At 59.4% G+C, this 44393-nt stretch carries 51 protein-coding genes and 4 pseudogenes; 24 read left to right on the forward strand and 31 right to left on the reverse strand.

Annotated features, from left to right (window positions below):
• Positions 1 to 475: 475 nt before the first annotated feature.
• Positions 476 to 1543: a hypothetical protein gene (locus ACSSVY_RS19995; RefSeq protein WP_454271599.1), complete on the forward strand. Its 1068-nt coding sequence runs from the start codon at positions 476 to 478 to the stop codon at positions 1541 to 1543.
• Between the two features lie 80 nt (positions 1544 to 1623).
• Here ACSSVY_RS19995 and ACSSVY_RS20000 read toward each other — a convergent pair.
• Positions 1624 to 1824: pseudogene (locus ACSSVY_RS20000) on the reverse strand (IS6 family transposase); the annotation flags it as partial.
• Positions 1825 to 1925: 101 nt separating this feature from the next.
• Between ACSSVY_RS20000 and ACSSVY_RS20005 the strand changes: the two are divergent.
• Complete coding sequence (locus ACSSVY_RS20005) at positions 1926 to 2291, forward strand: transposase (RefSeq protein WP_454271601.1); 366 nt, start codon at positions 1926 to 1928, stop codon at positions 2289 to 2291.
• A complete protein-coding gene (tnpB, locus tag ACSSVY_RS20010) occupies positions 2288 to 2455 on the forward strand; it encodes an IS66 family insertion sequence element accessory protein TnpB (RefSeq protein ID WP_454271602.1) in 168 nt (55 codons plus the stop codon). The genes ACSSVY_RS20005 and tnpB overlap by 4 nt, the downstream gene beginning before the upstream one ends.
• 13 nt (positions 2456 to 2468) lie before the next feature.
• Here the strand turns inward: tnpB and ACSSVY_RS20015 are convergent, their stop codons facing one another.
• Entirely contained in the window at positions 2469 to 3047 is a 579-nt protein-coding gene (locus tag ACSSVY_RS20015) for a helix-turn-helix domain-containing protein (RefSeq protein ID WP_454271604.1), read from the reverse strand.
• Positions 3048 to 3193: 146 nt separating this feature from the next.
• On the opposite strand from ACSSVY_RS20015, the gene ACSSVY_RS20020 reads away from it, so the two are divergent.
• Positions 3194 to 3928: a pseudouridine synthase gene (locus tag ACSSVY_RS20020; protein WP_454271605.1), complete on the forward strand. Its 735-nt coding sequence runs from the start codon at positions 3194 to 3196 to the stop codon at positions 3926 to 3928.
• Between the two features lie 14 nt (positions 3929 to 3942).
• On the opposite strand, the gene gdhA is transcribed toward ACSSVY_RS20020, so the two are convergent.
• The 11 genes from gdhA to ACSSVY_RS20075 all read right to left on the reverse strand — a co-directional run bounded on the left by gdhA (position 3943) and on the right by ACSSVY_RS20075 (position 12159).
• Positions 3943 to 5298: an NADP-specific glutamate dehydrogenase gene (gene gdhA, locus ACSSVY_RS20025; RefSeq protein ID WP_150282293.1), complete on the reverse strand. Its 1356-nt coding sequence runs from the start codon at positions 5296 to 5298 to the stop codon at positions 3943 to 3945.
• A 285-nt stretch (positions 5299 to 5583) separates the two neighbouring features.
• Positions 5584 to 6465, reverse strand: coding sequence for a DUF2189 domain-containing protein (locus ACSSVY_RS20030; RefSeq protein WP_324782847.1), 882 nt, complete (start codon positions 6463 to 6465; stop codon positions 5584 to 5586).
• A complete protein-coding gene (locus ACSSVY_RS20035; protein WP_204353393.1) occupies positions 6459 to 6632 on the reverse strand; it encodes a hypothetical protein in 174 nt (57 codons plus the stop codon). Before ACSSVY_RS20035 ends, ACSSVY_RS20030 begins: the two co-directional genes overlap by 7 nt.
• A complete protein-coding gene (gene ccoP / locus ACSSVY_RS20040; RefSeq protein WP_324782848.1) occupies positions 6629 to 7507 on the reverse strand; it encodes a cytochrome-c oxidase, cbb3-type subunit III in 879 nt (292 codons plus the stop codon). The genes ACSSVY_RS20035 and ccoP overlap by 4 nt, the downstream gene beginning before the upstream one ends.
• Positions 7498 to 7668, reverse strand: coding sequence for a cbb3-type cytochrome c oxidase subunit 3 (locus ACSSVY_RS20045; RefSeq protein ID WP_069086739.1), 171 nt, complete (start codon positions 7666 to 7668; stop codon positions 7498 to 7500). The genes ccoP and ACSSVY_RS20045 overlap by 10 nt, the downstream gene beginning before the upstream one ends.
• A gap of 4 nt (positions 7669 to 7672) precedes the next feature.
• Complete coding sequence (ccoO, locus tag ACSSVY_RS20050; protein WP_324782849.1) at positions 7673 to 8449, reverse strand: cytochrome-c oxidase, cbb3-type subunit II; 777 nt, start codon at positions 8447 to 8449, stop codon at positions 7673 to 7675.
• A gap of 4 nt (positions 8450 to 8453) precedes the next feature.
• Positions 8454 to 10106, reverse strand: coding sequence for a cytochrome-c oxidase, cbb3-type subunit I (ccoN, locus tag ACSSVY_RS20055; RefSeq protein WP_454271609.1), 1653 nt, complete (start codon positions 10104 to 10106; stop codon positions 8454 to 8456).
• Positions 10103 to 10288 carry a cbb3-type cytochrome oxidase assembly protein CcoS gene (ccoS, locus tag ACSSVY_RS20060; RefSeq protein ID WP_065330539.1) on the reverse strand — a complete coding sequence of 62 codons (186 nt, stop codon included), beginning with the start codon at positions 10286 to 10288 and terminating at the stop codon, positions 10103 to 10105. The genes ccoN and ccoS overlap by 4 nt, the downstream gene beginning before the upstream one ends.
• Entirely contained in the window at positions 10285 to 11325 is a 1041-nt protein-coding gene (locus tag ACSSVY_RS20065; RefSeq protein WP_454271611.1) for an NAD(P)H-dependent flavin oxidoreductase, read from the reverse strand. Before ACSSVY_RS20065 ends, ccoS begins: the two co-directional genes overlap by 4 nt.
• Positions 11322 to 11699 carry a DUF488 domain-containing protein gene (locus tag ACSSVY_RS20070; protein ID WP_324782853.1) on the reverse strand — a complete coding sequence of 126 codons (378 nt, stop codon included), beginning with the start codon at positions 11697 to 11699 and terminating at the stop codon, positions 11322 to 11324. Before ACSSVY_RS20070 ends, ACSSVY_RS20065 begins: the two co-directional genes overlap by 4 nt.
• A 7-nt stretch (positions 11700 to 11706) precedes the next feature.
• Entirely contained in the window at positions 11707 to 12159 is a 453-nt protein-coding gene (locus ACSSVY_RS20075; protein ID WP_324782854.1) for a group III truncated hemoglobin, read from the reverse strand.
• Positions 12160 to 12310: 151 nt separating this feature from the next.
• Between ACSSVY_RS20075 and ACSSVY_RS20080 the strand changes: the two genes are divergently transcribed.
• The 5 genes from ACSSVY_RS20080 (at position 12311) to ACSSVY_RS20100 (ending at position 15214) form a co-directional block, all read left to right on the forward strand.
• Positions 12311 to 12589, forward strand: coding sequence for a DUF6522 family protein (locus tag ACSSVY_RS20080; RefSeq protein ID WP_206896067.1), 279 nt, complete (start codon positions 12311 to 12313; stop codon positions 12587 to 12589).
• Positions 12590 to 12765: 176 nt separating this feature from the next.
• Positions 12766 to 13218: a hypothetical protein gene (locus ACSSVY_RS20085; RefSeq protein ID WP_454271614.1), complete on the forward strand. Its 453-nt coding sequence runs from the start codon at positions 12766 to 12768 to the stop codon at positions 13216 to 13218.
• A 382-nt stretch (positions 13219 to 13600) separates the two neighbouring features.
• A complete protein-coding gene (locus ACSSVY_RS20090; RefSeq protein WP_454271615.1) occupies positions 13601 to 14098 on the forward strand; it encodes a hypothetical protein in 498 nt (165 codons plus the stop codon).
• Positions 14099 to 14227: 129 nt separating this feature from the next.
• The gene (locus ACSSVY_RS20095) at positions 14228 to 14629 is read left to right on the forward strand and encodes a hypothetical protein (RefSeq protein WP_454271617.1); all 402 of its coding nucleotides are present in this window, start codon (positions 14228 to 14230) and stop codon (positions 14627 to 14629) included.
• 45 nt (positions 14630 to 14674) lie between these two features.
• Positions 14675 to 15214 (forward strand): hypothetical protein, encoded by a 540-nt coding sequence (locus ACSSVY_RS20100; protein ID WP_207013828.1) that lies wholly within the window; start codon positions 14675 to 14677, stop codon positions 15212 to 15214.
• A 200-nt stretch (positions 15215 to 15414) separates the two neighbouring features.
• On the opposite strand, the gene ACSSVY_RS20105 is transcribed toward ACSSVY_RS20100, so the two are convergent.
• The gene (locus ACSSVY_RS20105) at positions 15415 to 16134 is read right to left on the reverse strand and encodes a putative quinol monooxygenase (protein WP_454271619.1); all 720 of its coding nucleotides are present in this window, start codon (positions 16132 to 16134) and stop codon (positions 15415 to 15417) included.
• 132 nt (positions 16135 to 16266) lie between these two features.
• Between ACSSVY_RS20105 and ACSSVY_RS20110 the strand changes: the two genes are divergently transcribed.
• On the forward strand, positions 16267 to 17151 hold the full coding sequence (locus ACSSVY_RS20110) for a LysR family transcriptional regulator (RefSeq protein WP_454271620.1): 885 nt from the start codon (positions 16267 to 16269) through the stop codon (positions 17149 to 17151).
• A 641-nt stretch (positions 17152 to 17792) separates the two neighbouring features.
• Here the strand turns inward: ACSSVY_RS20110 and ACSSVY_RS20115 are convergent.
• Positions 17793 to 17990: pseudogene (locus tag ACSSVY_RS20115) on the reverse strand (hypothetical protein); the annotation flags it as partial.
• A gap of 79 nt (positions 17991 to 18069) precedes the next feature.
• Here ACSSVY_RS20115 and ACSSVY_RS20120 point away from each other — a divergent pair.
• Positions 18070 to 18756 (forward strand): IS6 family transposase, encoded by a 687-nt coding sequence (locus ACSSVY_RS20120; RefSeq protein WP_454271621.1) that lies wholly within the window; start codon positions 18070 to 18072, stop codon positions 18754 to 18756.
• 108 nt (positions 18757 to 18864) lie between these two features.
• On the opposite strand, the gene ACSSVY_RS20125 is transcribed toward ACSSVY_RS20120, so the two are convergent.
• The 5 genes from ACSSVY_RS20125 to ACSSVY_RS20145 all read right to left on the reverse strand — a co-directional run bounded on the left by ACSSVY_RS20125 (position 18865) and on the right by ACSSVY_RS20145 (position 23254).
• Positions 18865 to 19107, reverse strand: a complete 243-nt coding sequence (locus ACSSVY_RS20125; RefSeq protein ID WP_047998190.1) for a winged helix-turn-helix transcriptional regulator — start codon at positions 19105 to 19107, stop codon at positions 18865 to 18867.
• Complete coding sequence (locus tag ACSSVY_RS20130; protein WP_454271622.1) at positions 19107 to 20828, reverse strand: SulP family inorganic anion transporter; 1722 nt, start codon at positions 20826 to 20828, stop codon at positions 19107 to 19109. The genes ACSSVY_RS20125 and ACSSVY_RS20130 overlap by 1 nt, the downstream gene beginning before the upstream one ends.
• Before the next feature lie 75 nt (positions 20829 to 20903).
• Positions 20904 to 21164 (reverse strand): helix-turn-helix domain-containing protein, encoded by a 261-nt coding sequence (locus ACSSVY_RS20135; protein ID WP_047998188.1) that lies wholly within the window; start codon positions 21162 to 21164, stop codon positions 20904 to 20906.
• A 133-nt stretch (positions 21165 to 21297) separates the two neighbouring features.
• A complete protein-coding gene (locus ACSSVY_RS20140; RefSeq protein ID WP_454271624.1) occupies positions 21298 to 21831 on the reverse strand; it encodes a tyrosine-type recombinase/integrase in 534 nt (177 codons plus the stop codon).
• Positions 21832 to 21940: 109 nt separating this feature from the next.
• Entirely contained in the window at positions 21941 to 23254 is a 1314-nt protein-coding gene (locus ACSSVY_RS20145; protein ID WP_073038198.1) for a dicarboxylate/amino acid:cation symporter, read from the reverse strand.
• Positions 23255 to 23424: 170 nt separating this feature from the next.
• Here ACSSVY_RS20145 and ACSSVY_RS20150 point away from each other — a divergent pair, with 170 nt between their 5' ends.
• Positions 23425 to 23727 (forward strand): hypothetical protein, encoded by a 303-nt coding sequence (locus ACSSVY_RS20150; RefSeq protein ID WP_229709631.1) that lies wholly within the window; start codon positions 23425 to 23427, stop codon positions 23725 to 23727.
• Positions 23728 to 23790: 63 nt separating this feature from the next.
• Here ACSSVY_RS20150 and ACSSVY_RS20155 read toward each other — a convergent pair whose 3' ends face one another.
• From ACSSVY_RS20155 to ACSSVY_RS20165, 3 genes are all read right to left on the reverse strand, one after another.
• Positions 23791 to 24267 (reverse strand): hypothetical protein, encoded by a 477-nt coding sequence (locus ACSSVY_RS20155; protein WP_229709630.1) that lies wholly within the window; start codon positions 24265 to 24267, stop codon positions 23791 to 23793.
• Positions 24264 to 24857, reverse strand: a complete 594-nt coding sequence (locus tag ACSSVY_RS20160; protein WP_454271627.1) for a recombinase family protein — start codon at positions 24855 to 24857, stop codon at positions 24264 to 24266. The genes ACSSVY_RS20155 and ACSSVY_RS20160 overlap by 4 nt, the downstream gene beginning before the upstream one ends.
• Before the next feature lie 120 nt (positions 24858 to 24977).
• On the reverse strand, positions 24978 to 25595 hold the full coding sequence (locus ACSSVY_RS20165) for a plasmid pRiA4b ORF-3 family protein (RefSeq protein WP_237273951.1): 618 nt from the start codon (positions 25593 to 25595) through the stop codon (positions 24978 to 24980).
• Positions 25596 to 25730: 135 nt separating this feature from the next.
• On the opposite strand from ACSSVY_RS20165, the gene ACSSVY_RS20170 reads away from it, so the two are divergent.
• The 3 genes from ACSSVY_RS20170 to adhP all read left to right on the forward strand — a co-directional run bounded on the left by ACSSVY_RS20170 (position 25731) and on the right by adhP (position 29389).
• Positions 25731 to 26687 carry a GAF domain-containing protein gene (locus tag ACSSVY_RS20170; RefSeq protein ID WP_027263655.1) on the forward strand — a complete coding sequence of 319 codons (957 nt, stop codon included), beginning with the start codon at positions 25731 to 25733 and terminating at the stop codon, positions 26685 to 26687.
• A gap of 133 nt (positions 26688 to 26820) precedes the next feature.
• Positions 26821 to 28341, forward strand: coding sequence for an acetaldehyde dehydrogenase ExaC (gene exaC, locus ACSSVY_RS20175; RefSeq protein WP_027263656.1), 1521 nt, complete (start codon positions 26821 to 26823; stop codon positions 28339 to 28341).
• Positions 28342 to 28354: 13 nt separating this feature from the next.
• Entirely contained in the window at positions 28355 to 29389 is a 1035-nt protein-coding gene (gene adhP / locus ACSSVY_RS20180) for an alcohol dehydrogenase AdhP (RefSeq protein ID WP_027263657.1), read from the forward strand.
• A gap of 461 nt (positions 29390 to 29850) precedes the next feature.
• Here the strand turns inward: adhP and ACSSVY_RS20185 are convergent, their stop codons facing one another.
• Together ACSSVY_RS20185 and ACSSVY_RS20190 are read right to left on the reverse strand one after the other, a co-directional pair.
• Positions 29851 to 30144: a CcdB family protein gene (locus tag ACSSVY_RS20185; protein ID WP_454271629.1), complete on the reverse strand. Its 294-nt coding sequence runs from the start codon at positions 30142 to 30144 to the stop codon at positions 29851 to 29853.
• A gap of 6 nt (positions 30145 to 30150) precedes the next feature.
• Positions 30151 to 30372 carry a type II toxin-antitoxin system CcdA family antitoxin gene (locus ACSSVY_RS20190; RefSeq protein WP_073038216.1) on the reverse strand — a complete coding sequence of 74 codons (222 nt, stop codon included), beginning with the start codon at positions 30370 to 30372 and terminating at the stop codon, positions 30151 to 30153.
• A 143-nt stretch (positions 30373 to 30515) separates the two neighbouring features.
• On the opposite strand from ACSSVY_RS20190, the gene ACSSVY_RS20195 reads away from it, so the two are divergent.
• From ACSSVY_RS20195 to ACSSVY_RS20225, 7 genes are all read left to right on the forward strand, one after another.
• Positions 30516 to 31217: an IS6 family transposase gene (locus ACSSVY_RS20195; RefSeq protein ID WP_047998185.1), complete on the forward strand. Its 702-nt coding sequence runs from the start codon at positions 30516 to 30518 to the stop codon at positions 31215 to 31217.
• Positions 31218 to 31385: 168 nt separating this feature from the next.
• The gene (locus ACSSVY_RS20200; RefSeq protein ID WP_454271631.1) at positions 31386 to 32852 is read left to right on the forward strand and encodes an efflux RND transporter permease subunit; all 1467 of its coding nucleotides are present in this window, start codon (positions 31386 to 31388) and stop codon (positions 32850 to 32852) included.
• Between the two features lie 373 nt (positions 32853 to 33225).
• A complete protein-coding gene (locus tag ACSSVY_RS20205; RefSeq protein WP_454271633.1) occupies positions 33226 to 34287 on the forward strand; it encodes a methionine ABC transporter ATP-binding protein in 1062 nt (353 codons plus the stop codon).
• Positions 34277 to 34951, forward strand: coding sequence for a methionine ABC transporter permease (locus ACSSVY_RS20210; RefSeq protein WP_454271635.1), 675 nt, complete (start codon positions 34277 to 34279; stop codon positions 34949 to 34951). Before ACSSVY_RS20205 ends, ACSSVY_RS20210 begins: the two co-directional genes overlap by 11 nt.
• 39 nt (positions 34952 to 34990) lie before the next feature.
• Positions 34991 to 35767 (forward strand): MetQ/NlpA family ABC transporter substrate-binding protein, encoded by a 777-nt coding sequence (locus ACSSVY_RS20215; RefSeq protein ID WP_454271636.1) that lies wholly within the window; start codon positions 34991 to 34993, stop codon positions 35765 to 35767.
• An 849-nt stretch (positions 35768 to 36616) separates the two neighbouring features.
• Complete coding sequence (locus ACSSVY_RS20220) at positions 36617 to 36772, forward strand: hypothetical protein (protein WP_454271638.1); 156 nt, start codon at positions 36617 to 36619, stop codon at positions 36770 to 36772.
• Between the two features lie 25 nt (positions 36773 to 36797).
• Complete coding sequence (locus ACSSVY_RS20225) at positions 36798 to 37997, forward strand: MFS transporter (RefSeq protein ID WP_454271640.1); 1200 nt, start codon at positions 36798 to 36800, stop codon at positions 37995 to 37997.
• Positions 37998 to 38385: 388 nt separating this feature from the next.
• On the opposite strand, the gene ACSSVY_RS20230 is transcribed toward ACSSVY_RS20225, so the two are convergent.
• Complete coding sequence (locus ACSSVY_RS20230) at positions 38386 to 38664, reverse strand: transposase (RefSeq protein WP_454271642.1); 279 nt, start codon at positions 38662 to 38664, stop codon at positions 38386 to 38388.
• Positions 38665 to 39028: 364 nt separating this feature from the next.
• Between ACSSVY_RS20230 and ACSSVY_RS20235 the strand changes: the two are divergent.
• A pseudogene (locus tag ACSSVY_RS20235) lies at positions 39029 to 39154 on the forward strand (Tn3 family transposase); the annotation flags it as partial.
• 179 nt (positions 39155 to 39333) lie between these two features.
• Here ACSSVY_RS20235 and ACSSVY_RS20240 read toward each other — a convergent pair.
• Complete coding sequence (locus tag ACSSVY_RS20240) at positions 39334 to 40221, reverse strand: DMT family transporter (RefSeq protein WP_297777415.1); 888 nt, start codon at positions 40219 to 40221, stop codon at positions 39334 to 39336.
• 341 nt (positions 40222 to 40562) lie between these two features.
• Between ACSSVY_RS20240 and ACSSVY_RS20245 the strand changes: the two genes are divergently transcribed.
• The gene (locus ACSSVY_RS20245; protein WP_073038202.1) at positions 40563 to 42179 is read left to right on the forward strand and encodes an ISL3 family transposase; all 1617 of its coding nucleotides are present in this window, start codon (positions 40563 to 40565) and stop codon (positions 42177 to 42179) included.
• Positions 42180 to 42190: 11 nt separating this feature from the next.
• On the opposite strand, the gene ACSSVY_RS20250 is transcribed toward ACSSVY_RS20245, so the two are convergent.
• The 4 genes and pseudogenes from ACSSVY_RS20250 to ACSSVY_RS20265 all read right to left on the reverse strand — a co-directional run.
• Positions 42191 to 42316, reverse strand: a complete 126-nt coding sequence (locus ACSSVY_RS20250; RefSeq protein WP_454271644.1) for an ion channel — start codon at positions 42314 to 42316, stop codon at positions 42191 to 42193.
• A gap of 546 nt (positions 42317 to 42862) precedes the next feature.
• Positions 42863 to 43591 (reverse strand): DUF736 family protein, encoded by a 729-nt coding sequence (locus ACSSVY_RS20255; RefSeq protein ID WP_454271646.1) that lies wholly within the window; start codon positions 43589 to 43591, stop codon positions 42863 to 42865.
• Between the two features lie 123 nt (positions 43592 to 43714).
• Positions 43715 to 44017 (reverse strand): hypothetical protein, encoded by a 303-nt coding sequence (locus ACSSVY_RS20260; protein ID WP_454271648.1) that lies wholly within the window; start codon positions 44015 to 44017, stop codon positions 43715 to 43717.
• A gap of 14 nt (positions 44018 to 44031) precedes the next feature.
• Positions 44032 to 44313: pseudogene (locus ACSSVY_RS20265) on the reverse strand (strawberry notch C-terminal domain-containing protein); the annotation flags it as partial.
• Between the last annotated feature and the right edge of the window lie 80 nt (positions 44314 to 44393).

A 44393-nucleotide genomic window follows, 5' to 3' on the forward strand; every position in this document is an offset into this window, starting at 1 on the left:
CCAAAACCCACCTGACAGCGCACGTGTTGTAACATTTTCGGCCATTCGGCCTGAATGAAATCAGTTGCTTATCGGTTTTGCTGTTGAACTTGGGCCATTAGCTTAGTTGTAATGTGAACCAATCCGCAGGTCGAGCCCGACGCCCTGATAATCTCCGACATGACCGTCCTCCTTTGTGGATCATCGTAGACCCACCTTGGCACATTGATGCCGTCGGGGGGCGGTCACATCATCAGAGCCGGATACCCCCTCCATTCTCGTGCTTCGAACATTAGCATATTGCGATGCCAGTGCGGGGTGAGGTAGCCACACCATCAACAAAGCCTTCGGGGCGAGCAACGCTTGATTCGCGCGCAGCTTTGGGCCAACCTGACCACAAACGGCAGGCCAATTGGGGAGTGTCGGCTTCGATTTATTTGTTAACTGACAGGCAATCGAATGACGACTCGCAAGTGACAAATGAGAGGAGTGCCGCGTGAACAAGAAATGTTATCTTCACATCGGGATTGGAAAAACCGGTAGCACCACAATACAATCGGTTCTAGCGAAAAACAGAAAATACCTGAAAGATAGCGGGTACCTTTTTCCTAAAACGCCTGATCGCGGACATGCCAAGTTTGCGCAAATAGGTTGGTCTGATGAAGAAATGATTCTTCGCCCCTACTACAGAAAACAGTCTGAATATAAGACGCCTGGTCAATTGCGCGAAGGATTCATGTCTGATTTTAGAGAAGAGGTGCGCTCAGACAATTCCCCCAATGTCATTATTTCTAACGAAACACTACACCTGCTGCCAGAAGATAATTTTGATTGGCTTCTAAATTTTCTAAGGGAATTATTTTCGGAAGTTGTGGTAATAATTTTTGTTCGCAGACAGGACGAATTCCTAGTGAGCTATTACAAGCAGGGGTTGATCAGTGGGTTAAGAAAGACGGTCGATGATTATATCAATGATATAATAGAAGGGCAAAACCAATCCATCTTCACGCCGAAACTAGACTATGCCGAACTACTAGAGACTTTGTCAGGCAAGAGCGGCATAACCTCACTGCATCCGATTCTTTATCATAAAAAGAATTTTATTGAGAAGGGGTTATTACAACAATTCTTGGAGGCTTGTGATCTTCAGGACGCAGGTGACTTGGGGGTTAATCATACTACCGCTAACAAATCTCTAGACGCTGTTTGCGCGGAATTTTTGCGACGACACAATAGCAGACGACCCGGTGAAATACCTCCGAGCGCGCTGGTTGAATATCTGAAGACGCAATCCGCTGGCCCCGATATTCAATTATCTTCATCCCTAAAACAGCGCATCTCGGATAAGTATGAGGCTAGTAATCGGCGTCTCGCAAAAAAATATCTCGGTAGCAGCGGCCAACTTCTCATGAATACCGTCGCCAGCCCGACACCAAAGATGCAGTTGGATGATATGGAAAACAGTCTCGAGCGGCTCGGATATCGTGTAGAAGAATGGCTAAAATTAAATAAAGTGTCGGTAATCCCTCCTGACCTACAAGATCAGGAACTGGGCGGCCTATAACAAATAGCTCAGGCGCCGCGGCTCTCTGAGGGGCTTTGTCAGGTTGTTCTGCCGCGACGTGACCAAGACCTGGGTTTCGTTCAGGCAACCATTTCTGCCGCATAATCATTCCACAGGCTGAACGCGTCGGCCCGAGATTGGCGGTAGGGTGCTGCAGAAAGGCGATGGCGCTTTGGACGGACGAAGGTTGTGGTCTGATCGTGGACGGATAGAAAGCATTGCGCTTGGCGAGAGGATTTGAAACGCCCCATGATCTTTTCTCTTCGTCGAGTGTGTCGATGCGTAACCGCCCGATTTCGACCGCCTGCCATGGCTCGTGATCATATCTTATACGACGTCATTACTGACGTGGATAACGACGTCGTATCTGAGGGGTTCGAGCATGCGGCACGAGGTGATCATTGGTGTCGAACGGCGGCGGTTTTGGCCTGACGAGCAAAAGCTGTCGATCTTGTCGGAGGTTGGTGTTGGCGGCGCGACCGTGGCCGATGTTGCGCGGCGGCACGACATCACGCGGCAGCATATCTACCAATGTCGGCGGCAGCTTCGGGGCCGGGGGCTTTGGCCTGACTCCGCAGGCACGACGTTTCTGGCATTCGACGGGCCGGAAGCTATGCCAAGCGAGGCGCCGCTGGCACCGTCCGGCACGGTTGAGATCGTTCTGGCGAACGGGCGGGTGCTTCGCAGCACGGGCGGGATTTGCGACGAGGACCTGGCGCGCCTGATCCGAGTGGTCGAGGCTACATGATCGGGCCGGGAACGGGCGTCCGGGTCTATGTAGCCTGCGGTGTGACGGACATGCGCAAAGGGATTGCGGGTTTGTCGGCGATTGCGCAGGACGTTCTGCGGCAACGGCCGTCGAACGGCGCCGTCTTCGCGTTCCGCGGGCGCCGTGGCGATCTCGTTTCATAATGCACCTCCTTCTTCAGAATCCCGGTAGGGTCATGGATTTATCTTTAACCTTATCAAGAGCTTGCCTTGGTCGGCGTGCGGCGATTTCCTGCAAGCCTATCCGCACTGCCTCGCTCTCCAGCGCATCGACTGGTATTTTCCATGGTGCAGAATACATGATCTGGGTCGCAGGCAGAGTTCCGGAACGGATCAGCTTGTGAACCGACGTTACGCAGACGCCAAGGCGTTTCGCGGCGGCATCAACACTGATGGTCTTCGGGATCTCGGCATTCGGATCGTAGGGCGGGATTGCGAGCCTGTCGCGGAGCGCCGCGACCCGAACAGTCGTCCACGTTTCGCCGTCTTCGGTGCGGCAACGCATCCGATTGAGAGTGACAGCCAACTCTCGGTCAGGCCAGTGTCCGCCAAGTTTGCGTAAAACATCGGCGGGGGCGAGCTGCTGGCCGGGTGGGAAGCGGCCGGTCTTTCGCCGGGCCAACCTGACCTCGGTGTGGCGGCCACCGATCCAGTGTAGCAGCAAGACAAATTCATTCTTCTTCGCGTCGATGTCGATCACAACACCAAGCGACCCCTTGGCGCTCTGGGCTATCACCCTCCGGCTCCTGAAACTATCGTTCCGATGGAGCGAAAGCCGGTCATTCTCCAGCATACAAACTGGACTTTCCGGATAGGACCGACCATGGCGATAGAGCCGCAAGAACCCGTCGTGGTGCATTTCGCTTACGAGGATCACCGGATTTGTCCAGCAGTTCATTCACACGTGTAGACAAGCTCTTGTCCTCGATGGGATATGGTGCCCGCAAAGACATCGCGCGGCTGGCGCGGGCTGGTGGCATTGTCTTCGATCAGGCTGAGATCCTGGACGCCTCCGTTCGAATCCCTGTCAGCGCGGACCTGCCCCGCCGCATGACGGTCGCGGGCAAGCCGCTTGATCCGCCTGCTGGCCTGGTCGTCATGATGAACAAACCCCTGGGCGTGACCTGCTCGCACAAGGAGGCAGGCGAACTTGTCTATGACAGGCTGCCTGCTCGCTGGCGACGCCGCAAGCCCGCCATTTCAACCATTGGGCGTTTGGACAAACAGACCACCGGCCTTTTGCTTCTGACCGACGACGGTGACCTTCTGCATCGTATCTGCAGCCCCAGAAGCCGGCTCAGAAAAACCTACCGCGCCACGCTTGCCCGTCCACTCGACGGCACGGAAACCGCACTGTTTGCGTCTGGCGGACTCACGCTCAGAGGCGATGACAAACCTCTGGCACCGGCGGTGTTGGAGATCATCTCGGAAACCGAAGCCCTGATCACCGTGACGGAAGGCCGATACCACCAGGTTCGCCGCATGTTCGCCGCCACCGGCAATTTCGTCGAAGCTCTGCGACGTGAACGCTTGGGCGATCTCTGCCTGCACGACACGCTGGCTCCCGGTCGATGGAAGCTCCTGAGCAAGGAAGAGGTCGCCCTCGTTTTTCGATGACCGAGGGGATCGGCTCAGATCACTCCCAGCATCCGCATGGCTTTTGCAACCCGCACGAAACCGGCGATGTTCGCGCCCAGAACGTAGTCACCGGGAGCGCCATATTCATCGGCAGTTTCGGCGCATCTGTCGTGGATGCTCTTCATGATCTGAGCCAACCGCTGTTCGGTCTGCTCAAAGCTCCAGCGGTCACGGCTGGCGTTCTGCTGCATTTCGAGCGCCGACGTCGCAACGCCCCCCGCGTTCGCCGCCTTGCCGGGCCCAAACAGGATGCCGGCCTCGCGCAAGATGCGGATCGCTTCGGGGGTGCAGGGCATGTTCGCGCCTTCGCCAACAGCCAGAACGCCGTTCTTGACCAGTGATTGCGCGTCCTTGCCTGTCAGTTCGTTCTGGGTGGCTGAGGGCATTGCCACGTCACAGGGTAGATCCCAGACAGAACCCTTTCCGACAGGAATAAAACGGGCTCCGTTCCCACGTAACCGGGCATACTCCGAAATGCGCTCTCGGCGCACGGATTTGACCTCCTGAAGCAGGGCAAGATCTATCCCGCCTTCGTCTATGATGTAACCGCTTGAATCCGAACAGGCGATGACCCTGCCACCAAAGGACTGCACCTTTTCGATGGTATGGATGGCAACATTGCCAGCGCCCGACACCACGACCCGCTTGCCGTCGAAGTCGGTCTGGCGCGTTTCAAGCATTGCCTTGGTAAAATACGTGTTGCCGAAGCCAGTTGCCTCGGTCCTGGCTCGCGATCCACCGTAGGCGATGTCCTTGCCGGTAAACACGCCGGATTCATAACGGTTTGTCAGGCGCTTGTATTGCCCGAACATGTATCCGATTTCACGTCCTCCAACGCCGATATCGCCGGCCGGCACATCCGTCTGCTCGCCCAGATGGCGGTGCAGTTCGGTCATGAGAGATTGGCAGAAGCGCATGATCTCGCCATCGGATTTGTTCTTGGGGTCGAAATCCGTTCCGCCTTTTCCGCCACCGATCGGCAGGCCGGTCAGGGCGTTCTTGAAGGTCTGCTCGAAGCCGAGAAACTTGATGATCCCCAGATTGACGGACGGGTGGAAGCGCATCCCTCCCTTGTAGGGACCGAGGGACGAGTTGAACTGGACGCGAAATCCTCGATTGATCTGGACATTCCCTTGGTCATCAACCCAAGGGATGCGAAAGATAATCTGGCGCTCGGGTTCGCAGATCCGCTCGATGAGCGCTTTTTCGAGATAATCAGGGTGCTTTGCCACGACGCGCCCGAGGCTTTCCATCACTTCGTGCACCGCCTGGTGAAATTCCGGCTCGCCCGCGTTTCGCCGCGCCACTTCGGCAAGGATCGGTTGTAGCTTTTCGTCGATATTCTTCATGTGTCTCGTCGCATTAAGGGGAGTGTTGGTTGGATGCTAAAAATGTGTGCATCAGCATCACGAGCGCCCATTTTCCAATCAGCTATTTGATCCTCGACTGGTGTGCAAACCGTTATCCCGAAGGAGAAGTCGAAGGGGATGCTGTGAGGGTAAGCTGCGCTGCGTTTGTTCCAAGGCCGACGCCAATCGGTTTCGGGTGCAGCACTGGCGATGCCCCAGACATTTGCCTTGCGGCGACCGGTCTCGCATCAGGTCGCAGGCTTTTGCAGCCCCGCCGTTTCCTGGTCAGGCCGGACGAATGAACATGCGGTCATCCTCATGCGCGGCAGCGTCGTCTGAGCGGATGGCGCGGTAGCAATGCCACGTCGCATGTCCCAGCAACGGGAACACCAGGATCAGCCCCAGTCCGGCCGTGAGTAGGCATAGGACAAACAGCACCACCACGATGGCACCCCAGGCGATCATCACCCCGAGGTTGTTCCAGACCATCGCCATGCTGATCCCGAGCGCGGAGAGCGCGTCGGTCCGTTCCGTCAGCAGCATCGGAAAGGCGAAGACGCTGATGGCGAAGGAGAAGGCGGCGAAGAGCGCACCGACGGCAGAGCCGACCAGCAATAGGGCCCAGCCAGTAGGAGTCAGGAGAAGCATCGGAACGATCTCCTCGGTGCCGGGAAAGGCCACCATGCCGAAGAAGAGCGCATAGATGAGGACCGCCGCGCGCATCCACAGCAGGAAGAGCCCCAGAAGCATGACCCCCATGAAGACACCGGCACGGCCGGACCGAAGCCGGACGAAGAGCATCGGCGCGAGGCCGACCGGTTCGCCCGCTTCCAGTCGCCGGCTTTTCTCGTAAAGCCCGCCGGCGATCAGCGGCCCGACCACCATGAAACCCGCGAGCGCCGGGAACAGGGCATAGTCGAATTCCAGGTGGAACAGGAACCACACCACGACGACCGAGACGAGGAAAACGCCGAGGCCGTAGACCAGACTCGAAAGCGGGTGGGTCCAGAGATCGCGCCACCCGGCCCGCAGCCATGTGAAGGCGGTTCGCCACGGCAGGTCGCGGGCATGCGGGCTGGGGCGGGGAAGGGGTGGAACCACCTTCGGGATCATGCCCCCTGCCTGCGGATTGTCGGGCGGCGGAGGGGCGTTGTTCTGGCTCAGCATGATGGTCTCGCCGGGCGATAGGTACCGGCGCCTCCCTTGGCGGTTTCAACGCAGCTCGGTTGCGACGACAGCGAGACCGAGACGAGATGGATGTTGGCGCCCACGAAGATGGCCACGACCAGAAACGCGGCGGAGATCGCCAGAACTCGGGGCCGCTCAATGGTCATTCCGGGCCTCCATCGGCCAGCGAGGTGATGTAAATGGCAAGCATCTTGCGCTGCACCTCAGTCAGGCGGTTTTCCCATGCGGGCATCCAGCCCTGTCGGCCGCCATAGATCGTCTCGAACAGCGCCTGATCGGTGCCACCATAGATCCAGTGAGTGTCCGTGAGATTCGGGGCACCAAGGTCCTGCATGCCCGTGCCATCCGCGCCGTGGCAGCTGGAACAATTGTCGGCGAAGAGCGCGGCGCCTACCTCCAGCCGCTCGGGCGAGGCGCCGCTGTCGAGGCCCGCCAGCGACTGCACGTAGTCCGCTACGATGCGGATCTGGTCCCGGTCGAGCATGCCATCACGGCCGAACGCCAGCATCTCGGCATAGCGCGTGTCGGGATGAGGTGCATTGATGCCGACACGCAGGGTTTCGAGGATCGTCGCGTCATCGCCGCCCCACAGCCAGGCGTCATCGACCAGAGAGGGATAACCGGGGCCACCTTCGGCGCGGCTTCCGTGGCAGGCCGCGCAATTGTCACCGAAGAGTGCGGGTGCTGTCCGGTCGACATGGGTCATTAGCAGGGTGTCGTCACGGATCTTGTCCAACGGGAGCGCAGCGATTTGATCCGCCCAGATGCCACGGGTGGCATCCGCGGCGGCCACGCGCTCTTCCACCTGTGCCTGCTGATCAAGACCCAGAAGCCCGCGGGTATAGGTATTCACCAGAGGCCAGGCCGGCATGAGCACCCAGTAGACCAGCGCCCAGATATGCGTGACGATGATGAAGAACCACACCGCCGGCGGCACGCGTGTGTTCAGCTCGGTGATGCCGTTCCATTCGTGGCCCGTCGTCTGGTGGCCGGTCAGTGGGTCGCGTTCCTTTACCGACATGGCCCGTCCTCGTCATCCAGGATGCTGTTGGCGGCCTTGTCGAAGCGTTTGCCCAGCGACGGCCAGTAGGCGTAGACGGTGATCCCCACGGACAGGGCGATTAGGTAGAACAGCCCGAAGGACTTGGCGATCACCGAGGTCAGGTCATGGGTAAGATCCATCCTGTCACTCCTCCCCGAGTGGCTGATTTGCGAAGGCGGCGTCGGTGAGCCCACCGAGGATCTGGAGGTAGGCCACCAGCGCATCCATTTCCGTGACGCGGTCCCGCTGTCCATCGAAGTGGCGGATGTTGGTCGCTTCGCCATAGCGCGCAGTCGCGCCGTCGGCCGCGTCGGTGTCGGGCCGCGCCTGGCCGCGCGCGTCGGCATCAGCATTGGCGATCTGTTCATCGCTGTAGGGCACGCCCACCGCCCGCAGGGCCGCAAGGCGATCCGGCAGGCTGGCGGTTTCGAGCGTCTCGTCCAGCAGGAAAGCATATTGCGGCATGACCGATTCCGGCACCACGGCGCGCGGATCGACCAGGTGGCGCACGTGCCAGTCATCGGAATACTTGTTGCCCAAGCGGGCAAGGTCCGGCCCGGTCCGCTTGGACCCCCAGAGCATCGGGTGATCATATTGCGATTCCACCGCCAGCGAATAGGGACCGTAGCGATCCACCTCGTCCTGCAGGGTCCGGATCATCTGGGAGTGGCAGGCATAGCAGCCCTCGCGAATATAGATGTCGCGCCCGGCTTGTTCCAGCGGCGTGTAGAGCCGCATGTCCGGTGCAGCCTCGACGGTTTCGTCGATGGTGAAGAGCGGCGCGATCTCGACGAACCCACCCACACCGGCAGCGACGATGATGCCGAGGGTCAGCGCCATCGAATGCCGCTCGGTGCGGTAGTGGGTCCGGGCGTGGAACTCGAACAGGCGGGCGAAGGGGGAGAGGATCTTGCGAAACATCGTGTCACTCCGCTGCCGGAACGGCAGGTTCTGCCGCTTCGGACGAGGTCGGGTAGTCGCGTTCCGGCTGTTTTTCGGGGGCGTGCCGGATCGTCATGTAGACGTTGTAGGCCGCCAGGATCGCCCCGGTCAGGAACAGGGCCCCGCCGCAGGCCCGTGCGACGTAATAGGGATGCATGGCCACCAGCGTGTCCGTGAAGGAATAGGCCAGTGTGCCACTGTCGGTGTAGGTGCGCCACATCAGCCCTTGGATGATGCCGCTGTTCCACATCGCGAAGACGTAGATCACCGTGCCCGCCAACGCGAGCCAGAAGTGCCATTCCACCAGCTTCCACGAGTACATCGTCTCGCGCTTCCACAGCAGCGGAACGACAGAGTAGATCGAGCCGAAGGTGATCAGCGCCACCCAGCCCATCGCGCCCGCATGGACGTGGCCCACGGTCCAGTCGGTATAATGCGACAGCGAATTGACCGCGCGCACCGCCATGAACGAGCCCTCGAAGGTCGACAGCCCATAGAACACCGCAGCCACCATCATGAAGCGCAGCGTGGCATCGTCGCGGACCTTGTGCCAGGCGCCGTTCAGCGTCATCAGCGCGTTGCCGGCGCTGGCCCAGGAGGGCACCAGCAGCATGACCGAAAAGGTCATGCCCAGCGTCTGCACCCATTGCGGCAGGGCGGTGTAATGCAAATGATGCGAGCCGGCCCAGATGTAGAAGAAGACGATGCCCCAGAACGACAGGATCGACAGGCGGTAGGAATAGATCGGCCGCTCCGCCCGCTTGGGCAGGAAGTAATAGAGCATGCCGAGGAACCCGGCGGTCAGGAAGAAGGCGACCGCGTTATGGCCATACCACCATTGCGTCATCGCGTCCTGGACTCCCGCGAATGCCGAGTAGCTCTTTGCTCCTGTCAGGCTGGCGGGCACGGCGAGGTTGTTGACGATATGAAGGATCGCCACGACCAGGATGAAGGCGAGGTAATACCAATTGGCGACGTAGATATGCGGCTCGTTCCGGCGGGCAAGCGTACGGATGTAGAGCACGAAGTAGACCACCCAGACGATCACCAACCAGATGTCGGCATACCACTCCGGCTCGGCGTATTCTTTGGACTGGGTGACACCCATCAGGTAGCCTGACGCGGCGATAATACAGAAGAGGTTGAAGCCCAGCAGCACGAACCACGGTGAGACATGCCCGGCCAGCCGTGCCCGGCTGGTGCGTTGCATGACGTGGTAGGAGGTGGCGATGAGAGCATTGCCACCAAAACCGAAGATCACTCCTGATGTGTGAACGGGGCGGATACGACCGAAGCTCGACCACGCCGCGTCGAAGCGCAGGTCGGGCCAAGCAAGCTGCGCCGCGACCCAGACCCCCATGCCCATACCGACCACGGCCCAAAACAGTGCGATCACGAGCCCGGCCTTGGTCGGATCATCATAGTAGTTGTTCGTGCGATCCTCGGCCGGCTCGGGCTCGCCAATCGCACGCAGGACGCAGCAGGTCATGATAGCGGCTGCAATCAGCACGATTGCGCCGTGGCTACCCATCGGATCGCCCCGACCCGCTGCGGCCATCACCAGCCCGACAATCGCCATGAAGACACAAATCATCAATGCGATCTGGCGTTCGGCACCTGTCAACCGCTCCATCATTTGGCAACCTCCCGGTCGGTTCTATGTCTTGGTGGCAGCGGACGGTCCTCCGTCTGGAGGATCCGGCGGGCGTCGCCTGCCGGATCGTCAAATTGGTCGTGTCTCATCGCCCAGAAGAACGCGCCGAGTCCGACAGCGCCCATCGCCAGCGTCACGGGGATGAGAAGCAGTAGGATGGTCATGCTGCACCCTCGCCCGGGGCTTGTGCTCGCCCGGCGATGCCGCGAAGCGCCGCCGCCTCGGTACAAAGGTCGAGCAGCCGGCGCGCGGCTGGCACGATCTCGACGATTTCCCCCAAACCGGTACCGGCGTAATGCGGCATCTGCTCCAGCGCGCCCGTCGTCGTGCGCAGCGGTGAATCCGTGCTCTGGCGTAGGCGTGGAATGTCGTCGTCATGGGCGATGACCTCGCGGGGGATCGCGTCGGGATCGTGGCCCATCAGATCCGTGCCGAAGCCGTCGGTAACGCTGTTGCGCAGGACGCGCACGGCCGACCCCTTGGGCCAGTTCAACACGAAACCATCGGTCAAGACCGTGTCCTGCGGCCCTGCATCAACGATGCGCCGCTTGTGACAGTCATGGGCGAAGGATTCCTGCGTGGCGAGGAAGGCAGTGCCGCATTGCACGCCCTGCGCCCCCATCGCCAACGCCTCGGCCAGCGCCAGCCCGGTGCAGATGCCGCCCGAGGCGACAACCGGCAGGGCCGTGGTTTCCAGCACGGCCGGGAGCAGTTCGAATGTCGGGGTGCGCCCGTGCACGTGACCTCCCGCATCCTGCCCTTGTGCGATCAACACATCCACACCGGCGGCTTCGGCCTCCCGTGCCGCGCGCAGCGTGCCCACCTGGTGCAGCAGAAGACCGCCTGCGGTCTTCACCCGGGAAACGGCCTCGGGCACGACGTCCCAAAAGAACGAAAAGACCGCCACCTCCATCGCAAGGCAAGTTTCGATCTGCTGCTGCAGCAAGTCGGGCTCCGTGGCTGCCGGGATGAGGTTGACGGCGAAGGGGTGGTCCGACAGCCGGCGGTAGGCTTCGATTTCCGAGATGATGAGTGATGGCGCCTCGCGCACCATCCCCAGTGTCGGGAAACCGCCGGCATTGGCGACCGCGGCGGCCAGTTCGGAACGCGCGACGCCTCCCATACCGGCTAGGACGACGGGATAATCACATCCCAGAAGATCGCACAGGGGGGTGCGAAGGGACCCCAGATCGGCATTCATGTGGTATCCCCCGTGAGACGCTGTTCCAGATAGTCCCGCAGCACCACCGCATGATTGTGCTCCCGGTCCTTTGCGGCGAAGAGAAGAGTGACGGGACCGGCGCGGCACCATGCGAGGCAGCGGTCAACGGTGTCCGTGTTGCCAGCCAGTTCGTGCAGGTAGCGGTTGCGGAATTCGCCCCATTTGTCCGGGTCATGGTTGAACCATTTCCTGAGTTCGGTGGTCGGCGCGATGTCCTTGAGCCAGTCATCGTGTCCGAGATCGGCCTTCGAGATTCCTCGCGGCCAGATCCGATCCACCAGCAGCCTCGCACGGTCCGTGTCCGACGCCTTGTCGAAAGCTCGGGCGATGTCGATGTCGGATTGCTTGGCCATGCGAGGATCAAACAAGCTTTGGGATGCCGGTGCCTTTGGCATCCTCGATGGCGAAGTTCAGCGACCGGGCGATGCGTTCGGCCCGCTCGATGACATGGGCTGCGCCAGCGGGTGTGCAGATCTCCATCGCGGTCTCACGAAAGAGTGTGAGCCACCGCTCGAAATGGCTCCAGTCAATCGGCAAGCCGACGTGCTTGGGCACCGGGGCGCCATGATAACGGCCTGTCATCAGGGCAACGGAGGACCAGAAGGATGTCATCCGATCCAGATGAGGTGGCCAGTCATCGATGCGCGCCGCGAAGATCGGGCCAAGAACAGGATCCTTGCGGATCTTGCCATAGAAGGCATGGACCAGCTCGCGCAGCACCTCATCATCGAGCCCGGTCCTTGCCTCGAGAGCGGCTGTGATCGACGGTCGCGCGGAGAGGCTGCGCGATGAGGAGGTCTGGATAGATGACATCGGTGCGGCACCTTGTTCGCAGTTGTATTGACGGGGCATGCCCCTCAAGTGATATTATAGATACCCATTGAAGTCGAGCGCAATCGGGTGAAGCCGCGCAGAGGCGGACTGGCGGAGATCGGCGCGGGATCAGGGAACGGGAGATGGTGCGATGAGCGAAGTATCCAAGACCGACAGTGGGTTCGTTGTAGAAGCAGCAGCCATCGCGCGAGCTTTCAAGATCACGCAAGATCAGGTCCGGGAGGAGATGAGGAACGGTCTCATCAGCAGCCGCTCCGAGAGCGGGTCGGGCGAAGACGAAGGACGTTGGCGCATAACCTTCTATCGCGCCGAACGCGCGTTCCGCCTGGTTGTCGACGAAGAGGGAGAGGTGCTGTCGCGGGGAAGCTTTCCCGTCACTCCGCGAGCGCGGTCAGTGCGCCGGGATTGACACCCCTCGGGCGGCAAGCAACGATCAATCTATGGTCAGGTATCAGATCAAGTTTCGGTTTCTTCTGCTGAACCGCCCTTAGCCCCGGGCGGTTCGTGGGCGTCTATGCGCAGCGATCTCCCGGGGACATCTCGAGAAAAGTACTGAGATTGTCGGAGGTAACTCCAGGGGGAAAAATGGTCATACCTGACGTTACAGGATCAACGATACCGCGACACGGAAAGCCCGAAGCGGGTGGCGGGGATGACAAGTGCCGCCTGACGAAGGCCGATCGTCTGAGAATCGAGAGATTTCTGAGCTTCGCCGGAAACAGCAGCGTCGCCTACTCCCAGCTCATGCTGGATATTCTACACCAGAAACTGCGGGTGGCCGTTGCCATAGAGGGCGCGGCGCCGTCCGATATTGCCACATTTGGCTCCTATATTTCCTGCGTGGTGGACGAAAAAGATATCGAATGCGGGGTTCTCAGTTTCGGCCTTGTGACGCGTGCCGGAGAAATCCCGATTCACTCTCTTTTGGGGGCCACGCTCATCGGAATGTCGGCCGGGCAAAGCACTATTCTGCTGTCCGAAGACGGCACCACCCGGTCATTGGTGGTAACCCAAGTGGAAGTGCCTTTCGCCGTGTAGTGACGGGTTGCAACCAATGCCGGCACTGGAGCATCCGACCTGGGGACTATTGGCATCAACTGCTTGCTTGGAGGCGGTTCAGCCTCACTGGTCTTCATTTTCCGTCTCACGGAAAAGTATCAAAGGATCAGCCCGGCGGGTGGTGGCGGCATCTGCTGCTCCGAGGACCCGGCAAAGTTTGACTTGGCGTCGAAATCTTCATAGCGTAGCCTGATGGTTGTGTTCTCATGCATAATCAGAGGCCGATCGTTTCCGGGATCTCTGCTGAACCGCTCCCTGCCCCGGGCAGGGGGCCGCATGCGCTGACCTCCACGCTCGGGGATCTTCTTCACCAACAACTTTGGATTCTTGAGGCTTGCGTCGAGCAGGCCGAGGAGAAGATATGCGAACATCAAATGAAATGGCGACTCTCGCTGGAAGATCAGGCAACGAGGCTGCCGGGGTTGATAGCCGGGCGTTCGGAAGTGTGGAGACCATGCGGCCGATCCAATCGTTCCTCTCCAAGAGGGATTTCTGGTACCTGCAAAAGTTGCGGAGGGAATGCGCAGCTATCGAAGGCGGTGTCTTTCCTCTGCTCTCCCACCTGATCCGCGCAAAGCTTCAGGATGCACATATTCTGAATCCCACAGAAGAGGCAGGGAGCGTCGCCACACTGGGCTCACGTGTGACCTATTCTATCAGGGGGACGGCGCCACAATCTCGAACACTCTTTGACTATGGTTTTGCACATGATCAGGGAGGTATCCCGATCAAGACATTCCTGGGGGTCACCTTGCTCGGAATGAAAGTGGGACAGACAGTGCCGCTCCTTAACGCAAGTGGGACGACCGAGCCGCTCGAGCTTGTTGCGATACCGTGGCAAGTCGAGGCGAAAACGTAGTTGAATTGCACAGGACGACGGATCGCGAGAACCTTTGCAACTTGGCCGCCGACCTATACCAGGTCGGCGGTTCGATCCTTTTCCAGAGCAAGGGCGCAAGCACCTGAGCTGCGAAGTGCAGGAGGTATCATGACAATCAAGACGCGCAGAATGTTCGCTGTGGCCTTGACCGCCATTGGTGTCTCCTTGTTGCCCGGCATCTTGAGTGCGGAGATTCATGGGCGTGGTCCCGATGCATGGCGGGTGACCGAGGCTGAGATCGAGGCCCTGCGGCCACGGTGGTACCTGGTGCGTTCGGCGGACATGAGCAAGACCGGCTGGGTGGCACAACGCTACCTGATTGCCGGAGGCTACGAGCCGGTAGAGACACCAGCCATCAATACGGACGAGGTGCCGGGTGATGCAATGATCCGCGAGTCACAGGAGCTTGTCCGCGCCCTATACGATAGCGTGCGCCTGGCAAGGATGGGTGGGCCGGACCCGCTCGATCCGGCCCGGCGCGCCGTTGCGCATCTTTCGCGTCGAACATGACGGCTGGACATTCCCGTAAGTGGCGCGAGACCTATGGAGAGGATTATGAACACCAAACTTCTTTCGGTCCTTGTGACCGGTCTGATGATGGTTTCCCAGACGGCGACAGCCCAGATCGAGACGGTCCCGGTCGGCACGGTAACCGCCACCATCGGCGAGGCGGCCTACGATGGTGAAACCCTCGACGTTCCTTCCGAAGGAACCTCAACCGCGGAATGGCGCACCTTCGGTCCGGTGTCCTCCCTGAGCATCCAGGCACATGACCCGGATGCTGAGAGCATCATGCAGGGCATCCTGACGATCGAGATATCCCTTATGGGCACAGACGCCTCGGGCGCGATGATGGATGCCTCTGTGTCGTGGTGGCCAGAGGGGATGAATGCCCCATTCTACATGAACGAGGAGATCGGGGAGGACCTGAGTATTTCAATCTACACCCTCTCCCTCGAAGAAGAGGGTTCGACGATCAAAGGCAGCTTTTCTGCGCATTTGTGCCGCAAGGACAGCTTCTTTGCCGAAGCGGACACTGACGACTGCCTTCCGGTCGAGGGGCATTTTGACACGGCCCTGATGAGGGCGGAGTAAGTACGTCTCCGGCCGGCCGGCTCACGCCATTCGGCGTGGTTTAAACATTGGGGGTATCCACAAATCGTGTTGGTAGGCTTTGCGAACAAAGCGCTAATTCGCTGCAGTTACTCGAACGACCGCTTCACGGTGAATCTAAATTCGTTCGGCAAAGCGCCTGATGCGTTGCACCAGGCGCCTCTTGTTCCTGTCACATCGCGTTACTTGATGGCGAGGATGTCGAAGTTGTGGACGTTAGCGACCACACCGTCGTCCCACCCGCCAGCGACCAACTCCGCTGCCCGTTCGTTCAGCAGCCCGGCGACTTGACCGGCAAAGTGTGCTTCACGGCCAGCATTGTTGGTGAAGATGTCGAAGATTGCGAAGGATGTTTCGTCAATCTGCAGCGCCGCCCAGAACAATGTGCCAGGTTCGGTTTCTCCGACGATGGGACCAGCTGCGGTCAGCAAGGCTGCCAGTTCCGGCCCTTTGCCGGGTGCTGCTTCGAGCGTGATATACGTGGCTGTCGTCGCCGAGTAGAGATCAACCGGTTCCCTCACCGACAGGACATCGGAATTGTTGATATTCGCGACAACACCATCGTCCCAGCCCCCGGCGACCAGCGCGTCGGCATTTTGGTTCAAAGCCGCGGCCACAGCGCCGGAGAAATGCGCATTGCGCGCTTCTTCATCCACGAAGATATCAAAGATCGCGAGCGTATCGTCGTCTTGTAAGGTAAACCAAAGCACGGTGCCTGGTTCGGTGTCCGCGACAATCGGGGCGGCTCCGGCCAGAAATTCGGCGAATGCTTCGGTCTGGCCTTCAGCGGCGGGCATGGCGATGTAGCTGGCAGTGTGATTTTCCATTGGGGTTTCCTGTGCGGCTGCAGATGTCGTGATCAAGGCCAAAGCGGCGAGTGTCTTGAGAATTTGGGCTTTCATGGTCGCCTCCTGATTGAGAAGTTGTTTTGTTTGGATTCGATGCACCCTTTTCTCATGCCGAATGCCTCAGGCACCAATCCCGAACTTCTATTCTTTGATAGACATGTGCTATGGTGAACCTCATGGCGGAAAGTGACGGAGACTGTGGCAGTGGAGATGAACCAGATCAGGTATTTTTTGGCTGTCTGCCAGCATCGCAACTTCACCCATGCCGCTAGCGCCTCAAATGTTTCCCAACCGTCCTTGACGACCGCGATCAAGAAACTTGAACACGAGCTCGGGGGTGATCTGTTTGTCAGGGACCGCGCGGGATGCAGGTTGACGGCACTCGGAAAACTCATGCAGCCAAGGCTACAGAAAGCGCATGACGAAACGCAGGCAGCTAAGGCAGAAGCCGTCCGCCACACGCGACTAGAGCGGGTTCCTATTTCTGTCGGTGTTGGCGAAACGATTGGTCACAACCGGATTTCAGCCGCCGTGGAACGCTTCCGTACACGATTGCCGCAAGCCGAAATAGAGTTGATCGTGGCGTCTGCCTCCAAGCTTCTGTCCGGATTGCGAGAGGGTGAATTTGACGTCGTTGTCACAGCGGCGACGGTCAGTGAAGACCTCTATCGAATAGACCAGCTCTATGACGAGTCCTACAAAGTTGTGGTGTCCAAGTCGCACCCGTTGTCTGGACGAAACGCTATTTCTCTTTCGACACTCGCTGAAACTGACATGCTCGATCGACCCAATTGCGAAATGCGCGATGCGTTGCATCGGGCATGTGCAGACCAAGGTCACGAACTCTACGCGGCCTATCGGTCAAATCGCGTGGATTGGTTAGTCGAACTCGCGCGGCAGGGATTAGGCGCGGTGATTTTGCCAACCACGGCAATTCCAGCAGATAGGGGCCTCGTTTCGATACTCATCGACGGCCTTGAAATTTCGCGAACTGTTTCTGCTCTTCGTTATCGGCACCAAACGACGAGACCAGAGACAAATGATCTGATCCGTGAGATTGCGCGTGTGTAGGTGTAGTCTCATTGATGGCCGACATTCGCGCATAGTGCAGTAACTGGTACTTTGGGCTCGATGCGGACATCTGCCGGCCGTGCTGACCCGTTACGAGGCTCGTAACACGTCCGTTGGGCCGATCCATGCCCACCGCGCTTCCAGCCACCTGATGTAAAGGTTCAGGTTCTTGGTGGCCGGTCCGCAGAGGGGCTTGATGAATTTGTCGTAGCGGGCGTGAAGCGAGTTCACGTTCTGGATGTGATAGCAGCCCGCCGTGACGCGCGTGCCGGGCTTGGTGCCGACCAAGACGTGTTCGATGCCGCAGTGGCGTAACCCTTAGCGCCGTCCGAGCACAGCACGGCATCCTTCGGCATGAGGGGCACTATCGCACGCTCCAGCGTTGCGCTCTAGCGGTTCAGAAGTCGCTGACGTAGCCGCGCACCGCCCCGATCAGCGACGGTGAGAATGGGTAGCTGCCACTTCGAGAGGCCCCGCAACATCCCAACACGCTTTGCAGACACCCCCCTAAACATTTGAAAAACCAGCCTCCCATACCTGCTGGGACCTGACCACCCGTATAGCAGAGCGAGATAGGCACTAATCCATTGCGGGAGCGAGTACGCTGGCTCTTACTCCCTACAGGTGCTGCCGCCAGCGGATCATCTGGATATTTCCCCTGCCAACACCGCTCTTCCGTGCACCGCCAAAGTTGCTGAAAACCTCTGGCACCCAAACTTGCGGATCACATCGAGTACCCGCGCTTCGTAGGCAGCGTGTCCGATCAAGCGACACAAGTCGGACGCGTGGAACTGGCGGTTCGCAGTTGGTGCGGCTTGCATCTGTCTCAGCAATTCGCGCGGTACTGTCGCAAACTTTCTGGTTCCGCTTTTGCGTGATGGCCGATATGCCGGTGCGCAAAAAAAGCGGGCAGGCAGAATGGCGACAAGCTTCAAAGGGGTGCATTACCCCAAGAGCGTGATCCTTTACGCAGTGTATTTCTATGTCAGATACGCGGTTTCTTACCGAGATCTGGAGGAGATCATGGCAGAGCGTGGTGTCGATGTCGACCATGCAACACTGAACAGGTGGGTGGTGAAATTTTCGACAGACCTCGCGGTCGAGGCACAAAAGCGAAAGCGTCAGACAGTCAACTCGTGGCGGATGGATGAAACCTATGTCCAGGTCAAAGGCCAGTGGGCCTATCTTTATCGCGCCGTTGATCGGGACGGCCGAACCCTTGATTTCATGCTATCTGCAAAGCGGGACAAGGCTGCCGCACGCCGTTTCTTCAAACGTGCGATTTCAACGAATGGCACGCCTGATCGCGTTGCTATCGACAAGAGCGGCGCCAATCTGGCGGGGCTTCAGGCAGTGAACGTGATCCGCAAATTCGCCGGCAACGGGCGGTTGATCCAGATCATGCAGAGCAAATATTTGAACAATATGGTCGAACAGGACCATCGTTTCATCAAGCGGATCACGCGCGCAACACTAGGCTTCAAGGCGTTTCACTCGGCAGCTGCAACGCTGGCTGGGATCGAAACCGCGCACATGATCCGTAAAGGTCAAATCGCCGCGAATGGGAAAACAGGCTTCCAGAAATTCGCTGCCCTCGCAGCATAAGTGTGTCCGCTGACAGACCGTTCTGCACTCCCAGCTAAAGTTTGCGACAGAACCGCGGACGGCGCATTCCCATTCGGCGTGGCGTTCGAGCTGTCTCCGTGCATGACGTCAGTCACCGTTTCGCGTCTTTTCCCAGACACGCGTCCAGACCACACGTTCGGCTGGGCGGACCAGCCCGTCCCGCTCGAGGCGCCGCAGGAGGTGCAGGATTCCGCTGTTGCTCATGCCAAGGGCGTCACGAAGTTCTGCCTGCGTGCGTGGACGCTCAAGCGCGGAAAGAACGTAGCGGCGTCGCTCCTGTGGATCGAAGGACTCTCGGCGCCGCCGGCGCTCCAACGCGGCTCTCTGCATCACGCGGCGTCCTGATGGGCGTCGATATCGTCCTCAACGCTCTTGAGGGCGTCCTCGACGGAAGCGGCATAGTGGACGAGTGGCCGTTTCAGGCCGTGCATCACGAACACACGCTGGATGTCAAGGCTCGCGCCCGTCAGCCAAAGGGCCACGCCACGCTTGTGTGCCTTGTGTGCAAGGCCTTCGATCATGTTGGCCCCGGTCGAGTCGAGGAACGGCACAGCCGAGAAGTCGACGATCAGCGCCTTATGGCTGTCCTGAATGCGGTCGAGCACCGATCCGATCGAGGCCGTTGCACCGAAGAAGAGCGCGCCGGTGATACGGTAGACCACGACCTCAGGGTTGGCTGCGGCCTCCTCATCATAGGCCTCGCGCGGGTGAGTGCTGTCCGCCTCGTCACGCCCGACGAAGGCGGTGTTTGCAGCAACCCCGGTTGTCTGGCTCATGCGGTGGATGAACAGGACCGAGCCGAGTGCGAAACCGATGACAATGGCCTCGGTCAGATCGCGGAAGATGGTCAGGAAGAAGGTCGCGCCAAGCACTGTCGCCTCGCCCCGGCCCGAGCGCACCAGGATCGCGATGGCGGGTTTCTCGATCATGTTCCAGGCAACGACGGCCAGAACACCCGCCAATGCCGCCAGCGGGATATAGGCGGCAAGGGGCGCGGCAACGAGCATGAAGAGCAGGATGAACACCGCATGCAGCATCCCTGCGACCGGCCCATGCGCGCCCGCCCGCACGTTGGTTGCCGTCCGCGCAATCGTGCCCGTGACGCAGAAGCCGCCGAAGAGGGAAGACCCGATATTCGCCGCCCCCTGCGCGACAAGCTCGCAGTTCGAGCGGTGGCGCCGCCCTGTCATGCCGTCGGCCACGACCGCCGACAAAAGCGACTCGATGGCGCCGAGCAGGGTGAAGGAGATCGCCGCCGGAAGCACCGCCAAGATCTTCTCCAGCGAGAGTTCCGGCAGGCGCGGGGCAGGAAGTGAGGATGGGATCCCACCGAACTTGGTGCCGATGGTCTGAACCGGCAGCCCCAGAAGCGCGACGACTGCCGCCGCGACCGCGACCGCGATCAGCATGCCCGGCCAATGGGGACGCCACCGGCGCAGGCCGAGGATGATACCGACCGTCGTGGCAGACAGCAGAACGGCCGCGGGCGTGATACTGTCCCGGGCCGCCCACAGTACGGGCAGTTTTTCAAGGAGCTCACCGGGCTCATGATCGAGCGTCAGGCCGAAGAGCTCCTTGATCTGGCTGGCGAAGATGATCACCGCAATCCCGGCTGTGAACCCGACGGTCACAGGGAAGGGGATGAACTTGATGAAGGTGCCAAGCCGCAGGAACCCGACTGCAGTCAGCATCAAGCCCGACAGGAAGGTCGCGAGGATCAGCCCGTCCATTCCGTGCAGTGCGACGGTACTGGCCACCAGCACGATGAAGGCACCAGCTGGGCCACCGATCTGGAAGCGCGAACCGCCCAGAAGCGAGACAAGGAAGCCGCCAACGATCGCGGTGTAGAGCCCCTGTGCCGGGGTCGCCCCCGAGGCAATAGCGATCGCCATCGAGAGGGGCAGTGCGACGATGGCAACGGTCAGACCGGCAATGGCATCCGCCCGCAACTGGGGCAGTCCATAGCCCTCACGCAGGACGGTGACGAGTTTCGGAGTGAAGAGTTCGACGAAGCTGGGTGCCGTTCTCTGTCTGGTGGTCTGGTCTTTCATCTTCGGCCGCACCTTTTAGGGTAGCGGCGGGATCGTCGGCTTTTTGTCGGCGGTCGCCGTCGCGTGTTGAGTTTTTCAATGTCTGGGTGGAGGCACCTTGAGGCGCACACCGCGTCCGCCCGCCGTGCTGACGGAGCCTTCTCCAATGAGTTCTGCCCCGGCAAGCTCAAGCGCTGCGATGACCTTGGTCAGGCTGTCGACCACGCCGCGCACATTGCCGGTGCTTGCCTCCATGCGCTGGATCGTCGGCACAGAAAGCCCTGCCAGCTCGGCCAGGGTCTTCTGGTCGATACCGAGTAAAGCACGTGCAGCGCGCATCTGGGGGCCAGTGATCATGAGGTATCCTGTGAATGGGATAATGCCGATCTAAACTATTATATTTGATATTTCAAGTATCAATGTAGGTGCCTTGGATATGTATCAGTGCATTGCCCTCACCGATGTGGCAACCCACATCGGGGATTTCGTCTCACAAGGATTTCAGTAACGCCATCAGGTCTTTGTCCACCTTCCACGAGCGCCCTGATCTCTGTTGGCCGACTTCGCAGAGTGCAACGGCGTTGGCCTTCATCGTCAGGTCGATCTCGGCATAAATGTTGGTCGTGCTGATCGACACATACCCAAGCCATGCGCGGATGGTGTTGATGTCCACCCTGGCAAGGACAAGATGGCAGACGGTCGTATGTCGGATCACATCTGGCGTGATCGTGCGGCCGGCGAGCGCAGGAACATGCGCAGCGCAGCGCTCGATCAGGCGATAGACGCCGAACCGCGTGAACCCTGCCCCAAGCCTGCTGACAAAGACAGGTGTATCCCCTTCGCGATCCCGGATTTCGTGCGCAAGAGCCCGCTCGGTTTCTGGCCATAACGGGCACTGGCGGATCTTGCCGCCCTTTCCATGAAGGGTCGCAAGATCATGGCCACCCCTTCGGGCGGCAAGCGACAGATCCTGCACCTTCAGCTCTGCTGCCTCGGACAGGCGCCCGACAGTCTTTCCCTCCAAAACGAGGGCATGAAGACGTCACGCAATTTCTTGTCGATGATCAAACTGGCGTCGGTCAGGCTGTGGATCGAATTTTATGAGCCCGCTGCCTAAAACTGTATTGCTAGCCTTATGCGGTTTCGACGGGATTTCTCCCGACGGCGCGCAGCAGCACCGCAGCTACCAAATCACCGGTGACATTGACTGCTGTACGGCACATGTCGAGCAGTCGGTCGACGCCGAGAATGATCACCATACCCTCGACCGGGATGCCCATGTTCGTCGCTACGTTGACCAGGATCGCGATGCTGACGCCCGGCGTGCCGGGCGCGCCGATGCTGGACGCCACCAGCGTCCCGACGACGACGGAAATCTGGACGGCGGTCAGGTCCACCCCGGCAAGCTGTGCGAGGAACAGGATGGCGACGGCCTGATAGAGCGCGGTGCCGGCCATGTTCATCGTCGCCCCGAGCGGCACGACCAGGTTGGCGATGTTTTCCGGCACGCCAAGCTTGCGCGCCGTCTGGATTGTCACCGGCATCACCGCTGAGGAACTGGAGGTCGAGAAGGCCAACAACAGGTTGCTGCCCGCCGCCTTCACTAAGCGCACCGGCGTGACCTGCGCAAAGAGCAGCGCGATCAGGAAATAGAGGCTCAGCAGGGCGGCCAGCCCCAGCAGAACGCTGCCGACATATCCAGAAATGCCGAGCATCGTCTCGAACCCCATGCGCATCACCAGCTGTGCCATCAGCCCGAAGACCGCGAAAGGCGCCAGAAACATCGCCCATTTGACGATGTTCATCGAGATCGATAGCACCGCATCCATCAAGGCCAGGAACGGCGCGGCGCGCTTGTCCTGAACCTGGGTTACCGAAATGCCGACCAGCAGCGCAAGCACGACGACGGCCAGCATGTCCCCCTGCACGATCGACGCGGTGGGGTTGGTCGGCAGGATATTGACGATCATGTCCGGCAGGGCGGCTGGCGCCTCCTGATCCGGCACGTCCGGTATCGCGCCGTTCAGATCCACTAGGGCCGGATCGGCAGGCCCCGCCGAAAAACCGGCAAGCCCCTCGCCGGGCTTGAGCCACTGAGCCAGCATCACGCCGATGGTCGCCGCGACAGTCGTCGTCGAAAGGATGAAGGCCGCCAGCCGCAACCCGACCGAGCGCAACTCCTCGCCCGATCCGGCACCCGAGAGTCCCCCCACGATAGACGAGAAGATCAGCGGGATCAGCACCATGGCGATCAACGCCAGAAATATCTTGCCGGGCAGCGCCAGCCAGATCCCGATCACTTCCGCGGTGTCCGGCTGTACCAGTCCCGTTGCCTCGCTCAGGAGCAGACCGAGCCCAAACCCCAGGATCATCCCAGCCATCACCTGTGCCCAAAGCCTGGAGGTGATCCAGCCCCGCAACTTGAAGCGCTGCTTGGCGATCTGCATCGGGGGGTCTTGTGTGCGCTGCGTCATGGCACGCGCATAGCACGGCCTGATGTGAAGGTTAACTCTCTGGCGGATAATGACGAAAACACACGAAACTCCGCCCGTGTTTCAAGCCATCCAGGTTTGGGCTAAAGGAGAGACCATGCAAAGCGCGCTCCACCTTCTGGTCATTGTCGCGGCCGCGGGTTTTCTCAGCCGCCATCGTCGGGCGCTGTGACGCTATCGTCACTCAGAACCTGAAGGACTTCCCGCCCGAGAGACTCGCGCCGTTCGGCATCGAGACTCAGCACCCCGATGACTTCTTCCGGGATCAGCTTTCTCTCACGCCTGGCCTGGTTTGTTCAGCGCTGCGCAAAGTTCGCGCGCGCCTCAAAAACCCGCGCAAGAGCGTTGACGAGTATTTGTCGATCCTGACACAGCAAGGGCTGGTCGCAACTGTTGCTGACCTAGAGCAGTTTGCCGATCTGCTCTGATTGGCCTAGCTGGCCCGAAGCTGCATATTTGGGCTTTTGAGAGAACAAAGAAAGTACTCTCTATCAGTCTGACCGCTGCAGATACAAAGTGACGTTCTCGGCTGGCATCTTGAAGCCTCGACCGTCGGAGACCCGTTCAGTGCTGATAGGGTATTTGGGTCTGTTGGGGTTGATCCCAACGATCCGGTGAAGGTCTCCACCGGTTTTAAACGTTCGGCGATAATCAGATGGCTCCAGCCCGAAATGCGGTGCGAGCACTTCGAACATGGCTTTGTCCGGCGAGTAGATCGCGCCGTCTTCCATCGGAATGCCGACGCGGAAGCCGATGTTGAAGCTATGACGCAGATCGATATCGCTCAACTCGCCGCCTTCGACCGTCAACCCATGTGTTTCAGCCACGGCGAGGCAGGCCTTCATCATGTCTCGGCGTAGGCGATCGCACAGCTCTGGTGTCAGATTGCGCGGCGGGGAAACTTTGGAACTTGTCTGGACCGACGTTTTTTTCGCGGGGGCCTTTGGCTTGCGGGTGTTCTTTTTCATGACGCAGCCGTCCCGTTGCCATTGTGGTTCAAGGTCATTTGGGCCTTTGCTTTATAGACGGTTCCGCGCGATATCCGCATCTCTCGCGCGATTTCGGTGGGCGAGCAGCCGTCGATCAGCTTCGCCTGAATGGCCTCGAGATCGATTTTGGGTTTGCGCCCGCGATAGACACCGCGCTGCTTTGCTGAGGCAATGCCTTCGGCCTGGCGCTCCCGGCGCAGGTTGGTTTCGAACTCAGCGAAAACGCCAAGCATATCGAAAAAGGCTTTTCCGGTTGCCGTGGATGTATCCACAGGCTGCTCGGTGGCCGCCAGGTGCGCGCACTTGGATTTCAGGTGAGTGACGATAGCCTGCAGATCACTGAGACTGCGGGCCAGCCGGTCAATGCGCGTGACGACCAGCGTTTCTCCTGGGTGGATGAAGTCGAGGATCGTCTTGAGTTCGGGTCGTCCCTCCAGGCTGGTCCCGCTCTTTTGCTCGGTGCGGACCATGCCGCACCCGGCCTCTTTCAAGACAGCAATCTGCGCATCGAGGTTCTGTTCGACGGTCGAAGTGCGCGCATATCCGATTTTGGCCTGATAAGTGTTCATTATGGGTGTGCCTCTGACGTGATCTGTTCATTATCTAAAAAAGACCCAAAGTGAATAGGAAAACGGCTGCTTTCGCTGTTCATGCGCGTTGTCACTATGAGTATACCCATTATGACGCCTCTAGCCCTCCATAACCCAACGTGATGTCCGCCGTGTCTTTTGTCTCTGCAGTTTCGCGAACTGCTCACTGACAGCATCGGCGTGGATTTCATCATGAGCCCAGTCAACGTATCCTGCTTTCTTCGCCCAGTCATGTTCCGGGTGGTTTGTATTCTTCTGCGCCTCCTTGAAGACTTCGTACATGGGCGGGCCTCCAATGTCCTCGGGCGGGGTTGCCCATTGGCCGCCGACAAAACGCGGCAATGGCTCATTTGGCACAACCGTGCGTGTTGAGACGAGCTCAATGCGATGCGCCCAATCATCGCCAAAGTCATAGGTGTAGATCACCGGTGGCACCTTGGCGTTCAGGAAAAAGTCCAGCTTTTTCGTAGTGACCTCCATCACGGGTGGCCCGAACATCGGCTCGATCCAGAAGGCCTCGCTTTTCATCTGATATTTCCGGTCACCAATCTCGAAGTCCCACAGGTGCATGTCGTACCATAGGAAAGCCGCCTGAATGGCATCGTGCAGGTGTGGCAGGGTCTTGTCCGAGCGGATCTCGATTTCCCGCCACGGGGCGGGGTCGACATATTCAAGAGTAATTCTCAGCCGTAGGACCTGGGGTTCTTTTTTTACCATAAGCGCCCAGTTAACGTGACATCACCGTTGAATGTGTTATGATCCGCGAGAAAGACTTCAGAGGGGCGTGGATCGCGCAACCCCAAGCGCTTTGCTCTCGCCCTTTGCTGCCTGCCTTATACGGGAGGACACATCATGCGACGGGAGGCGCATCATGTAGAGAAGGTGATCCGCGTGGTCGAATCCGGGTCGGACGCGGCGCGTTCGCCTCTGGCGGCATCTTGGCGGCGCTCGATGGAGCATCACGGTCTTGATCCCGCCAATGACAAAGCGCCTTATCTGATCGAATGCAGCGAACTGGCTCGACGCCGGGACGAACTCGGAAGACTCCTCGCAATGGCGACGCCGAAGCTGGATGAGCTTTTCGCGCTTGTCGGCGCCTCGGGCTGCGGGGTTCTGTTGACCGATGCAACCGGGATCGTGCTCGACCTCAGATGCGCCGATGCGGATGCAGCAACCTTTCGCAACTGGGGTCTTCACCCCGGTGCCGACTGGAGCGAGGCGCACGAGGGCACGAACGGGATCGGCACCTGCCTGGCCGAAAAGCGCCGGATCACCATCCATCGCGAGGATCATTTTTTCGCGCGGAACACGGCCCTCAGCTGCATGGATGCGCCAATCTTCGGGGCGGATGGACACATTCTTGCGGCACTCGATGTCTCATCAGCGCGCGTTGACGAGACCGAAGGCTTCAACCGGCTGTTGTCTAACACGGTGTCCCAGTACGCTCAGGTCATCGAGAACTGTCATTTCAGATCGTCCTTCCCCAATGCGCGGATAATCATGGCAGGCCCGGACGGGATCGATGCAACAGCCCTATTGGCCGTGGACGGAGATGATCTGGTGATCGGTGCTACCCGTACCGCGCGCCGCATGTTCGGGCTTGAGCCGACTGGACAGATCAAACCCCGTCCGACAGTGGACCTTTTTGGTCGGGACGACGGCCCCACGGGCTTCAAGAAGGCTGAACGGGCTGCGGTTGTCCGCGCACTGGTCCGCGCAGATGGCAACGTCTCGCAGGCGGCACGGATGCTCGGGATCGGACGCGCCACGCTCTATCGGCAGATGCGCCGGCTCGGAATCGAAAGGTAAGACCGGCCAGCTGTCTCACTGCTGAGACACAGCGGCCCATCAGCCATACTTGGCTCTATTCGCCCCCCAATACCTCTGTGGCATGCTGATATCGGACCGGGAGGAGGTTCCGGTCAATCAACGGAGGAAAACCATGAACGAGATGAGCAAACCCGAAAGCGTCCGTGTCTCGCCCTTCAGGGACCGGTACGACAACTTCATCGGCGGCAAATTCGTTGCCCCGGTTGACGGCGCCTATTTCGACAATGTAACCCCGATCAACGGGCAGACAGTCTGTCAGGTCGCGAGATCAGGTCCTGCCGACGTGGAACTGGCACTCGACGCCGCGCACGCCGCAAAGGCGCAATGGGGGGCCACGTCCGCAACGGAGCGGGCGACCATAATTCTCAAGATCGCGGACCGGCTGGAGGAAAATCTCGATCTTCTGGCTCGGGCCGAAACCTGGGACAATGGTAAACCGATCCGCGAGACGACGGCCGCCGATATTCCACTTGCGATCGACCATTTCCGGTATTTCGCCGGGGTATTGCGGGCGCAGGAAGGCACCATGTCCCAGATCGATGCGGACACTGTGGCCTATCACTACCATGAGCCTCTCGGCGTGGTCGGCCAGATCATCCCGTGGAACTTCTCGATCCTGATGGCCGCCTGGAAGCTGGCCCCGGCCTTGGCGGCGGGTAACTGCATCGTGCTGAAACCCGCGGAGCAGACCCCCGCAGCAATCCTGGTGCTGGCCGAACTGATCGCGGACCTGCTGCCTGACGGCGTGCTGAACGTCGTCAACGGCTACGGTGCCGAGGTCGGCGGGGCGCTGGCCGAAAGCCCGCGCATCGCCAAGATCGCTTTTACCGGCTCGACCGAGACCGGCCGCAAGATCATGCAGGCCGCGACCAAGAACCTGATCCCGGTGACGCTGGAACTCGGCGGCAAGTCGCCCAACGTCTTCTTCTCGGATATCATGGCCGAGGACGACGCGTTTCTCGACAAGGCGGTCGAGGGTTTCGTGCTGTTCGCGTTTAACCAGGGCGAAGTCTGCACCTGCCCCAGCCGTGCTCTGATCCAGGAAGACATCTACGAGGACTTCATCGAACGCTGCATCGCGCGGGTGAAAGCCATCAAACAGGGTGATCCGCGCGACATGAAGACCATGGTCGGCGCTCAGGCCAGCGAGGAGCAGCGTGACAAGATCATGTCCTACTTCACCATAGGTGTCGAAGAGGGGGCCGAGGTGCTGACAGGTGGCGGTATGGCCGCCGTTTCGGACGACATAGCAGGCGGCTTCTACATCCAGCCCACGATCCTGAAGGGTCACAACAAGATGCGCGTCTTCCAGGAGGAAATCTTCGGCCCTGTCGTGTCGGTCACAACCTTCAAGGACGAAGCCGAGGCCTTGGCGCTGGCCAACGACACCATGTACGGCTTGGGTGCCGGTGTCTGGAGCCGAGACGCCAACCGCTGCTACCGCATGGGCCGCGGGATCGAGGCGGGCCGTGTCTGGGTCAACAACTATCACGCCTATCCCGCCCATGCTGCTTTCGGCGGATACAAGCAATCGGGGATTGGGCGTGAGAACCACAAGATGATGCTCGACCATTATCAGCAGACCAAGAACATGCTGGTCAGCTACAACCCAAACAAGCTTGGTTTTTTCTAAGGGAGAAGAAAAGATGTCAAAAACGATGAAAGCAGCCGTGGTCCGCGAATTCGGTGCGCCTCTCCGGATCGAGGAAGTACCCGTCCCCGAGGTCGAGCCCGGCATGATACAGGTCGCCATTCAGGCCTCCGGCGTGTGCCACACGGACCTGCACGCCGCCGAGGGTGATTGGCCCGTCAAGCCCAAGCCACCGTTCATTCCCGGCCACGAAGGGGTCGGATTTGTCTCGGCGGTGGGCAAGGGTGTGACCCACGTGAAAGAGGGCGACCGCGTCGGCGTACCGTGGCTCTATACCGCCTGCGGCCATTGCCGCCATTGCCTTGGCGGCTGGGAAACGCTATGCGAAAGCCAGCAGAACACCGGGTACTCGGTAAATGGCGGGTTTGCGGATTACGTTCTGGCCGATCCCAACTACATCGGCCACCTGCCCGACAATATCGGGTTCAACGAAATCGCGCCCGTTCTCTGCGCGGGGGTTACTGTCTACAAGGGCCTCAAGATGACCGATGCCCGTCCGGGCGACACGATCGCCATCTCGGGCATCGGCGGGCTCGGGCACATGGCTGTCCAATACGCCGCCGCCATGGGTTTCGACGTGGTCGCGGTCGATATAGACGATGCCAAGCTCGACCTCGCCCGGCGGCTGGGAGCGAAGATCACCGTGAACGCCCGCACAAGCGAGGACCCGGCGGCCGAGGTCAAACGCGAAACAGGCGGGGGCGTTCAGGGCATCCTGGTGACGGCGGTCAGTGAAAAGGCCTTCGAGCAGGCCGTTGGCATGGTGGATCGCGGAGGCACGGTTGCGCTGAACGGCCTGCCGCCGGGTGACTTCCCGCTCAACATCTTCGGTATGGTGCTGAATGGGATCACCGTGCGCGGCTCCATCGTGGGCACGCGGCTCGATCTTCAGAAATCGCTCGATTTCGCGGGCGACGGCAAGGTGAAGGCGACCATCGAGACCGCGTCCCTGGACGAGGTCAACACGATCTTCGACCGGATGAAGGCCGGCAAGATCGAAGGCCGGATGGTCATGGATCTCTCCGCCTGATCTGACCATAGCGGTCGGCCCGAGTTCTATCCGGCTGACCGCTATGATGCTGGTTTTCGGACACCATGTGCGACGTTTGGGTGACGCGGTTTCAGCGCGGCCAAGTCAATCTATGGCCGGCTACAGGGAGTGTCATGAGCTCTGTGTATCTGGCCCGGTCGGCAACATAGATTGAGGACGCACTGATCCGTTCCGCGGTCGCGGTGACAGGAAACAACAGGGCGCAGACAGCAAGCCATTTCAACATGAGGGATACGATCTGGTGGGTTGTCTGGCAACCTATCACAACCGGCAGTGGAGTGAATCACCCAAGCCAACGCAACCGTTGCCCTCATTTCTTACGTGGATTCCGCCTTGCGGCAACACCTTGATAAGCTTGCCTTATTGGACGTCAGTGGACAGGTTGAACGAGATATGTCGAAACCCATTGCGCATTGTCCTCGTCGCCGGCCCTTGCCGCGTTACACGCCGTCGATCAGGATATCGAGGGCGCGCTTCAATGGATCGCGATGCGCTGCCAAGGATCCGGCCCGCTCGCGCAACTCCGCGCCCGGAACCGCGGCAAGCTCTTGCACCCGGACGATCCACGCCGTTCCGTCAATTTCGACAGAAGGCGTCAGGCTCGGAAACGTCGTGTAGCGACCGGCCTCGCGCAAGGGAGCGACGACGCAGGTCGCCTCGATCCCGATCAGGTCGGTCTGCAGATCGACGACGAGTTGCCCGTCATCGAGACGAAAATGATCGAACTGGGCCATACCGGATCAGAAGCTGCGGTATCTGGCGAGGGGCAATCCCTCCCGCGGGACTTCTTCCGCATAGGCGTTGATTGCGGCTTGGTTTTCGGCCCGCCACAAGCGATTGCGCTCGACCTTGGCGGACTCGGCGATCGCCGAGTCCGCAAGGCGCGACATGTTCAAGCCGAGCGCGCGCGCCGATTCCGCCACGTCCGCATCCAGCGTCAGATTGACCTTCACCCGCGCCATGATTTTGGTGTGCTCGGCGCTCCCACCACGGAGTGGCTTCGTTCACTTCTAATTGTCCACAGGCGCTAGAGAGCGGCCGCCGGTGATGTCACGTTAACTGCCCTATTGTTGTTCGCGTCGCGATTTCTTCTTATCTGACTGCAATGCAGACATCGGCTATCAGCTACAAGCGCCATCGCTTTCCATCCCAGATTATCGCTCACGCGGTCTGGCTCTACATGCGCTTCAACCTAAGCCTGCGTGAGGTTGAGGAGATGTTGCTCGAGCGCGGAATTGATGTGTCCTACGAAACCATCAGGCGCTGGACGGTCAAATTCGGGCCTCAGATCGCCCAGAATCTGCGACGGAGGCAAGCCCGTCCGGGTGATGTTTGGCATCTGGACGAAGTCGTCGTGAAGATTGCCGACAGGCCATTCTGGCTCTGGCGCGCGGTCGATCAACATGGGGTTGTGCTGGATGAAATCCTCCAGTCCAGTCGGAATAAGCCGGCTGCGAAACGTCTGATGCTCAGACTTCTCAAGCGTCATGGCTTCGTGCCAAAACGGATTATAACGGACAAGCTGCGATCCTATGGCGCTGCCAAGCGCGACGTAGCGCCCGGTTTGGATCATTGGTCGCACAAGGGCCTGAATAATCGCGCAGAGAACAGCCACCTGCCGTTTCGAAAGCGGGAACGGGTGATGCAAGGACACCGATCACCCGGCGGCTTGCAGCGCTTCGTGTCTGTTCACTCAGCAACCCGAAACTGCTTCTTTGTCCCATCCTGCCGCCGCACAGCCTTAACCATCCGCTTCCATCGGTTGCAGGCACTTGATGTCTGGAAAACGGCTGCGAACATCGCCTGATCCCACTAACGCGATGCCTTCGCCGATTGCCGACAGGTTAACGTGACAACACCCGCTCAGGGTCTCATCTCATCCTCTATCGGATCGAAGCCAGCTGGCTGGAGCTGCTGCTTATTGTGCATGCGCGGCAAAACTGGACGGCTTATCTCAACGAATGATCCTGTCGTTGTGTCCCACAGCATCACGCCGGACGAGGATCGGGGGTTCTTCATGATCATGGTGCGCGGTGCGTCTGACATCACGGTCGAGTATCTGGACACCCAAATCACCCAGATCGAGGATATTCTAGCCCCCTACCGTGACAGCGGCGAAGTCAACGCCGTCCGAAGCATCATCGGCATCAGCGGCGGCACCAGCGCATTCATCATCGTGCGCCCGTCCGATTGGGCGGCGCGCGACCGAACGCAGGCGCAGATCATTGCCAGCATCGGCGACCGGCTGGATACGGTGCCGGGGGTGCAGGTCAGCGTGCGGTCGGGCAACAGCCTGAATATCCGGGGCGCGGGGCAGGGGCTGAGCTTTGCCGTGACCGGCAATAACGTGGACGCGATCACCGCCGCCGCCGAGGATCTGGTGGCCGAAATGGCGCAGGAGGCGATGTTCGTCAATCCGCAGCTGTCGGGCGATGCGGTGCAGGTCCAGCTGGAGGTGAGCGTCGATTCGGATATGGCCAGTGTGTTCGGTTTGACACAGGCGGAGATCACTCGCACGATCGCCGCGATGGTGCGCGGCAACATCGCCGTCACCGTGTTCGAGGATGACACCGAAACCGACGTCAATGTGGTGCCGGGCGGCCCGCCGATCAACGACCCCTCGGACCTTGAATCGATCTATCTGCGCCTGCCGGGGGGCAGTTTCGTGCCGCTGTCCTCTGCCGCCACGATGGAGCAGGTCGTCGGCCGGTCCGAGATCGAGCGCCAGGGCGGATCGCTGGCCGTGTCGGTGCGGGCCAATCTGGGCGAGGGTGCCAGCCTTGGCGCCGCGATGACCCGGCTGTCCGCGATCGCGGCAGAGACGCTGCCCGGCGGCATGGGCATCACATTCACCGGCGAGGCGGCCAGCCTGTCGGAAAGCCAGCTGGGCATGATCATCGTCTTTGGCGTGGCCTTTGCCGTGGTCCTGCTGGTGCTGGCGGCGCAGTTCGAGAGTTTCGCAAGCGCCGTGGTGATCATGCTGACTGTGCCCTTCGGGCTGGCCGCCGCGCTGATGGCGATTTCGCTGACGGGCGGATCGCTGAACTACTACAGCGAAATCGGGCTGGTGATGCTGATCGGGATCATGGCCAAGAACGGTATCCTGATCGTCGAATTTGCCAACCAGCTGCGCGAGCGGGGGCAGGATATCGACAGCGCCATTCGTGATGCGCTGCGCCTGCGCATCCGGCCCGTGATGATGACAATGGTGTCAACCGTGTTCGGCGCGATGCCCCTGATCCTGACCTTTGGCGCAGGCGCGGAGGCGCGGATTGCCGTGGGCTGGGTCATTGTCGGTGGTCTGGGATTCGCCACCGTATTTACCCTGTTCCTGACCCCGGTTTTCTACCGCTGGATCGCGGTCTGGGGCGCCGATCCGGGTATGGCGGCGCAGGGGCTGCGGCGCGAAAATGCGGCGGTGCAGTCAGCAGAGGCTGCGTAAGGCGTTGCTGCAAGCATGTCGGCGTACTTTCCAGGCGATTGAACGCTCTTGTCACAGGGCTGGATTAACGAGGCCTGACGGTTAACTGAAATATACGCTGCAAAATGAAAAATCCGCGGCTGGACCAGCGCATTCTGACCTGCCTCCGCGGTCCCCGCTTTTATCTCAAAAGAATATTTCTCTGGCGCAGCGAGCGTCAGACAAACTGTGGCCCCCCCGGAAGGGGTCGATCCGCAAGCCCGTTCCAAAAGATGTCAAGGTCACATAATCGTTGGACTTACCAGCGGTGCCATCGCCGCAAACGGCCCTTGAACATTCCAGCCGGACCTTGTTTATCCGCCGTGAATACCCTTGCAAGCCGGACGCTGATCTGATGCCAGATAGAAAAATCCAAGGTGCCTCTATCGTTTTTCAGGCGGTGACGAAGGCATTTGCCAAACCGGGCGGGGGCGTTGTCGCTGCGGTTGACGATGCTTCCTTGACCGTCGAGGCTGGTGCGATTACCGGCATCATCGGCCGTTCTGGGGCAGGCAAATCCACCATGCTGCGCATGGTAAACGGTCTGGAGCGGCCGACGGCGGGCCAGGTTCTGGTTAGCGGGCAGGATGTCGGCGCGGCGCAGGGGGCCGCGTTGCGGGAGATCCGGCGGGATGTCGGTATGATCTTCCAGCATTTCAACCTTCTGGCCTCCCGGACGGTGGCGGGCAATATCGCCCTGCCGCTGGAGGTCGCAGGCGTGCCTCGCGCAACGATCAAAACACGTGTGGCGGATTTGATCCACCGCGTCGGACTTGATGCGCAGCGCGACCGTTATCCGGCAGAGCTGTCGGGCGGTCAGAAACAGCGTGTCGGTATTGCGCGTGCTTTGGCGACCGAACCAAAGGTGTTGCTGTCGGATGAGGCGACGTCGGCCCTTGACCCCGAAACGACACAGACCGTGCTTGAGCTTTTGAAGGACATCAATCGCGAGCTGGGGCTGACGATCCTGCTGATTACGCACGAAATGGCTGTGGTGCGCGATATCGCCAGCCATATGGCCGTGATCGAAGACGGCAAGATCGTCGAGGCGGGCAAAACCTATGATGTGTTTATCGCGCCGCAGCATCCCACCACGCGGTCGTTTCTGTCCGGCGTGACAGGTGTCACCCTTCCGGCCTTTATCAAGGGCCGCTTGCACGATACCCGCCCGGCCGGGCCGTGCGAGGAGGTGGTCCGCGTGACCTTTGCCGGCAAACATGCAACCGACCCGATGCTGGCGCGCCTGACCCGCGATCTGGGCATTGCCGTCAATATCCTTGCCGGTGCTGTCGAGGAGATCGGCACGCAGCCCTTCGGCAATTTGCTGATCTCTTTCGACGCGGACAAGGGACAGGAGGCACGCGCCTATATGGAGCGGCACGGGCTTTTGACGGAGGTGCTTGGATATGTCGGCTAACCTGATCGCCCTGCTGGTCGAGGCAACGTGGCAAACGCTTTATATGGTCGCGGCGTCAACCGTTCTGGGCTGTATCTTCGGCCTGCCGCTTGGCGTGTTTCTGGCGACATCGCAGCGCGGAGAGCTGCTGTCGGCCCCGTCGGTCAACAGGGTACTGGGGCTTGTGGTCAATGCGACGCGGTCGGTTCCCTTTATCATCCTCGTGGTGGCGATCATTCCGTTCACGCGCATGATCGCGGGCACTTCCGTCGGCACCACGGCGGCGATCGTGCCGCTGACCATCGCCGCCGTTCCCTTCATCGCGCGCCTGATCGAAAACGCCATCCGCGAGGTCGACAGCGGGCTGATCGAGGCGGCGCGCGCCATGGGGGCCACGCCGTTGCAGATCATCCGCAAGGTGCTGATCCCCGAGGCGCTGCCCTCCATCACCCTTGGCCTCACGCTGGCCGTTGTCAGCCTGATCGGATATTCGGCAATGGTCGGTGCGGTCGGTGGCGAGGGGCTTGGCGATTTGGGCATCCGTTATGGATATCAACGGTTTATGCCCGATGTGATGGCCGTGGTCGTTGTCATCCTTGTCGTCCTGGTCCAGCTTGTGCAATCCATCGGCGAATGGATTGCCGCCAGGGTCGATAAACGTCCCGCCAAGGGCCGGGGCCAATAAACCTGGCCCATTCCGTTTTCATCAATCAGGAGCAACATCATGCTGCGTCTTACCACTCTGACTTCCATTCTTGCGCTTGCCGCATCCGCCCTTGTGGCCGAGCAGATCAAGGTCGGCGTCTCCCCCGGCGAGCACGCCGAAATCATGGACGAAGTGGCCAAGATCGCCGCACCTATGGGGCTCGAGATCGACGTTGTGGAATTCTCCGACTATGTCATTCCGAACACCGCACTGGCGGATGGCGATATCCAAGCCAATTCGTTCCAGCACGTCCCGTATCTGGACAACCAGATGAAGGATCGCGGGTTCGATCTGACCGTTATCGGCAATACGATCACCACGCCCATGGGCATATATTCCGACAAGATCGCCGATATTTCCGCCCTCGAAGATGGCGCGAAAGTGGCCATTCCGAACGATCCGACCAATGGAGGCCGCGCGCTGTTGCTGCTGCAGGATCTCGGCCTGCTGACATTGACCGAGGGCACCGGCCTCGTGCCCAGCCCGCTCGACATTGCGGACAATCCCAAGAGCTTGAATTTCCTCGAACTCGATGCCGCGCAGTTGCCGCGCACCTTGGCGGATGCGGACGTCGCAATCATCAACACCAATTATGCGATCGCCTCGGGCCTGAGCCCCAAGGACGATGCCATTGCAATGGAAAAAGCCGACAGCCCCTATGTGAACGTCCTTGTCGTGCGCAGCGGTGACGAAAATCTGCCATGGGTCAAAACCCTGGTTGAGGCGTATCATTCAGATGAAATCAAAGCGTTTATCGAGGACGCCTATAGCGGTGCCGTCATTACCTCCTGGTAAGACAGCTGTAGGGCTTGCCACGCCTCTTGTATCCAAGACCGTTGGCAAGCCTCTTTGCCATTTCACGAAAGTTCGTCGAGGCGAATAGCTGCGGAAAAGCCGAGAGTTGCTATGCGCTGTGAATTGTTCGCGCTCCATCTGGAACGGCTTTTGGCTTCAGGCTATTACACATCAACCCATCGCGCTTGTGCGGATGTTTCTTGAGTTGACGGTTGTCGCGGTCGGTTGGACGTTGGGCGGCACGCTAGGTTTGGGCACGGTCTTCTTCGCATTGGGTATCGGGCCAGCAATGGCAATTGGTATGCAAATTTTACAACTTCGCAGAACAGGACGTTAGCATTTGTCAGAAAATGGAATTTTTTGGCGTCGGCTATTACCGACCAAAGCCGGCTTTGTTTCTATTATGTTTAAAGGCCATACAAGCCTCGCAATCTTGCGTTAGTAAAATCTTAATACTTGGCATGCGACAATGAATCATTAGTGATTAGGAGGTCTCGATCGATGCAGTATGAGCCGGATGATAACTCACAAATCTGGAAAATCTTAATGGAATATGTTGAGAGGTTTGGCCTTACAGACGCCGCCCGCGCTTATTTTCTTCGGCAAACACCGTATAATGCGACTCATTTTGTTCACAATGAAAATAGTAGTCCTGAATAGCCCCTAGGTGTTCACGGAATGCCCCCACCGGGTGGTACAGTTTGAATATCAATGCACGGTTGGCCTCTGGTCTATTTGCCTCAGGCTTTCCGACGCCGGTGGGCGATAGCCCAAGGCCCTGTGGAGCCAGACAGTACGCCACCTTCAAATTTCCACCACCTTCACGACACAATCGCAAGACGCGGCCTGATGATACTTGGACAATTAAGCGTGCCAACATGGACGCTCGGACAGCCGGATTGTCGCGCCACGACAGGGTTGATGCTGGCGCGTGGCGACAACGCCGATATCTGGTTCCTTGCGGTGACCGCCAGATTGTGGGCAATTGCCTATATTGGTACCTGATGGGCCGAAAGTGAAAGACGACGACATGACGACTGCAACCCGCTCAGGGACTCATTTGACTGTGCTGGTGGTGCTTGGTTTGACACACCTGCTGAACGACATGATGCAATCTCTGATCCCCGCAGCTTATCCGATCCTCAAGCAGGCCTATGCGCTGGATTTCGTTCAGATCGGTATGATCACCCTGACATTCCAGGTTGCCGGGGCCATGCTCCAACCGGTGATCGGCATGGTAACGGACCGGCACCCCGCGCCGTATTCGCCGGTCGTGGGGATGATGTTCACGCTTTCGGGGCTGGTCAGTCTCGCTTTCGCCCAGAGTTATCCGATTATTTTGCTATCGGTGGCGTTGATCGGCATCGGCTCGTCTATATTTCACCCCGAGGCAACGCGCATGGCGCGCTATGCCGCTGGGGGCCGACAAGGGCTTGCGCAGGGAATATTTCAAGTCGGCGGGCAGGCAGGCGGGGCGCTGGGCCCGGTATTTGCCGCGCTGATTATCGTGCCCTGGGGGCAGCCCAGCCTTGCGTGGTTCGCGCTGACTGCTCTGGCCGCGATGGTGCTGCTGACATGGATCGGCAGCAAACAACGACAGCTAAGTGTTGAATTCGCAGCGTTGCGGGCGCGAGGTAAAAAGGCAGGTGAGACGGCGGGCCACGCACCGCTGACCATCGGTGTTGGTCTTGTCGTGCTGATCTTTCTGATGTTCACCAAAAACACCTACGGCGAAAGCTTTCGCTCCTTCTATACCTTTTATCTGATGGATCGTTTTGGCCTGTCCATCCCCGCATCGCAGATGATGCTGTTTGTTTTTTTGCTGGCGGCCGCGGCGGGTGTGCTGATCGGGGGGATTGTGGGCGACCGGATCGGTCGTTACCGGATCATCTGGATATCGGTGCTGGGGCCACTGCCGCTGACGCTCATCCTGCCTTACGCCGATCTGTTCTGGACCGGGGTGCTGACGGTGATGATCAATATTGTCATGGCAAGCGCCTTCGCCTCTATCCTGATCTACGCCATGGACCTGCTGCCCAACCGGATCGGGCTGATCGGTGGGTTGTTCTATGGTCTGAACTTTGGCCTTGCAGGCATTTCAGCCGGGTTTCTTGGGGTGCTGGCGGACAGTTACGGCGTCGAGACGGTGTATCGGATCTGCTCTTTCCTGCCGCTTGCGGGATTGCTGACTTGGTTCTTGCCCCGGATTGATGAGGACGCGAAGTATTGACGCTCAAAAACTCGGGTCAGGACTGTCGTATCGGGAGCTTCCTGGTGCAAATCTTAATGAGGTCACAGCAATTCGCCTGAGATAGAACACATTTAGGCGACCGTGATCAATGCGCTAAAGCGCTTCGAGGAAAGTTTGAATAGGGAGGATTCTCTTACCTGCTGATTTAAGATTCACCCTGTTTGCGATGGTCATGTCATGCCAGCACCGTTGCCAAGTGAACTGTCGAAGCGTTTTGCACGATTGATCGGTGAAGGAATGACCGCACGAGAGGCGGCACGCCACCTGTAAGTTTTCGCTGTAACGGGCGGCAGGTAGGCGCGCCGAATTCGTGGCTTGGCTCAGGCCGTATGATCCCGATGGATCATAGCCTTGCGTTCACTCGGGCTCATCGCTTCAGCCCTTGTGACAAAAAATCGTTTTCGACCGCCAGCTTTCCGATCTTCGCATGAAGTTCTTTGACCTCGGCCTCGCTGTCTTCCGCTTTTCTGACCTTGTCGGAAAACACACCCGTCAGACCCTCTATCGCCTGCCGTTTCCAAGTCGTCACCTGCGTCGGGTGGACTTTGTGCTTGGCCGCAATCTCTTGCGCTGTCCGGTCTCCACGAAGCGCCTCAAGCGCCACCGTAGCCTTAAACTTATCTGAAAAACTGCGTCTCTTGGTCATTTGCGTATCCTGTCGTCCTTGTTGGATACATCTTAGCACGCTGTCCAGTTTTGCCGGACCACTTCAATCTCACTGAGTCCGCATAATTTCCACGAAACTGAGCACCATTTGAGAATTTTCCGAGAGCGTTTGCTCTGAAAGGACATGAAGCCGGTGAGGCAGCGTTGTGTATGACGAAGATGCTGGAAACCATCGCGGCATAAATTTGTAACGGCGGTGTTTTAAGCCGCCGTTGCTAACAATTTGTGTGTGACGCGCCTAGGATTTCCGTCTGCTGATCTCGCTGGCGCCAATCCCAAGAGGCAACGAATGCGCCCGACCACAATCGCGACTGGCGTCTCCGTGCTTCATGCTCCTGATCGACTCTGGCAAACATCACGATGAGGCTGACGCTGTGTTAGCCACCATCCTGGCCGGGGCGACCAATCTCGGGGTTGAGCGGATGGCCTACGCCTCATCGCGCGTCAGCCATGCACAGCTGACCTGGGCGCATGAGCTGCGTCAGGGCCTGGAACAGCGTTCTTCGGCGGAGGGATGATGATCTCTACGATCGCGCCAAAACGCTCCACGAGCAGGTTGCTGGTGGGCTCTCCATCTTAGGCTCCGTCGGCAAGAAACCGGGCAACACCGGCGTCAATCTGGCCGAGACCCGTCGAATATAGTGGATTCTTACAGCAGTTTCCTTCGGCGGACGCTTATCATCAATCCGATCGTCAACATAACAAGCGCCAGTATGCTGATTATGCTCAGGCTTTCCCCCAAAATCAGCGCCCCCAGAATAGCGCCTCCGCCCGGCACCGCGGCCAGGATGAAAGACGTATCACCATTCCCGATTCTCCGTGAAGCATGGGCGATGAAGAGTAGGCCAATTAGGTTAGGCACAAAGCCTTGGTAGATTGCCTGCAGCACGAGTGGTCCCAAGGGTGCATCTCCAAGGCCGGTTGGCAGCCAAAGTGCCCAGACTGGTAAATACAGCAACGCATTGACGACAGTCCCGCAAAAGATGATCTGCATCGCACCAAGTTGCCATCGCTCTGAGAGGACAATATAGGAAGAGAAAAACAGCGCGCCAATCAGAAACAGCAGGTCACCAATCCACGCATCCTCGCCACTGGTTCCGCTTGCGTCAAAGGCTAGCACGACAGCGGAAATGAGGATCAGCACAGCACCAAAAACTTGTTTATAACTTGGCAGCGCGCGCAACAGCAATATTGCCAGAAAGATGCCTATAAGAGGCAGCATCCCGTTCATGAAAATCCCACCATGGGCGGCAGGCGCATAGAGAAAGCCGGAGAATACTATAAGAATGTAGACCGGACCCAAAATGAACGAAAGCGCAGCAATCTGGAACAGCCGAAGGCCCCGCCAGGGCTTGTAATAGAGGCAGAGCGGCACGGCTACCAGTGACGCCAGGCCATACCGAAATGCGGCCAGATCATAGATCGTCAGACCGCTGTCATGGGCAACACGGCTGACTATCAGCCAAAATGACCAAATGAAAACAACGCTCCAAGCAGCAGCGTATCCCGTGACGTTGGAGGGGGAATGGGTAGGCATCTGCGCTGCAATCGACCTTGCAATTTGGGGGATCTATTCCACAGCAGTAGATTTCGCCCGCCATAGAGGCAAGGGAGCTTTGGCTGAAAAGCCACGATACGGCCGCCTCGCAGGATATTGGTCATGCGAATTGCGCATCCTTCAATGGTACTCATTTACCCCGCTCAGCTGGTGAGCGCCTAGATATTTGCGGTCATCGTCGGCTGATGGCCTTGATTCTACATGCTTGCGCCGTCAATGACACCTTGCCATTGCCAGCTGTCGCGTTGCCCTTTAATCGGTTCTGCCTCACTTTGTGTGGCGCAACTATCCTGAAACTGGAAAATTCAGGAGGTATAGTTGTGAGTTCGAAGAAGCACTGGTCGCCCGGGAGCGATGTTGCCGTTCAAAGCGTTGAGCGAAGTGAAAGAGGCGGGTGGATTGTATCTGGCGTCTTGGCTCCCAACGGCATTTGCCCAGACTGTGGATTGCATTCACGCCGACGTCACGGCTGGCGGCGTCGGCGGCTGCAGGATTATCCCGCGCATGGAGACGAGGTAACGGTTGATCTCGCAATTTGCCGTTGGCGATGTCAGGCACCCGCTTGCCCACGCCGAACATTCTCAGACCAAATCGCCTCGATTGCGCGTCCATTTGCACGTCGTACTTCGCGTGTCGGGGAGATTGTCACCCATCTTGGGCATGCGACCGGCGGACGGCCAGCCGAGCGGTTGTTGCATCGTTTGGGCCTTGGAGTCAGCGATGACACGGTGCTTAGGCAGCTGAAGAACCGTGCCCAAGACAGTGGCGAGTCGCCGACAGTCATCGGGATCGACGACTGGAGTTGGCGGAAATCGCAAACCTACGGCACGATCATTGTGGATCTGGAGCGTCGCGTGGTGATCGACATTCTTGAGGATCGAGATGTCGTCAGCTGCACCAACTGGCTGAAGCGACACCCCGAGGTGGAAGTGATCAGCAGAGATCGCTGCGGTCTCTACGCCCAGGCAGCACGGCAAGGGGCACCGCAGGCGAAGCAGGTCGCTGACCGGTTCCATATCGTACAAAACCTGCGGCAGGCCATCGAGGAGCAAATGAACCTTCACGGCCGTGCGACCGGCAGGGCGCTGCTGTCCGACGCCGACAACATCACCGCAGCCGGCAGCCTTCTGAAGTCACGCCTGGCGCATAGGACGTCTCGGGAAGAGATTTTCGCCACCATTCATGCGCTCCGAAATCAGGGGCTTTCATGCAGCGAGATCGGGCGGCGAACAGGGTTCCCGCGTCGCAGCATCGCGAAATGGCTGCAGTTCGAGACACCACCGGACCGCAGGCGGGCCGCTTTGAAGCCGACATCGCCGTGGTACTTTGAAGAGTTCCTGAGCCAAAGCTGGAAGGAGGGCATTCGAACTGGCAGCGCCCTGTTCCGTCTGATCCGAGAGCGCGGTTACGAGGGGAGTCAGTCGCATTTGCAGCGTCTGTTGGCGGGCTGGCGAAAAGCAGAACAGCAAGGGAGCGACTCCAAGGTAGAGCACGAAATCCTTAAGCCAGTCCGGGACCCGGAAACGGGGCACGCGATTTCCCCGGTCATCGCAGCCGCGCTGTGCATCAAACCCCGCGGAAAGCTCACCCCGGATCAAGCGCGGAAAGTCGACGCGCTCAAGGCCGGTTCTCCCGCCTTCGCAACGATGCGAAGTCTCGCCATGCGGTTCAACGGTATCCTGCGCAGCCGCCAAGCAGACCCGCTCCCAGCATGGATCGACAACGCGATCGAAACCGATCTGGCGCCCATCGTGCGCTTTGCCCGCACATTGAACCGGGACTTCGATGCAGTCAAAAACGCCATCGAGATGCCATGGAGCAACGGCCAAGCAGAAGGTCAGATCAATCGCCTGAAGACGCTCAAACGCGCCATGTACGGTCGAGCCGGTCCAGAATTGTTGCGGGCGAGAATGCTACCGTTCCGCCACACAGATTGAGGCAGAGCCGATTAAAGGGCAACGCGACACGTAGGATAGATATCGCCAAGGCCGAGGGACGAATAGTTGACCAAGGAAAAGTAGAAAACGTCCATGTACGTGTCGACGTTCTCCTGTTCAAAGCCGCCGATACCCATCAATTCACCAACACTGAAACCGAGGGCGTAAAGGCCGGCTTCGCGCCTCGATGCCTGTTCGAGGGATTACATGGAGCCTGATGTTCAGCGGTCATGAACTACAGGGAACGAGGCTGCTCGGTGACTCCAGATCATGCTGGACACCGGATCCTTACGCCACGTTGCTGTAAATATTGGCCCTACTGTAGCTCATGTTGAACTCCCGTGCCGAAAGCTACCGTCCACCGCAGCACCGTTGGCGGCACTGTTGAGTGACGGTTCTGGACCGTTCATGATCTGGCTGCGGACGATAGCTCCCGGTTCCGCAACGCGAGCCTTCTGCGCATCGCTGCCGCCTCCGAAGCCACAGTAAATTCCAATTTTACTCTGTTGCGCTTTGCAATTTAATCAACTTGCGAAGCACCACAACCGCGAGCCGATTTGTCGTGATCATGAACGGTGTTGCCGCAAGCGAGTAGCGTCCTTCACGCAAACGGACATGGAAAAAGGGGAACCGTGATCCCACGGCTCCCCTTTCGGTTCAGATCGTCTCCTCTCGCGCGCTAATCACGCGACCAGCGAGAGCCCCGCGCCTGCGTCCTGCGGCTGCTCACCGCTGTCGATGAACGGGATGATCGAGAAGGTCTGCCCGCCGCGCTGCTCTTCGTTCTGCACGGCGTTCACGCGCAGGTCGCCATCGGGCGTGTTGATCAGCAGCGACAGGTAGTCATTGCCCGTGCGGCTGCTTTTGGCCATCCACGCCGAGCCGAGGCGGATCGGTGTGCCACGGGGCGAGCTGACCTCGATGCGGTAATCGGGGTGGGTCTCCTCGGATTTGTAGCTGTTCTCGATCAGCATGAACTCCAGATCGAACATCATGTTGGCGATGTAGCCGGTGAATGCGTTGTCAGCGTCCATGGCGGTGAGCTCGCCCGAGATCGAGCCGGATTTCATCAGGCCGTTCGAGACCAGTGGGATGATCTCGAACGCGCCGCTCTGGGCCGCGCGCGCCTCTTTAGTCTGCACCGCGTTGACACGGAACGGGCCCAAGCCGACATCGATCTGCATCGAGATGTAGGGGTTGCCGCTAGTATTGCCGGTCTCGTTCCAGGCCGTGCCGATGCGCACCTTGCGGCCTGATTTGTTGACTGCCGTCACGTCAAAATCCGGGCTGCGTTCGGACATCTTGGCCCGCGCCTCCAACTGGATGGCGATGTCAAAGCGTGCCCCGTGGATCATGCCGGTGTACTGAGCGGCTGCGGTCTCGACATTGCGGGTGAGGGTTCCTGCGAACATGGGATGGTTCCTTTTAGATTGGCCGGTGCCTGACGTTCTTGCCAACGCATCCGGGATTGCTTTCTCGACCCCTTGAGGGATCACAAATCAGAAAGCCTGCTTTCCTTTCAGCCCGCCTACGGGTCAGAGCTGCCGTCCGAGTGGGAATGCCCCCGCGCCTCCGGGTGCTACGCCCCTCCCCTGCCCGTCTGGTCTTGATTGGCTGCCCGGATTCTCCACCCCGTCCTCCGATCGCGCGATGAAGAACTCCGCCTCTTTGCCGTTCAACCGTTGCCCGCTCCGGTCGGTCAGACCGATACAGCTACGATTCGGCAAATTGGTGATGAGGTACTGACCGAGCCAGTCCTTCTGGACAACGTAGCCTTTATTGGCCCAATGCACGGTCTGCCCGGCATCGACGGCGGCCTTGATGTCATCGAATGTCATGATCGCCCCCTTAGCTATTCTGCTGCCACTGAGGGGGCATCTGGTGCCTGCCCCACGATCCGGGCCAGAATGCTTCCCGTGTCGACCCCGTCCCCATGCGGCAGGAACACCCGCAATTGGAAGGCGATGATCTCAGTGAAGCAGCCGAGCGCTTTGAGGCCGTCGATCATGCCCCGATCCGCACCGCCCAACTCAAGGCGCATCTCGCCTGCGACCCGGCGACGGGTCAGGGACAGACCCCGGCCCAGATCGACCGGCGCGGTGGTGCCGAGGGCGGCGGTCAGCATCTCATGGGTTTGCAACGGATAGGCACGCAACAGAAAGGCCCGGCTGTGTGACAGCTTGATATGCGCCATCTGAAGCTTGGTGCGCTCCC

The sequence above is a fragment of the Roseovarius sp. MBR-51 genome (assembly GCF_053628575.1).

What these genes read in the sequence shown, in the direction of transcription:
- ACSSVY_RS20005 (WP_454271601.1), top strand. Translation starts at nt 1,926, where the DNA reads ATGCGGCACGAGGTGATCATTGGTGTCGAACGGCGGCGGTTTTGGCCT.
- tnpB (WP_454271602.1), top strand. Translation starts at nt 2,288, where the DNA reads ATGATCGGGCCGGGAACGGGCGTCCGGGTCTATGTAGCCTGCGGTGTG.
- gdhA (WP_150282293.1), bottom strand. Translation starts at nt 5,298, where the DNA reads ATGAAGAATATCGACGAAAAGCTACAACCGATCCTTGCCGAAGTGGCG.
- ACSSVY_RS20030 (WP_324782847.1), bottom strand. Translation starts at nt 6,465, where the DNA reads ATGCTGAGCCAGAACAACGCCCCTCCGCCGCCCGACAATCCGCAGGCA.
- ACSSVY_RS20035 (WP_204353393.1), bottom strand. Translation starts at nt 6,632, where the DNA reads ATGACCATTGAGCGGCCCCGAGTTCTGGCGATCTCCGCCGCGTTTCTG.
- ccoP (WP_324782848.1), bottom strand. Translation starts at nt 7,507, where the DNA reads ATGTCGGTAAAGGAACGCGACCCACTGACCGGCCACCAGACGACGGGC.
- ACSSVY_RS20045 (WP_069086739.1), bottom strand. Translation starts at nt 7,668, where the DNA reads ATGGATCTTACCCATGACCTGACCTCGGTGATCGCCAAGTCCTTCGGG.
- ccoO (WP_324782849.1), bottom strand. Translation starts at nt 8,449, where the DNA reads ATGTTTCGCAAGATCCTCTCCCCCTTCGCCCGCCTGTTCGAGTTCCAC.
- ccoN (WP_454271609.1), bottom strand. Translation starts at nt 10,106, where the DNA reads ATGATGGAGCGGTTGACAGGTGCCGAACGCCAGATCGCATTGATGATT.
- ccoS (WP_065330539.1), bottom strand. Translation starts at nt 10,288, where the DNA reads ATGACCATCCTACTGCTTCTCATCCCCGTGACGCTGGCGATGGGCGCT.
- ACSSVY_RS20065 (WP_454271611.1), bottom strand. Translation starts at nt 11,325, where the DNA reads ATGAATGCCGATCTGGGGTCCCTTCGCACCCCCCTGTGCGATCTTCTG.
- ACSSVY_RS20070 (WP_324782853.1), bottom strand. Translation starts at nt 11,699, where the DNA reads ATGGCCAAGCAATCCGACATCGACATCGCCCGAGCTTTCGACAAGGCG.
- ACSSVY_RS20075 (WP_324782854.1), bottom strand. Translation starts at nt 12,159, where the DNA reads ATGTCATCTATCCAGACCTCCTCATCGCGCAGCCTCTCCGCGCGACCG.
- ACSSVY_RS20080 (WP_206896067.1), top strand. Translation starts at nt 12,311, where the DNA reads ATGAGCGAAGTATCCAAGACCGACAGTGGGTTCGTTGTAGAAGCAGCA.
- ACSSVY_RS20085 (WP_454271614.1), top strand. Translation starts at nt 12,766, where the DNA reads ATGGTCATACCTGACGTTACAGGATCAACGATACCGCGACACGGAAAG.
- ACSSVY_RS20090 (WP_454271615.1), top strand. Translation starts at nt 13,601, where the DNA reads ATGCGAACATCAAATGAAATGGCGACTCTCGCTGGAAGATCAGGCAAC.
- ACSSVY_RS20095 (WP_454271617.1), top strand. Translation starts at nt 14,228, where the DNA reads ATGACAATCAAGACGCGCAGAATGTTCGCTGTGGCCTTGACCGCCATT.
- ACSSVY_RS20100 (WP_207013828.1), top strand. Translation starts at nt 14,675, where the DNA reads ATGAACACCAAACTTCTTTCGGTCCTTGTGACCGGTCTGATGATGGTT.
- ACSSVY_RS20105 (WP_454271619.1), bottom strand. Translation starts at nt 16,134, where the DNA reads ATGAAAGCCCAAATTCTCAAGACACTCGCCGCTTTGGCCTTGATCACG.
- ACSSVY_RS20120 (WP_454271621.1), top strand. Translation starts at nt 18,070, where the DNA reads ATGGCGACAAGCTTCAAAGGGGTGCATTACCCCAAGAGCGTGATCCTT.
- ACSSVY_RS20125 (WP_047998190.1), bottom strand. Translation starts at nt 19,107, where the DNA reads ATGCAGAGAGCCGCGTTGGAGCGCCGGCGGCGCCGAGAGTCCTTCGAT.
- ACSSVY_RS20130 (WP_454271622.1), bottom strand. Translation starts at nt 20,828, where the DNA reads ATGAAAGACCAGACCACCAGACAGAGAACGGCACCCAGCTTCGTCGAA.
- ACSSVY_RS20135 (WP_047998188.1), bottom strand. Translation starts at nt 21,164, where the DNA reads ATGATCACTGGCCCCCAGATGCGCGCTGCACGTGCTTTACTCGGTATC.
- ACSSVY_RS20145 (WP_073038198.1), bottom strand. Translation starts at nt 23,254, where the DNA reads ATGCAGATCGCCAAGCAGCGCTTCAAGTTGCGGGGCTGGATCACCTCC.
- ACSSVY_RS20155 (WP_229709630.1), bottom strand. Translation starts at nt 24,267, where the DNA reads ATGAAAAAGAACACCCGCAAGCCAAAGGCCCCCGCGAAAAAAACGTCG.
- ACSSVY_RS20160 (WP_454271627.1), bottom strand. Translation starts at nt 24,857, where the DNA reads ATGAACACTTATCAGGCCAAAATCGGATATGCGCGCACTTCGACCGTC.
- ACSSVY_RS20165 (WP_237273951.1), bottom strand. Translation starts at nt 25,595, where the DNA reads ATGGTAAAAAAAGAACCCCAGGTCCTACGGCTGAGAATTACTCTTGAA.
- ACSSVY_RS20170 (WP_027263655.1), top strand. Translation starts at nt 25,731, where the DNA reads ATGCGACGGGAGGCGCATCATGTAGAGAAGGTGATCCGCGTGGTCGAA.
- exaC (WP_027263656.1), top strand. Translation starts at nt 26,821, where the DNA reads ATGAACGAGATGAGCAAACCCGAAAGCGTCCGTGTCTCGCCCTTCAGG.
- adhP (WP_027263657.1), top strand. Translation starts at nt 28,355, where the DNA reads ATGTCAAAAACGATGAAAGCAGCCGTGGTCCGCGAATTCGGTGCGCCT.
- ACSSVY_RS20185 (WP_454271629.1), bottom strand. Translation starts at nt 30,144, where the DNA reads ATGGCCCAGTTCGATCATTTTCGTCTCGATGACGGGCAACTCGTCGTC.
- ACSSVY_RS20190 (WP_073038216.1), bottom strand. Translation starts at nt 30,372, where the DNA reads ATGGCGCGGGTGAAGGTCAATCTGACGCTGGATGCGGACGTGGCGGAA.
- ACSSVY_RS20195 (WP_047998185.1), top strand. Translation starts at nt 30,516, where the DNA reads ATGCAGACATCGGCTATCAGCTACAAGCGCCATCGCTTTCCATCCCAG.
- ACSSVY_RS20205 (WP_454271633.1), top strand. Translation starts at nt 33,226, where the DNA reads ATGCCAGATAGAAAAATCCAAGGTGCCTCTATCGTTTTTCAGGCGGTG.
- ACSSVY_RS20210 (WP_454271635.1), top strand. Translation starts at nt 34,277, where the DNA reads ATGTCGGCTAACCTGATCGCCCTGCTGGTCGAGGCAACGTGGCAAACG.
- ACSSVY_RS20215 (WP_454271636.1), top strand. Translation starts at nt 34,991, where the DNA reads ATGCTGCGTCTTACCACTCTGACTTCCATTCTTGCGCTTGCCGCATCC.
- ACSSVY_RS20220 (WP_454271638.1), top strand. Translation starts at nt 36,617, where the DNA reads ATGATACTTGGACAATTAAGCGTGCCAACATGGACGCTCGGACAGCCG.
- ACSSVY_RS20225 (WP_454271640.1), top strand. Translation starts at nt 36,798, where the DNA reads ATGACGACTGCAACCCGCTCAGGGACTCATTTGACTGTGCTGGTGGTG.
- ACSSVY_RS20230 (WP_454271642.1), bottom strand. Translation starts at nt 38,664, where the DNA reads ATGACCAAGAGACGCAGTTTTTCAGATAAGTTTAAGGCTACGGTGGCG.
- ACSSVY_RS20240 (WP_297777415.1), bottom strand. Translation starts at nt 40,221, where the DNA reads ATGCCTACCCATTCCCCCTCCAACGTCACGGGATACGCTGCTGCTTGG.
- ACSSVY_RS20250 (WP_454271644.1), bottom strand. Translation starts at nt 42,316, where the DNA reads ATGGGTATCGGCGGCTTTGAACAGGAGAACGTCGACACGTACATGGAC.
- ACSSVY_RS20255 (WP_454271646.1), bottom strand. Translation starts at nt 43,591, where the DNA reads ATGTTCGCAGGAACCCTCACCCGCAATGTCGAGACCGCAGCCGCTCAG.
- ACSSVY_RS20260 (WP_454271648.1), bottom strand. Translation starts at nt 44,017, where the DNA reads ATGACATTCGATGACATCAAGGCCGCCGTCGATGCCGGGCAGACCGTG.